We start from the raw sequence: 57,671 nt of genomic DNA on the forward strand, positions 1-57,671 counted from the left end.
TCCTGTTTGGTTTACCTGAGAAAGAGATCTTCCAGTTTCAAGGTGAAGAGGTATTCCAAGTGGCACAGCGGCGTTTAATCGAAAAGGGGATAGTATCCCCTGAAGGGAAAATCACTCAAATAGGGGCCATCATCATTCAGACGATCGAGGCTTATCATCTGAGTGATAAATATGTTCGGATTAATAATTTAATGTTTGCATTTCGAGACAAGGAAAGTGAAGAGGTCATTGTTCTAGTAGAACTGGAAGAGCAAGGCCATTATCAGTTACGAATCATTTCGAAAGCAACCGCCTTACGAATTTTAACGGAAAAATTCCCGCTTGTGGCAAGAGAACCTGAGGAAGATGAAAAGAACTTCCTAAAAGTAGAATTATCCCATCAGGAAAGACGAGAGATGGAGGAATTTGAGCCAGAACAGATGCTTATGAATCTGGAATTCTTTCATTTAACGGAGGAGCCGAGAGAAAGGTTCAATGCCCGTTATTATCAGCAATGGCTAATCTTTACAAAAGACGAGAAGCTGATCATGGTGGATACCGTGAATCGAAAATATTACCATGCCAGTCAATATTGGTTTTTAAAACTATTGTTTGATGAAATGGATTTCCCTTATAAGGAGGAGAAGTCATATGCTTAAAGCAATGGCCGGTGAGGGCGGTGGTTCGGGATTACTCATTAATATTAATCCTGATGAAATCACCACCATTTATAAACATTTATTGGCAATCATTACCGAATTGGAGAATAATGCGGTGCCAAATATAGAAAGGCTCGGAAATATTGACTATTACACGGAGGGAAAAGCCAAAAAAACGATGGCGGTTTATCCGGAAGCAAATCGCAAAGTAATGGATCTCTATGATAATTATTCCCGAGCAGCCGCATTGGTTGTCGATATTTTAAATACAATGATTCAGACCGACGAGAATATAGCTCAACAAATCATTGCCAAGCTGGAGGTTTAGCAGATGGATGTAAAATATATCCCGTCGGACTGGAAAAAGATGCGGGATGGGATTGGGGATTTAATCGGTCTCGGCCGCTGGGGCAAAGGAATGATTGATAGTTTAAAAGATGTAAGTGACAATTTGGAGGATGCCGAGGCGGACATCGCGAAATATGATAGTGATGGTGTCATTTCCTTTCATCACACCAGTTTAAAAAGCAAATACCAGAGTTTGTATGAAGACTTTCAGGTGTTACACCGGTTCACCGGCAAGGTTGGCGATATTGTCGACCGGACGATTGACCAGCCTTTCTATGAAGATATGGATACGTTTGTCGAGGCGATGCGGGATTTAACCATATCCAATTACACAACGAAAAACCGTATCGGAGCCGTTGATACACAATTCGTCTATGCTGGCTATGGTGAGAGGCAAAAGCTTGAAGTGCCAAAAACAGAAGTAAGCATCGATGATCTATTTAACGGTGATAACTACTATGGGAAACAAATGAAGCTTGAGTATGAAGCCTGGAAAGAGCTTAATCCCGATCAAGATTTTACACAGGAACAATACCAGCAGGCAGCCGTCAATACCCGTGCTTTTGAATATGAGTCGATTCGTAACCGGCAGGAAAACAAGGAATTTTGGACACAGATTGGGGCCTTAGTCGTGATTGTCGGCGCAACTCTCATTTGCCCGCCGGCCGGCATGGCCTTAGGGGCAGCCTATGGAGCGATGGAATTGAGCTCCGCGGTGTCGGGGAAAGATTGGGTTTCCGGCCGGGAGCTTGGCACAGGGGAACGAGTTTTTCGGGGAGTCTTAGCCCCGCTGGATATTGTCCCAGGGGTGAGCGGTTTAACGAAGTTTAGCGGTACTGTGCGCATTGCCCATGCTGGTGAAAATATCGGGCATTTGGGCATAGGGATGAAAGGCAGCTTCAATCAAGGTGTCATGCATATTGACAACATGGTGAAAACAGCTGGGCAGCAATCCGTCACCCGTCTAAGAAGTGCTTCATCCGCTGTAAAAGACGCCGCAAATGTGGTGAAAAATAAGCTGGCCAAAGATATAATAGAAGCAGGAAAAGCAGCAGACACAGCCGTAACTTATGTTAGAAACAATTTCTCACCTCGAACGCTTTTGGAACCGGAATATGCCGGGATCGGAAAGGTCGCCACATCAGCCGAAAATACCCATGCGATCGAGAATTCGTTGGCAGGTATGGTTAGCAGGATTAAGGGGATAAATATTGAGGGTGTTGCTAAGGTTACGGGTAAAGTTTCTAATGAAGTAAGTGATATAAAGACATTTGTGGATAAGGGACAACATTTCACCAATGGAAGAAAAAATAGATTAAAGCCTAATATTAGATATCAAACAGGCGAATATGATTACTTTTATGAAACAGATCATTTAGGTAGGATTTCAAAATTCGAAACAGAAAACTTACAGTTAACAAAAAGAGAAGACAGATTGTCACACAGTAAAAATACACTTGGTAAAGTAAAAGGACAGGACCATGCAGGCCATTTGGCAGGTGATAGATTTGGAGGATCACCTAAACTAGATAACTTGGTATCGCAATTATCTGATGTTAACTTGAAGCAATATAAGAAAATTGAAGATGAATGGGCAACAGCTTTAAAAGAAACACCTCCAAAAGAGGTAACGGTTGATGTTGAAATAACATATACTGGGGATGAATTGCGTCCTGAGAAATTTATAGTTAATTACTCTATTGATGGGGAATGGGGCTTCAAAATACTTAAAAATTAATCTAAGGAGAGGAAAATTATATGAAAAGTTTTGAGGATAGATTTAGTGAATTACAAGCAGATATGATATCTATATGTATGGAATTTGTTGAGGATAGAGCCGATAGGGTGTATGTTTATGCTTCTCGTGAAGAAGGAGTTATTTCGAGTAATTTCTTTTATTTGATTAATAATAAGTATGTAAAGAGTCATAAAGTGAATGATGCATTGGAGATTGGAGAAGAAAGATTTGATGTGTCCCCAAAACGGGGGTTTATGGTATTACGCATATTATGTGAGGATATCGAAAAAATTGAAGAATTATGTAAGGAATATGAAAGAGAAATACCGACCGAGATGAAATTAATATATGATGTTAAGAGTGGCAACTTTAAAGCAGACTACAAGTATGATTTAGTATATACTAATGATGACATTAAAACGGCCGATCATATAGCTGATGAGTGGTTTGAAGAGGTAAAAATTAATAACCTTTAAAAAAAGAGTACCTCTAAACAATAAAAACTATATTATTTTTTAAGATTTTCCATTTTGAAATTATAACACTTAGGACTGCCTTACACTACAAAGGCAGTCCCTTAATTTTTTTATTTCTCTAACTCCACAACAATATCCTCCAATACAAAATCCTCTTTCCTCGTATCAGAACTTGTTGGTATTGAAACTTTCTTTTCCCCAGTTTCCGTTATTGTTGCTGAGGCATAATTATTTGAATTGTAATTATTTAAGTAAATATGAGGAGTTATAATAAGCTTCTTGGCATTGGGGTCTAATTTTCCAAATGTTTTGCTCCAGCTCATCTTATTGATACCATCAATACCTGATCCTCCATTGCTTGCGCCAGTGTAACTATTCCCTAAGTCATCTTTTATTTCCAATTCAACATATGCCATGTCCCATTTGTTTTTAATAGGAATGGAAACCTCTTGGTCGTAATAAATGATAAAGGACATTGGTGTAAAGGATACTTTATTGATCCTAACTTTTACCCCGTTCTTTTCAGCGCTGCCGTCGGCTAGTTGTACTTTACTATCGGTTGTTCTAAGACTAAAAGCAAATTTCCAGTCACCTTTGATTTCCGTTTGATTCTCTGGGGTAGTAATTTTGTCAATATTCCATTTAATGTTTGCCACATTCATTTTATGATCATCGATATTACTTGCCGTTAATATGCCTACATATTTATTTTGATCTATTTTAGTAGTTTGGCCAGTGCCAGCTGTACCTGCCATTCCTTCTATTTTCGGTAAGGAAATATTGGCATTTCCTAGCTCTTTTTCACTTTCGATAGAATAGGTGATTGTGACAGTTTTTCCGTCAAAAACGGCATCATTTACGATAATTTTAACTCCATTACTTTCTTGTGTCATATTAATTTCACTGGAGAACTCCTTGTAATTAGAGAACAATCCAGATGATTTATCTTGGGAAGTATTTGTGTCTTGATCAAAAAAGCGAAAAATATCATCAATGAAGGGGATGTTTTTGGCATAAGCAGGAAACGTCAATCCCAATGTAGTTACGGATAGACCGGCGATAATAGATGCAGCGGCAACAGTCATCTTCCAGCCTTTTGTTTTCTTTTTCCGGTTGATGGACTTTTTTAAAGTCCGCTTGACTTTAGCCTTTTCGAGTTCACTTACTTCTATTTCCTTAAACTCATTTTCATCTATGTCAATATCATTTAGCAATTCATAAATGTCCTTCATACGCCATTCTCTCCTAACTTTAGGTTCACCGCTTTTTGGCTAAGTTTCTTCTTTCCTCGGTAAATTCGATTATCAATCGCAGCTTTGGTCATACCGAGTTTTACTGAAATATCCTCCGTCTTTAAACCGAGAAAGAACTTCATGATGAAAATCTCTCGTTCAACTGGCTCTAATTGGTTGATTAACTTGATTATCTCAGTTCTGTCTTCTAACATAATCAGTTCATCTTCTACTGATTGATCTGGATTCAAATCCATTTCATTTGAAGCGATTTCTAACCTTTTGCTAGCTTGTCGGTAGTAATCAATAGCTTTAAATTTGGCAATGGCACAAACCCATTTCTTGAAATCGTTTGCCTCTCCGTTAAACTTTTTCGAATTGTTCCAGATTGAAAGAAAGATATCATTGATGCATTCTTCGATTATGCCAGTGTTATGAAGAGGACTGAGAACTTTACAGGTAACCCCCTTAATTAATGGCAGATATTGATCAACTATATAATCCAAGGCATCCTCGTCCTGCCGCTGCAGACGCTTTATAAAATTTGTATCATTACACTTCATAAACCATTCCCCTTAAGTATTGTAAAAGCTTTTACACCCTATATAACGGTTGTAAAAAGGTTTTTTCTCGGAATTTTAATAAAAAGGTAAATTTATTTTTAGTCTATCAGAGTAATAGGGAATACTTGAGTACTAAGGAATTAATGAAAGGCGAATATGGTAACGGGGTAATAATGAATATAAAGATAGGGTCTATACAAGAGCGCCCTCCTTTAAAATTATTTCTTATAGTAATTTAACAAAAAAAGGAACTATTCCAGTTCCTTTTTTGTAGGATGTTCAATCTTTCAATAAGTCCTGACAATATTCTCTAATCAATTTGGCCGCATATGTTTGGCTGATTTGCAGATCCCTGGCTACACGCCTAGAGCTTTTATTCACCTTATAAGACTTACGAACCATCTCTTTTTTTGCCGATTCTATTGCTTGATTAAGGGAAGTGGGGGCTGTGTTTTCCATTTGCAGCAGTCCTTGATTATACATGCCCTCGGGTAGATCATCGATATCGATGACATCATCGCTTACAATGACAAGCCTTTCAATTAGGTTTTCTAATTGCCTTATGTTTCCGGGCCATGAATAATGGGATAGTAATTCAAGGCAATCTTTAGAAATTAATTTGTTCATTTCATGGATTCGATTAAATTTGTATAAGAAATTATAGATGAGCGGGATGATGTCTTCCTGCCTTTCACGAAGAGGAGGCATTTGGATATCCACAACATTCAGCCTATAATATAAATCTTCTCTAAAGGTTTTACTTTTTACCATTTTGTTTAAGTCTTTATTGGTCGCGGCAATAATCCGGATATCCACTTGCTTTTCTTTATTTCCGCCAATGGGGATGAACGTTTTCTCCTGAATAACTTGCAGTATTTTGGCCTGTAGAGGTAAAGGCATGTCCCCTATTTCATCAAGAAATACTGTTCCCCCATCAGCACATTCAAGTATTCCTTTCTTTCCGAACCGGCTTGCATTGGTGAAAGATCCCGGTGTATAGCCGAAAAGCTCGGATTCCATTAAATCTGCTGGGATTGCTGCACAATTGATCGTTAAAAACGGTCCGTTTTTTCTACTGCCGTTTTCGTGAATATATTGGGCCAAAATGCTTTTACCTGTTCCCGACTCACCAAGAATTAATAAAGTGGAGTTTGCAGCTGCCACCTTCTTAGCGAATTTTAGCAAATCTTTCATTTTTTCATTATTTGTCATAATGCTGCCGAATGGATCTTCTGTTTCTTTACTTTGATGAGCATCTTTTTCTTTTGCTTTTAGCATTTTGTAGCTTTGTAATTCCCTTGCGGTTGTTACAATTAGTTCCACTTCCTTCTTATCATTTAAAATAGGGACAACAGAAGTAAGAAGCTCTGCCCCTAGGATTGTGGTTTGTTTCATTGTAATCGGCTCTTTTCTATCCAATACATCAGGGAAAATGGATGGATACCAATAGCCTTTATCAACTAATTCTAAGCTGATTTTTCCTAGAACGTCTTCCTTATTTAAACCATAATGCTTTTTACAGGCATCATTTACATAAATAATTTTCTTATTTTTATCCAGAACAAAAATTTCATCAGAAGAATAATCCAAAATGTTAATAAGTGTTTCCATATTTAAATCTAGATCTGTTAAGAAATTGGATAAAGTCATGATTGACCTCCCGAAAATCATATTTGAGTGCCTGGGAACTCAGGCGAGTACTATAGTGTTCAGAAGATAAAACCATCAGTTGTAAGAGGTGTGATTTTTATCACATCACATTTATAGTAGTCATAATATTTAGAATTGTAAATAGCAGAGTTAGGGAAACTCACTCTTTTGAACACAAATAAACTCACCTCCACTTTTTAAACATCCTGTAATCCCCTTCTTTTATACGGAATGAGAGTTGGCATGAAATTTGCAAGTAATATTTATGTGAAAACACTTTATGGGATTTGAATGATGTAGGGGGAATGACAAAATGAAACAGTTACAAACAAATTATGCCTTGGAGCATACTTTGCCGTACGATAATTATGTGAATCCGCAAATATTTGAAGAGGAAAAGAAGAAAATCTTCCAAAATAGTTGGATTTTAGCCGGGCATACAAGCCAAGTAGAAAAACCAGGAGATTTCTTCACTTTTAATATAGCCGATCAGCCATTAATCATTAGCAGAGATAAAAATAATGAATTGAATGCGTTTTACAACATTTGCCCGCATAGAGGATCGATAGTGGAAAAGAGCGAATGTGGAAATAAAAAGGTTTTCACGTGTACTTATCACGGTTGGACATTCAAATTAAACGGAGAATTGAATAAAGCGCCAAACTTTGGTACACATGAATTAGGAAATCATAGCTGTATGACGCAGGTGAAGCTTGAAGTATTCCAGTCAATGATCTTTATCAATTTAAATCCAGAGGCAAGACCAATGGCAGAAACCTATGGAGAGTTCATGGCCAGCTTGGAAAAATATACTTTCCTAGATTCATTGAAAAAGATTCGTGTCACGCAAAGAGTGATAGATGCTAACTGGAAAGCGGTTGTTGATAACTATTTGGAGTGCGACCACTGTAAGATTGCACACCCTGAGTTTTCAAAAACCTTTGACATGAAAAATTACCATATTGATTTACATGACAATTTCTCTTGTCAATATTCAGAATTGACGAATAAATCGAACGAAGCTCAAGAAGATCACGCCAATTTTTATTGGGTTTGGCCAAACTTAATGGTGAGCATCTATCCCGGAAAAGAGGGGAATATGACGACAAGCCAAATTTTGCCGCTGGCCCCTGATAAATCACTGGCTATCTATAGCTATTACTTTAAATCAGATGAAATTAGTGAAGAGCAAGAGGAACTGATTCGTTTTGTGAATCAGGTAAGAGAAGAGGATTTCGATCTTGTGGAGTTATTGCAGAAAGGGTTCCACACGAATGCCTTCAAGTATGGAATTTATTCTCCGACTGAGTATGCAATTAAATATTTCCATGATCTTTATGAAAACGCTATCGATGTCTGTAAGAAATAGAAAGGGAAATTCAGGATGGAGTAACCTGGCTGGATTTTCTCTTACATGAAAAAAGTAAGCTTCTTAGAAGGATTATTAGGCATAGGGAGGACAATACAATGAACAATCAATCAGAATTCACAGTTGCGGATGCAATTGTAAAAGAACTTGTACAAGCAGAGGTGGAAGTAGTATACGGGATCGTCAGTATTCACAATATGCCAATTTATGATGCGATGCTGCGTGAAGGGAGCATCCGTATGGTCACTGCACGCGGTGAAAGTGGGGCAGTCAACATGGCTGATGCTTATGCACGTGCTACAGGAAAATTGGGTGTTGTATTAACAAGTACTGGTGCAGGAGCTGGGAACGGTGCAGGTGCATTGACTGAGACATGGAACTCGGGAACACCATTATTGCACATTACAGGGGAAGCTGATTCCAATTATATTGGAACAGATCAACGTTATATTCATGAAGCCAAGGACCAGCTGAAAATGATGGATGGTGCAAACAAATCAGCCTATCTGTTAAAGCGTCCAAAGCAAATCACACCATTTATGAAGAAAGCAATCAAAGAAGCGCTGACTGTGCCTACAGGTCCGGTAACCATTTCCATTCCAACGAATTTTCAGGCACAGATTATTCCTAACAATCAATTGATTGAAGTGGAAACAGTTCAAGATCCGAAAGTGAAAATCAACATTCCGGCTGATGTGGCTGAAAAAATTGCCGGAGCAAAAAGGCCGGTCATCTGGGCAGGACATGGAGTGATAGCTTCGGGAGCATCGGAGGAACTCCAAACGTTAGTAGATAACATTCAGCCTGCTGTAGTTACTAGTGAGTCTGGAAAAGGGGCTATCCCTGAAAATCATCCGCTTTGCATCGGCAACTTTGCAGCTACCTCACAAGTGAAGGAGCTATTGGAAAAATCGGATCTTCTCATTAGTATTGGGGTTCGTTTCCGTGGTGGGGAAACATTTGACTGGACACTGCCAGTACCTGAAAATCACATCAATATCGATTTAAATCCAAATGCATTTAACCGCAACTTTGATACGTTGTATACGCTGGTCGGAGATGCCAAGGCTGTTTTACAAGAGATCAACACTATTTTAGCTAATAAGGAGTTCCATCCGGATCCGGCGTATGTAGATGAAGTGAAGTCTGCCCGTCAAGCTGTTCGTGATGACCTTCGCAGCCAAATTGGACCTTATGGTGAAGTTGCCGATATCATGCGTGAACAGCTTCCTGAGAATACGGTCTTAGTGACGGACGTGACCATCCCTGGATACACTTGGGGGAATAAATTGTTCGATATTTACGAACCAAGGAATTACCTCTACATGACCGGTGGTGGAATCGGACAAGGCTTGCCAATGGCAATTGGCGCCCAAATCGGCCAGCCGGATAAGAAAGTCGTTCTCATTGCTGGTGACGGTGGATTCATGGTGAATGCTGGTGAGATGATCACCGCGATACAGGAAGATGCGCCGATTATTGTCCTATTATTCGATGATGGCGGCTATGGGATCTTAAGATACTATCAAGAAGCAGCCTATGGCAGACGTACATCCGTTGACTTGAAAAACCCAGATTTCGTCATGATGGCAAAATCAATGGGCTTTGAATCTGAGAAAGTACGCTCGGTCGATGAATTCAAAGAAGGATTAGCAAATGCAATCGCAAGCAAAAAACCTTATATGGTTGTAGTAGATGTAGAAGCAGTAGGAATATTGGAATACAAAGATTCGGACGAATATATCGCATCCTTCCGTCCAAAACTCGGATAATTTCCTATTTTAGCAACTTTAGGCCTTAAAGCCTACTAGCAGGGGGGAACAACGTTTTGGTAAAAGTATTGAAACATTATATAAACGGGAATTGGGCAGAATCTAGTGATTCAGAAAAAATGGATATCATTAATCCTGCCACACGGGAAGTCATTGCCAGAGCTCCGAAAGGAACAAGAGAAGAAACGGAAGAAGCTATTAAAATAGCAAAGACAACGTTTGAAAGCGGTGTTTGGTCCTGTCAATCACCACAGGAACGAGCGGCAGTTTTACTACAGATTGCTGATAAATTGCAAGAAAACGTTGATGTGTTAACGGATTTAGAAGTAGAGAATAACGGAAAAACGAGGAGAGAGGCACAGTCAGATGCTGAAGAGGCCGCTGCTACATTCCGTTATTATGCATCCCTGCTGAATATGCCTAAGGGCCAAGTGTATGAAGCTTCTGATGATATGCAGACATTAATCGTAAAGGAACCTATGGGTGTTGCAGGATTGATTGTTCCTTGGAATTTTCCTTTATTGATGAGTGTTTGGAAGATTGCACCGGCATTGGCGGCAGGTAATAGCATTCTTCTAAAACCGGCAGAAATTACCCCGCTGACAGCAGTAAAAGTATTTGAACTGATGGATCAGACCGATTTGCCAAAAGGAGCTGCTAATCTCATTCTGGGGACCGGATCCGTTGTTGGTCAGACGATTGCCGAAAGCCATGATGTAGATGTTGTTTCCTTTACTGGAAGCACAGAGGTAGGCCGCCGTATCATGCAGGCCGCAGCAGGCAATTTGAAAAAAGTGTCCCTTGAATTAGGCGGGAAATCTCCGAACATTATCTTTGATGATGCGGATCTGGAAACAGCTGTCGATTACGCCCTATTTGGCATTTTTATGGGCTCTGGGCAAGTTTGTTCTTCGGGGAGCCGTGTTCTTGTCCAAGAGGGAATCTACGATACCTTCGTTGAGAGATATGTAGAAAAGGCAAAAGGGATTAGGGTTGGTCCTGGAAATGATGAACATTCCCAAATGGGAGCCATTGTCAGCGAAAAGCATTTTGAAAGTATACTAGACTACATTCGAATTGGAAAAGAAGAAGGAGCAACCCTTGCTCTGGGTGGCAATCGAATTGAGAAAAATGGTTTGGAAAAGGGATTTTTTATTGAACCTACCGTCTTTACTCATGTAACAAGCGATATGCGGATTGTCAGAGAAGAAATCTTCGGTCCTGTTGTGGCTATTCAGAAATTCAAAGATGAGGAAGAGGCAATCAAGATCGCCAACGATACAGACTTCGGACTTGCGGGGGCTGTATTCTCTACAGATCAAAATAAAGCAATGCGTGTCATCAAAAAGGTCCGTGCTGGTATCACTTGGGTGAACGCTTACCATCTCACGAATGTTCAAGCGCCGTGGGGCGGCTATAAACAAAGTGGCATCGGCAGAAGCCTTAGTACGTATGGATTGGAAGAATATCAGGAAACGAAGCAGATTAACATTAATCTGGATCCAAAGCCGATTCATTGGTTTGAATAGAGGCTTAAAGAAAGCTTGCAGGGAAACATCTGCAAGCTTTTCCTCCCAGACTTTTATGTGTAGACTGTGTGAATATAAGGTTTGTTAGTGTGAGTTTTTAGAAAATTCGGTAATACAATACGTGCAAAATCTAAACAATTTCATCACATCATAGCGACATCGACTTGAGTTTTTTTTGAGGTATTAACAACATATTCATAGTGTTAATGTTTCATATAGTTACGGGACTAGCAGAGGAAGAAATCTTAGGAGGTTTTGAAATGACTAAACCATATCTAGTCGTTGAGTGGAATGATACAGAAACGGATGCACAAGGGTGGCTTGTTGTTCATAATTTCGTGAAAGGCTATACAGGCGGCGGTACAAGAATGCATCCGACAGTAACAAAAGAAGAGGTTGAAAGATTGGCCGAGGCCATGGCTTATAAGTATGTAGCCAGTGACAGCGGAACGACCGGCGGATGTAAGGCGGGTATTTCTTATGATTACAAAGCTCCAGATGCCTATGCCGTATTAAGGAGATTTTTAATTGCCATGATGCCTTACATTGATATTGGCGTATCTTTGGGAAGTGATCTAGGTACTAAATATGAAGATGTTCTGAAAATATTTAACGAATTTGGCATCGATATTCCTTTAACAAAGTCAATGAAACAGGATCCTTCTGTTCTTCAAGGGATCAAGGATTTTGACGGGCTAATGAAAACAAGAATTGATGGATTATTATTAAATGATGCTGTCACAGGATATGGTGTCGCATTTTCGGCAGATGAAGCTTGGAAATTTAAAAATGGTAAAGATGGAGCGCGTGTTGTCATTCAAGGCTTCGGCTGTGTAGGTGCAAGCTGTGCATTGAAATTGTCCCAATTGGGCTATAAAATCGTCGGAATTTCCGATGCTAACTTGTTAGTCACATGTGAGGATGGATTAGATGTTCAAAAGCTTATGGACCATAAGAATGTATATGGAGAAATGGATCAGGCCTATTTTGAACCAAATTATACGGTAAGGCCAAACTCCGATTGGCTTGATGTGGACTGCGATATTCTCATCCCGTGTGCATTAGAGGACGTTATTAATCAGTCTAATGCTGATACTGTCAAAGCAAGCCTGATTGTGGAAGCGGCTAATATTCCGATTTCTTCCGAGGGAGACGAAATCATTAAACAAAGAGGAATTGATATCGTCAATGATTTTGTTGCAAACCTTGGGGCAATAAGATTTTATGACGCCGTTATTTTTGGATTGGTCCAACCAGATCCGCAGGCTGTGATTGATGATATTGAGAAACTATGTCGAAGAAATACCTATCAACTTTTCTCAGAAGCAAAGAGCCAAAACAGGTATCAGCGAGACGTTGCCTATGAAATTTTCAAGCCGGAAGTTTCCGGTTTATTAGAATATGCGGATCCTTCCGAAAGGGAAGCGGTTCGATAAGCTGTTCATAAAACAACAAATACTTTCTGCTTAATCCATCATGCAGATAGAAGAAAAGAAGGGGGAATAAGATGAAGTCTGAACAAGGGAGTCAACCAAAAGAATTAAAACGTTCAATGAAAAGCCGACATTTATTTATGCTTTCCATTGGTGGGGTCATTGGAACTGGTCTTTTCATAGGTTCAGGGTATGCAATCGGTGAAGCTGGACCTCTAGGAGCCATCCTTGCCTATTTGGTCGGAGGCTTGCTTATGTACTTGGTCATGGTTTGTCTGGGGGAACTGTCCGTTATAATGCCGGTCTCCGGTTCCTTCCAGGCACATGCCGAGCGCTTTATCGGTCCGGCCTCAGGGTTTATGATTGGCTGGACTTACTGGTTGAGCTGGGCTATTTACGTTGGGCTGGAGTTTATTGCGGCCGGCCTGCTAATGGCCAGATGGTTTCCGGATGTACCGGTATGGGTGTGGTGTACGGTTTTCGCCTTATTTTTATTCGGGATAAACGCTTTGACAACAAGAAGCTTTGCCGAGATGGAATATTGGTTCTCTGCAATTAAAGTATTAGCAGTACTCTTTTTTATCGTGATTGGCGGAGCTGCAATGTTCGGATTGGTTCCTATAAAGGGACAATCTGCTCCTCTTCTTTCAAACTTTATCGGTGACGGATTATTTCCAACAGGATTCATAGGTATATTTATCTCAATGATGACAGTCGTCTATGCATTTATGGGTTCGGAAATTATGGGAGTTGCAGCAGGTGAGACAGAAGACCCTGAAAAGAATATTCCAAAAGCAATCCGAAGTATTGTCATTCGTATTTTGCTATTCTATGTACTGGCAACTTTTGTCTTATCAGCTATTGTTCCGTGGAAGAAAGCAGGCGTACTCGAAAGCCCGTTTGTAACTGTATTCGATATGACTGGAATTCCATATGCGGCTGATATTATGAACTTCGTTATTTTGACTGCCATTCTTTCAGTAGGCAATACAGGTTTGTTTGCATGTACGAGAATTCTCTTTTCCCTATCACAAAGCGGGCAGGCTCCTCGTGCATTCGGTAAGGTAAACAAGCGCGGTGTACCTATGAACGCCTTGCTTGTGACACTCGTCTTTGCTTTGCTTTCCTTGCTTACAAGTGTTATAGCAGAAGAAACATTATTTGTTGTGCTGCTTGCGATCAGTGGAGTTGGCGGGGTAGTTACGTGGATGGCGATTGCGCTTGCTCAATACAAATTCCGCAAACAGTATATTGCGGGTGGCGGAAAACTTGAGGATTTAAAATTTAAAGTTCCTTTCTTCCCTTTAGTTCCTATTGTTTGTCTCATCATGTGCGTAGGGATCGTCGTATTTACCGCATTCGATCCGACACAGCGGACATCACTGTATATTGGATTTGGCTTCGTTGTCGCTTGTTATGTCTTTTACTATTTTAAATTTACTAGAAAGAAACTTGATGCAACTGTCTCGTCAAACGGGCAACCCGATAAGCTAGTGCAATAGATTTTTAAAGTCGTAGCGGTGTATGGGAAAATAGACATCCCAATATCGGAAGAACAGAAGAAAAGCTGCAATAGGATTTTAATTATCAGAAGGTTCAAACAGAGGCTATCCAAATAAAACATATCGTTTAATGTATTACATTTATGTATTCTAAACTAGGATGGTGAAATATGAAGAAGGTTTTTATATTAACTTTAATACCAGCCTTGGGTTCACTATTTGTCATCAATCGGGTGGAACCCTATGTACTTGGATTGCCATTTGTCCTTTTTTGGGCTATATGCTGGGTTGGCCTGACATCTTTGTTCTTGATCATTGCTAATAAGCTGGATCCCGCGAATAAGGAGGAAGAATAATTATGAACGCAGCCCTTCTAGTTATTCTCTTTTTCCTAGTTTTGTGTATATGGTTAGGTTTACAAGCCCGTAAAGGGAAAGAAATGAATATGGAGCAGTGGTCTGTCGGAGGACGGGGTTTTGGAAGTCTATTAATGTTCTTTTTATTAGCGGGTGAGATGTTTACTACCTATACATTCCTAGGAGCAAGTGGTGGTGCTTATCGAGCTGGTATGCCTCCCGCCCTATATGCTTTCAATTGCTTCTACTTTGTAATCGCTTACTGGCTGCTGCCGCCTGTTTGGAAGTATGCTAAGGAAAATAAAGTCCTTTCCCAATCAGATTTTTATGAAAAAAAGTATAACAGTCAGGCACTTGGTATTCTCGTAGCGATCATAAGTGTTGTTGCCGTTATCCCTTACTTAGTGATGCAGTTAAAAGGATTGGGGATTATTGTATCTGAAGCGTCCTATGGTTCTATTTCTCCTCACGTGGCAATCGTCGTAGGGGTTATTGCAGTTACCATTTATGTAACGGTTTCTGGGATGCACGGAGCCGCATGGACAGCCATTATTAAAGATATCTTGATCTTGTCTGTGATGGTCTTTATGGGGTTTTATTTCCCTTTTCATTATTATGGCGGCATACAGCCGATGTTTGAAGCAATTGATACAGCCAAAAGTGGATTTTTACTATTTCCTGAACAAGGATTAAGCATTTCGTGGTTTGTTTCGGCAACGATCATGACAGCACTGGCATTTTACATGTTTCCACATATGATGGCGGGGATATTCTCAGCTAAAAGTGGAAAATCATTGCGTATAAATGCAGGAGTAATGCCCATCTATCAGATTATTATCGTTTTTTCTTTGATTATCGGTTTTTCTGGTGTTATACAAGTACCAGATTTAAAGGGGCCAGATACAGATTTAGCCTTATTTAAAATGGCGAAATTGTCTTTTGACCCTTGGTTTGTCGGGGTCATTGGGGCAGCTGGAGCCATGGCAGCGCTTATCCCAAGTTCTTTGGTATTAACGGCAACTTCTACGATTCTTTCTAAAAATATCTATAAAGTATGGAAACCGAACACAACAGATCAACAGCTGGCAAAGCTGACCAAAAGGTTGGTGCCTGTCATAGCACTTGTAACCCTTTTCTTTACATTTAATGGCGGGGACTCGATTCTTACGCTTTATCTGATGTCTTATAGCTTTATGGTTCAGTTATTTCCTGCTTTGTTCTTTAGTCTTTGGAAAAAGAATCCCGTTACCGTCCAGGGAGCCTTTGCTGGAATGATTGTTGGCAGTATTATCGTCATCTATTCAACGATTGCCGAAACGTCACTCGCAACGTTATTCCCGTCTTGGCCAAATGTTATTAAGGATTTGGATATAGGATTAGCCGTATTAATTATCAATATTGCTGTAACGTTAGGTGTAAGTGCGGTGACTAGGAAATCGGCTGCTAGTGTGGAAGATGATGCTGATATTATTAATCCAGCATGAAATAGAGGGGGAAAAAGGAATTATCGAAGAGTTTAGGAGGATATATTGATGCGTCATTTAAATTACATTAACGGACAATGGAAAGAACCGTCTACAAAAGAATATAAAGAGAATCTTAGTCCACATAACAGTGAAAGCCTTGGGGAATTCCCTTCAAGCGTGGCTGCTGATATATACGATGCGGTTGCTGCTGCAAAAAATGCCTTTCCTGCTTGGAAAAAACTCTCCATTCAACAAAGGGCAGCTTATTTACAAAAGGCAGCGGCTATTTTGAAAGAAAATATAGAGGAAATTGGACGGGATCTAATTAGAGAAGAGGGAAAACCATTTTCGGAAGGAATGGGGGAGGCAGGTCGTGCAGTTAGCATTCTCGAATATTTTGCTGCTGAAGCACGGCAGCCACTAGGAGATGTAATACCGTCGGCTAATGAGAAAACATTTCTGTATACCACCCGTACACCCTTAGGTCCTATTGGATTAATTACACCATGGAATTTCCCAATTGCCATCCCGGTATGGAAGATGGCACCAGCACTTATCTACGGAAATACAGTGGTGATAAAGCCTGCTGATTTAACGCCGAAATCTGTCTATCACGTCATGAAAGCTTTTGATGAGGCAGGTCTGCCGGCTGGTGTCCTTAATTGTGTATTTGGCAGAGGATCTGTAATTGGAAATGAATTGGTGAAGCATCCGGATATAAAAGCCATTTCTTTTACCGGTTCGAATCAAGTAGGCCGGCAGATTCAAATACAGGCAGTAGAATACGGGAAAAAGGTACAGATGGAAATGGGAGGAAAGAATCCGCTTATTGTTCTAAATGATGCAGATCTTGATAGAGCTGTTGAAATTGCTGTAGGCGGAGCATTTAAATCTACGGGTCAAAAATGTACAGCCACTAGTCGTGTGATTGTCGAAGAAGGGATTTACGAGTCATTCCGTGATATGCTCGTTAAGCGAACGAAGGAATTAACAATTGGCAATCCACTTCACGAGGGAACATATATCGGGCCGGCCGTATCAAAAGCACAGCTTGATGGGGTGCTCGAAATGATAGAAACGGGGAAATCAGAAGCAACCCTGCTTTGTGGTGGAGAGGTTCCGGAAGATGAAGAATTAAAAAGTGGTTTTTATGTAAAACCAACAATTTTTGAAAATGTGCCTCGTAATGCTCGAATTGCCCGTGAAGAAATTTTTGGTCCAGTCATTGCATTATTTAAAGTCAAAGATTACGAAGAGGCAGTGGAGATGGCAAATGATACGGAATTTGGTCTTAGCGCAGCTATCTGCACTAACAACCTGACATTGGCCCGCCGCTTTGTTGAAGACGCGGAAGTAGGACTTGTACATGTTAACTCTGAAACTTCGGGGGCAGAACCACAGCTGCCTTTTGGCGGATGTAAAAACTCTAGCTCCGGCAGTCGTGAACAAGGAAAAGCCGCTATTGAGTTTTATACAGAAGTGAAGACAGTTTATATGGATCCAATGTAAATTTTACATCTTGGATAAAAGAAAGAGACTGACTCAAGGGATCGGGAAAACGATTTTATGGGTCAGTCTTTTTTTATTATAAAAAAACTGGCATCCAGTAAAAAGGAAAGGCTTCTATTGCCAAAGGCGACGGAAAAGACAATTTACCTGGTAATAAGACCAACAGTTGGAACCCTTCCAACTGCTACCCTTTATTTCAAGTAGAAAGACGACCCATCAATTATCTCAACATCCGGCCTCGCTTTGATCTCCTCCATTAATTGAAACAGTGCCTCATCTTTTTGCTTAGCTTCAATCATACAATCAATTTGCGGCACACTGCCCTTAATCACTCCAAGAAAATTGAAAAACATTTCGCTGTCTACATAATCTGCATGATGGCGAAACTCCTTCTCGCTCTTTGGGCTGGATATATGCATTTTAATAGGAAGGGGAGAATGTCTCCATGTTTGCACAACTCGATCCCAGCTGGCTTCCCAATCTGGGTTCTGATGATGGGCCAAATGATGATGGTAATCGAATACCAGAGGGATATCTAGTTTTTCGCATAAGTAAAGTGTATCTTCTAAAGTAAAAGATGTATCATCATTTTCCAGCATGATCATTTTTTGAATCGATCTTGGGACGTCCATCCAATTATCAACGAAACGTTCCAGTGATTTTTCTGTTTCCTTATAATTCCCTCCAACATGCATGACACAGCGATGAACCGGGTCTATTCCCATTGCTTTTAATAATAAATAATGCAGTTTTATGGTTTTTATTGAATTTTTTAAAATATGCTCCTCTGGAGAATTAATCAGAACAAAATGATCTGGATGGAAATCAACTCGTATCTTATGTTCTTTAACGAAATCACCAATTTCCCGCAAAGGTCCCTTTAGCGGTTTGATATAATTCCAGTCCAGCAGCTCTTCGTGATTCGCTAATGGAATAAGGCGGGAGGTTAAGCGGTAAAAATGAATTTCAGAAGCCGCATTATGCCTAAGCAATCTTAATGTATGTTCCAAATTCGTTAATGCAATCCGTTCTAATTTACGAATTGCGGCTTCCCGGTCATCAATTTTCTGAAATTGAGCGAACGTCATTGTCTTGGATGGCGATGCATTTTTTAGCTCCATACTCATGGCAACATAACCTAGACGGACGATTGTCATTTATTTCACCTCTGATGGCTCTATTTTTACCATTCCACGGTCGCGCTTGAAATACGCTTGACCCCACGGAGAGCCGCTATATCTTCTACAAGTTTTAACATTGCTAGGTTCTTTTGCTTGGCTTCTATCATGATGTCAAAGTCCTGATTCATTTCTTTTGCCATTTTTAAAAAAGGAAGGACAAAGTCTAAAGAGACAAAATCTGCATGAGAACGATAGGCTTGATCCGACTTTGGTGAAGATAGATGAACCTTTGGCATAACTTTAAAACCATTCCATGCATGAAAAATGCGCGGCAAATAATGAGAAAGGTCAACCTCGCCCTTATTTGCCATAAAATGATGATAATCAAGAATCATGGGGATACTTTCCTGTTCACAGGTCATAAGTGTTTCCTCTACATCGTAAGTCTTATCATCATTTTCCAGTGTCATATGTTTTTTGATATCCACTGGCAATTTCTTTAGATTTTGATGGAAGCGTTTTAAGGATTCCTGTTTGTCACCGTAGGCTCCGCCGATATGTATATTAATAATTCCTGATTCCAGCGCATTCATCGCATGAAGCATCTTATAATGATACTCCATGTCCTTTACCGCATTCTCTGTCACTTCTGCTCTTGGACTGGTGAATAGTGTAAATTGATTAGGGTGGAAGCTTACACGAAGCTTGAATTGTTGGATGAGCTGTCCAAGTTCTTCCCATTCTTTTTTGAATGGAGTAAGGAAATCCCACATCACTTCCGGATGGGTGGCTAAGGGGACAAGCGAGCTTGAAAGTCGATATAATTTGATCTCATGCGCAATGTTATAATACAAAATTCTTTTTGTGTGATGTAAGTTTTGGGCGGTTACAGCCTTGAGCTTGTCCATTCGTTCATTTTGCGGAAGAGCTGAATACCGTGCAAAAGTTAACGATTTTGATGGACTGGCATCCCATAATCCCAATGGATTTGCTACATAGCCGAAACGAATCTTCATTCAATTTTCCCCTTATTAATCCACTTTTAAAAAAACTTCGTAACTGAGTTATTTTTATGCTTTACTGAATACGGTCCTTTATACAATTTTGCTGAGAAATGGAAGGTTAAATAGAGAAAGGGCAGCAATTAAGCAGCCCCCTTTTTTTAATATCACTTATTTTGCGGTAAAAAGTACGCTTCCTCGAGTAGTTCCTTTACTTGATAACTATTTGGTGAAAGCTGTTGTTCAACAAATGTGTTTATATACGATTTTTCAACATCGTACATTACTTCAATTTCTTTTGAAAACAGCAGTTTTTCTTTTTCAAGCAGGCTTGAAAGGGGAGGCTGTTGTTTTGGCTGCAGCTCTTCGACATTTAGAACTTGTTTTAATCCTTCAACATAGTATTCCAGCGGGCGGCCGCCAACAATTTTTACGCCTTTATTTTCTTCATTGATCATGATGATCGTTGGAAATCCTCTGACACCGAGGCTTCTGGCAAGAGCAAAATCTTCATTTAGTAATTGCTGTCCGATTGGCTGCTCCGCTTCCTTAACGATGGCTTCTCCATCAAGTCCGAGCTTCGTGATGATGTCAATCATAACGGATGGGTCTGCAATATTTCGATTAAATGCAAAAAGCTCTTCTCTGGCACGGCGTAAATATTCATATGCTTTTTCATCATTATGATGTTTTTGAATCACTTTAAACACACGAGAAGGTGGATAGGATGATTGAACGGGATTGTCAATCATGAGTGATCCATCAATAGGCATACGTGAGTATTCTCCAACCTCCCTCCAGTGACCGGCAACGTCAGCAGGCCCCGAAATGCCGTTTGCAGAATCAACGGGTCCGTCTCCCCACTTTTCAAGCAATCCTCCCATAACCGTATGGAAGTTAAAATAGTGGCTATACTGCTCTAGAAAACGGCGAAGAACCGGTTCGAGCGCCCAGCAGTGAGAGCAGATTGGATCTGTCACATAATATAGATTAATTGACTTTTTTGGCTGGTTGAAATCAATTACCTCCATTTCTTCCTCTTCAGTTACGCCGCATACACCTGTTTCCAAATCACAAATCATATTGTTTTTATTCGTCATTCTCATTCGCCCCTTATAATTTCTTAATGAAGCCTCTTATTTGCTTTATAATTGTATTTTAGTAAATAATGAGAATTATCAATACCAATAGTTCCTTGGATTTGTCGTTTATCCAACACATTGTAAAAATTGTTGAAAAAGTGGGAGGGGCACTGAAATGGCTCAATCGAAAACGGATCCTCGAATACTAAGGACACGCAAATTAATCATGGATTCTTTTATTGAACTTTCAGCTAAAAAAGAATTTAAGGATATTACTGTTAAAGATATTACAACAGAGGCTATGATTAATCGAGCAACATTCTATTATCATTTTGAAGATATATATGACCTATTGGAAAAGGTCCTTTCAGAAGTATTGTTGATTAATTTAGATTGTGAGGCTTTCGAGAAAAACGAACTAAATGAAGAATCAATCATTAGTATGTTCATAGCGATCACGAATTTCCAAAAGTCTTTATCCAATCGCTGCCATAGAGGTTACGAAGAAACCATTGCACGTATTATCAGAGACCAGCTTGAAATACTTTTTTACAAATTGTTATTAAAGCAAAATACCACGAAAGAGGATGAAGCGCTAAAAATTACAGCTGTCATTTTAAGCTGGGGACTTTACGGGGCTTCTTTAGAATGGAGAAGAAATAATAAGAATATATCTCCAGAAGAATTTATCAAATCAGCCATTCCTTTTATCATGTCTGGGGTTGATTTTGGGGCTGAAAAATAAGAAAAAATAGCTAATCGTCAAATAATTTAAGCGAGAATTCGGTGGTAAGCAGTAATAGTGCGAAATGTTTCCTTCATTTCGCCTAAATAATGGCCTTAACCCAATAGAAGATCGAGCTAAAGCCATTATCGTGATTTTAGTTATTATACTGTCTACTTGAAAGGGTGCAGTTCATTTTTTATTTATTAAAAAGTCCTTCAGGAACTTCTGCATCCCAATTTTCCGGAATATCCAGACGCAGCGCATGGGCAATGACGGCAGCAGTATCTATATTTTCTACATTAGCTAATACTGTGCCAGGGTTAATCGACTTTCCTTTAGCAGTCCAGAAAATGGTCTGCTCTTCTTGGGAGGCTCCGCCATGACCTGTACCTTTTCCACCATGATCCGTTGTGACGATAATTAGGGTATCGTCCATAAGTCCTTCTTCTTCTATAGCTTTGACAATTTGGCCAACTTGTTGATCAGCTTTATGCCATGCCTCATACCATTTTGCACTGCCATAGCCATAATTGTGACCGGCACCATCCACTTCATCTAAATGAACAAAAATATTTCGACTGTTTTTACCTTCAGCTTTGATATAATCTACTGTTTTTTGTGCTGTATTAGTATCGTTACCACCATTTACTTTATAAGCTCCTGCAGAATCTTCAATAATTCCTTTATTGATCGGTGACCATGTAGTAAAGGAAGCTTGCTTAAGCATAGGACGTTCTTGTTTCAGCAATTTCATATAAGATGGATAAGGATTTTTTTCTGGGTAAGGATTATCTATATTTCCATTGTTTAGACCATGTTTTGAAGGTACAACCCCATGGAGCATGGATCCCCAATTTTGCCCGCTAATCGTTGGCAGCATGGCTTTTGCTTCATATGTTCCGGCACCTTCACTCATTAGCTTCTGTACATTTATTGCGTTTGCCTGAGGGTCTTTTACCCCATTTCCAGCTCCATCAATTCCAATGAATACTACTCGTTTGTATAGGAAGTCTTTCTTGTAAGGAGCTAATTTTTCTTCCATTATTTGTACATCGCTCCGATCCACTACTTTATCACCGTTAATATCAGCTTTTTGAGCTTGTTTCCAACGATTGTCACCTTCATGACTATTTTGGTTTTTCAGTATGAGTAATAGATCATCTTTCGTTAACAGCCCATCTCCTGACACATCGATGGAGTTAGTGACACGTACATTGGCTGTCGCTATTTTGCCGCCATCGACCGTTTTAACCACAACTGTTGCAACGCCAGGCTTTCCGGCAATAATGGTGGGACGTCCGTTAATCATTTCGATTTTCGCTACTGTATCATCACTGGAGCTCCATTCAACCTCTTTTACCGTCGCATCTATTGGAGTGACAGTTGCTGTCAGCGGCATAGGTGCACCCGCTTTTAGGTTGAGTTCAGTTTGATCCAGGGAAACGGATTCTACAGGAGTGGGTGGAAGCGGAGGTGCATTATCGTACATGGAGCGAACTTCCGTTTCGGTCAAGGTTTTTTGATAAATCTTAAGATCATCTAACTTTGCAGTCAAAGTAGCTCCGTATATTCCTGTACCGTCCTGCCCAATTTTGGTTGTATATGGGGAGTCGAGCGTTCCTTTTAAATTAGCAATATCTATTTCTTTGACTAGGTTTCCATCTTTGTAAAAGCGGGCGCTCCCATCTCGATCATGTGAGACGACGATATGATGCCATCTACTGTCGGCTACATTCGGTATGCTGGAATCCAATCGCCCGCTGTTAGATGTTTTGTAGTTCCATAGAAGATTGCCTCCACTGTTCAAGGCCAGTATCCATCCAGTGTTACTTCCAGAATTCCAGTTTTTATTCGAAATAATGGAAGGATCCCCATTGACCCCATCTGATTTAATCCAGAAGGATATAGAGAAATCAGTGCTTTCACCGAAACGGAGCTCACTTCGATTGCCTAAATCAACATATTGCCCTGTGGATGTAAAGTTAATGGCTTGTCCGATCCGTCCTTGGGTATATGCAGGGTTACCGTAGACCGCGGCGGAAACAGAGCTTGAAGAGCTATCGTTCGCATTATTGTCGAACTTCAAGTCTAGTACGGTTTCTTCATTAGCAAATACAACGGACGACATATTGTGGGACAGGATATTATATGGGATATCTTTACCGACTGCAGCAAATGACATCGCCATGGTTAATGTTGTTCCCACTGCTACTTTTTTAAACATGTTAGATTTCATTCATTTTCCCTCCAAATTTTAATAATCTGACTTCTCAATTGTAAGAAGCGAATGTAAATAAATTAGTAGATTTTTGTAAAGTATATTTTAATAATTTGTAAATAATACACAAAAAAAACAAATAAAACAATACGAGTGGTCAGTTTAATCTTTAAAAATAGTTTGTGTTTTGTGGTTTTAGCTGACTGTTAAACTACCTTTTAAATAACAAACATAACCAAGACATGTTATATTCTCTCTATTCTTACCATTCTACCGATGAACTCGAATTGTTTTAGATTATACCTTCAAATTGAATAACAAGATCGGCTAATCAAATCTTCTTACCTTCTCTCCCGTCGACTTTTCTATGTCGTTGATAAGGAGATATAAATTAATTAAGTAAAACAATAATAATCAACAAAAAAGCACAAAAAACAATATCTTTACATTCTGTTTATACAAGCTTAATATTGTGGTTTTATAGTAGGATTGTTGATAAGTTTCGTACATAAAGGGGAGGAAACCATGAAAAACCACATTGTTAAATTGTTTGTAGGTGTTATTTCATTAATGTTGTTAGCAGCCTGCGGTAATTCAAAAGCAGCATCTGAGGGTGGAAAGAGTGAAGGGGAGTTTTCAGGTGAATTAACAGTTTACACGGCTATAGAGGAAGAGTTGATTCCAGATTATCTCAAGTCCTTCAATGAAGCTTATCCGGATATTAAATTGAATATCGTCCGTGATTCCACTGGAGTAATTACAGCGAAGCTTCTATCTGAAGGGAAAAATACAAAAGGGGATGTAGTTTGGGGATTATCTGCTTCAAGTTTGCTGGCGTTAGAAGGAAAAGATATGCTCCAAGGATACACACCAAAAGGAAGCGATAAAATATTGCCTCCCTATAAGGATTCCGACCAACCCGAAAAATGGATTGGAAATACAGCATACCAAACAGGTATTGTTGTGAATACGGAGGAGCTGAAAAAACGTAATGTGCCTGTGCCGAAATCCTATGAAGATTTAGTAAAGCCAGATTACAAAGATTTAATAGTGATGCCTCACCCGGCTTCTTCCGGAACAGGATTTTTAACCATTTCAGCTTGGCTGCAAATGATGGGGGAAGAAAAAGCATGGGATTTCATGACCAAACTGCATGAAAATATTGCTACATACACACATTCTGGTTCTAAACCGGCAAAACTAGCCGCAGCAGGTGAGTATCCTATTGGTATTTCGCTCGTTTACAGCGGCATTCAGCAAAAGCAAACAGGTGCCCCGGTTGAAGTGATTCTTCCTCAAGAAGGGTTAGGCTGGGATGTAGAAGCAAATGCGTTGATTAAAAAAGCTGATATGAAAAACGAAAAACTAGCGAAAGCGTTTCTGGATTGGGCCATTACAGATGATGTAATGAAAAAATACTATGATGCAAATGGTTTTTCTACCATGAAAAATGACTTTGAAAAGCCTGAAGGGTTTCCAGAAGGCGTCGAGAAGAAAATGCTCCAAGGAAATGATTTAAAATGGGCTGCTGAAAACCGTGATGATATCCTGAAAACCTGGGATTCGCAGTTCGGTAAAAAAGCGGAACCGAAAGAATAGTATCCTGTAGTGCTGTGGGAAGCCCCTTTTTCCCGCAGCGGTGATTACAATAACCTCTAAAAAAGGAGAGGAGAATTTCCAATGAGCACCTCTTTTTTAAATATTAAAAATGTCAGTAAAAAGTTTGGGCAATTTTCGGCCTTAGACGAAATATCATTTAGCATAAAGAAAAATGAATTTGTTTGTTTGCTTGGTCCGAGCGGCTGCGGAAAAACCACATTATTACGTATTATTGCAGGACTTGAGGAAGCGACATCCGGTAAGATTGAGCTTGATGGGAAGGACATTACAGCACTTCCACCAAGTAAACGTGATTTTGGGATTGTTTTTCAATCATATGCACTGTTCCCAAATTTAACCGCTCTCCAAAATATTGAATATGGATTAAAAAATCGCAATTTTTCTAAAAAAGAGTATAAAGACCGCGCTCTTGAAGCACTGGAATTGGTAGATTTAGTACATGTAAAAGACAAGTACCCCGCACATTTATCCGGAGGGCAGCAGCAGCGTGTTGCTTTAGCCCGTGCAATCGCATTTTCACCAAAGTTTTTGCTGCTTGACGAGCCGTTATCAGCGTTAGATGCAAAGGTCCGTGAAAAATTGCGGCGCGAGATTCGTTCTATCCAAGAGAGAATTGGAATTACAACCATTATGGTAACCCATGATCAAGAGGAGGCATTAACAATGGCAGATAAAATTGTTGTCATGAATAATGCTGAAATTATGCAAGTTGGATCACCACAAACGATTTATTATCAACCTTCAAATCCTTTTGTGGCTGATTTTATCGGATCGATAAATCTATGGAAAGAGCAGAACCATTGTACACGAACGATGGCCATACGACCAGAGCATGTCCAAATCAACGCAAAAGGAGGGGTCGAGGGGTTTGTGGAGCATGTGGAATTCAGGGGACCTTTATATCGTCTTCAAGTTAGAGTGAATGAGCAAACTTCATTCCTGTTTAATAGGGTCATGAAAGTCGATATGACCTCCCAGGCCATTCAACAATTTAATATTAGAAAAGGTTCTAAAATTTCAATATCACTGCCACATGAGCAATTGTTAGCATATGAAGAACAGGTGGTTGTGTAGATGAATTCAGTATTAACCGATATAAGCCCGAACAAAAAAGTAAAACTGAGAATTGGGGCAAATGAATGGCTAGAGCGATTATTAGTCACCATGGTTTTGGCATTTTTTCTGATAACGCTTGTGTTTCCTCTGCTTGCGTTATTTGCCCAAGCTTTGTACAACAAAGACAATATATTTGTTGGTATAGAAAATTTTATTGAATATTTTCAGACAGCCACACTTGTTTCGTCTTTAAAAAATACTTTATTTATTTCAACTATCACGATGTTCATTTCTGTCACACTTGCCTTTTTTTACGCTTACTCGATTACTAGAACAAGAATAGTAGGAAAAGGCATTTTCCGTTATATGGCACTTCTTCCCTTGTTTGCGCCAACGATGATGCACGGAATTGCCCTAATGTACTTATTTGGTAATCAAGGCTTCATTACAAAAGGCTTTTTCGGGTTATTTCCAGGTATGGATCTTCATCTTTACGGCCCTGTCGGAATCATAATGGCAGAGATTGTATATACATTCCCGCAGGCGTTTTTAATCTTGTTGATTACGTTAAAAACAACGGACAATCGGCTTTATGAAGCTGCAGAAACACTTGGAACGGGTAAATGGAAACAATTTTTAACGATTACGCTCCCCAGTGCCAAATATGGTTTGATTAGTTCGATGTTCGTAGTCTTTACATTGAGCTTTACCGATTATGGTGCACCAAAAGTAGTTGGTGGGCAGTACAATGTTTTAGCAACAGATATCTATAAACAAGTTGTCGGTCAGCAAAACCTATCAATGGGTGCCACGGTTGGTTTTATATTAATGATACCTGCTGTCTTTGCCTTTATCGTTGATCAAATGACCCAGCGAAAGCAATCTACGTATCTATCGTCAAAATCTGTGCCTTATAAAATAGGGAAAAATCGTAAAAGAGACCTTGCTGCGTTTCTCTACTGTTCCTTCCTAACGGGGTTTATCCTTATACTCATGTTTGCTGTGATGGCTGCGGCATTAGTAAAAGTTTGGCCATACAATCTTCATTTGACATTGGACCATTTTAGTTTTTCAAGTTATACCGGTGATGGATTAGCAGCTTATAAAAATAGTTTGATTGTATCATTCTTAACTGCGGTTCTCGGAACAATTCTGACATTTTTATTTGCCTATGCGATTGAAAAAATACGTAAGCTGTTCGTTTATCGAAAAATCAGCTACCTTTTATCGATTATTCCACTTGCCGTTCCAGGGCTAGTAATTGGCATAAGCTACGTTTTTTTCTTTAGCAGGCCGGAAATCATCATTTTGAACTGGTCGATTTCCAATCCGTTTCATTCGCTGTATGGGACGATTTGGATCATTGTTCTGGCAAATATTCTTCATTTTTACTCAGTGGCATTTGTAACAGCGACAACGGCTTTAAAAAAGCTTGACCGGGAATTTGAATTGGTTTCGGAATCTATGGGAATACCACTTTATAAAACTTTTTTTAAAATTACGGTACCAATGTGCCTTCCGGCGATCCTGGAAATGTCGATGTTTTATTTTGTTAATTCGATGGTGACTATTTCAGCTGTTGTTTTTCTTTATTCTGCTGATTTTAAATTAGCGGCCATCTCCATTGTCAATATGGATGATGCCGGAAATTGGGCATCTGCAGCAGCGATGAGTGTATTAATTGTTTTCACAAACATTGTCGTGAAATTGTTATATGAATTAGGACTTAAAAGATTGAAAAAGAGGACTGAACGTTGGCAGCTTACAAATGAAAATTAAGAGGAGTGTATGTAATGATGGCAAATATTGAAGGAATTATTTTTGATTGGGCAGGGACGACAATCGATTATGGGTGTTTTGCGCCTTTAAACGTTTTTCTCGAAGTGTTTAAAAAGCGAAGTGTTGACATTACGTTAGAGGAAGCGCGCGAACCGATGGGTATGCTTAAAATTGATCATATTCGCACGCTTACAGAAATGCCAAGAGTAAGGAATGAATGGATCACTAAAACCGGTAAAGCACCAACAGAACAGGATGTCATCGAAATGAACGATGATTTTGAGCGGACACTGCTTGAAATTTTGCCTGATTTTACAACACCGATTCCAGGAGTGACCGAGACAATTCAAGCCCTTAGAGACCGTGGATTGAAAATCGGTTCAACTACTGGTTATACCAAAGAGATGATCGAAATTGTTTATCCGAGAGCAAAAGAAAAAGGCTACTCTCCTGATTTTTATATCGCCTCAGATGAAGTGAAAAGCGGACGTCCTTATCCTTGGATGTGCTATCAAAATGCCATGGAATTGGAAGTTTTCCCGATGAATCGTTTAGTAAAGGTAGGTGATACAAAGATTGACATGGAAGAAGGACGTAATGCAGGGATGTGGACGGTTGGTATCGTTCTTGGCAGCAGTACGCTAGGGCTTTCTGAAGAAGAGGTCAAAGGGCTGGATCCAGCAATGCTTGAAGAAAAAATGAAAACGGTGAGGAAGAAGTTATTTGATGCTGGGGCACATTACGTCATTGATTCTATCCATGAATTGGTAAGTGTCGTTGAAGAGATTGATAAAAAAGAACTAGTTGAACTGTGAGAGGATGAAGAATGTGAATAACGCATATCTATTATTGACACCAGGGCCGCTAACCACATCTGAAAATGTTCGCTCTGCCATGCTTAAAGATTGGTGTACATGGGATGACGAATACAACCAGCTTGTTCAAAAAATCAGGAGAAAACTAGTTGATTTAGCCACCCATTATCGACATGAATATACGTCTGTTTTAATGCAGGGAAGCGGGACGTTTGTTGTTGAATCAGTCATTGGTACTGTTATGCCAAAAGAGTCTGGAAAACTTTTAATCGCGGCAAATGGCGCTTACGGAAAACGAATGATCCAAATAGCAAACGTGTTAAATATAGATACCGTAGTTAGTATTACGAATGAACAAGAGCCAGTTAATATTCTGGAAATAGAGCAAATCCTAAAAAGTGATGACACCATTACACACGTAGCGGTTGTTCATTGTGAAACGACGACAGGTATTTTAAACCCCATTGAAGCGATTTGCCGTCTGGCAAAGAAATATAACAAAATAACAATCGTTGATGCGATGAGCAGTTTTGGCGGCATTGACTTAGATGTACATGATTATCAAATAGATTATTTAATTTCAAGTGCGAATAAGTGCATCCAGGGTGTCCCGGGATTTGGCTTTGTCATTGCAAAAACAGATGAATTGGAAAAATGCAAAGGGAATGCCCGTTCATTATCGTTAAATCTTTATGATCAGTATGAAACGATGGAAAACAATCATGGCAAATGGCGGTTTACCTCCCCTACACATGTTGTCCATGCATTTTATCAAGCACTAATGGAACTAGAAGAAGAGGGCGGGATTCCAGCAAGACATAAGCGCTATAAAAATAATCAAAAAATCCTTGCCAAAGGAATGGAGGAGATCGGGTTTAGACCTTTGGTTAAAGAAGAGTACCAATCACCGATTATTACTTCTTTCTGTTTTCCTAATTCAACTTTTAATTTTCGCTCATTTTATTTGTCATTAAAGCAAAATGGTTTTGTGATCTATCCTGGAAAGGTTTCGGAAATAGATACATTTAGAATCGGAAATATTGGGGAAGTTTATGAAAACGACATTATCAATTTGATAAATGCTGTAAATGAATCATGTTTGAAACTTGAGGGAGCTGTGAAGATATGAAGGTTTTCTGTCTTGGAGGAGCAGGGAAAATTTGCCGAGAAGCTGTTTTAGACTTAGTTCAATTTTCGGATTTTGAAAAAATAACGGTAGCGGATTTTAATGAAGAAGAAGGTCGCAAAGTTGTTGAATGGTTAAATGACCCGCGGGTAGATTTTATGAAAGTAAATGTGCTGGATCATGATGAGACCGTTGCAAAAATGAAAGGCTATGATATTGTTATGGACGGTACGACCATTAAATTAAACGGCAAATCTACTGCATGTATTGCCGAAGCAGGCTGCCATGGCGTCAATTTAAATGGATTCGGTGAAGAGAATCATTCCCATCAAACCTTTGTTGAAAAAGGAAAAACATGCTTACCGGGCTTCGGTATGACGCCGGGGTTAACACAGATGATGGCTATGTATGCTGCTAACAAGCTGGATACGGTTGAAAGTGTTCGTGTTAGTCATGGATCCTATCGGCCGATTGCATTTTCAAAATCCATAACGGAAACAACTACATATGAATATGATCCCAATCTGCCGGGAAGGGTTGTTTATGAAAACGGTGAATTTCTACAAGTGCCACCATTTGCACGCCCAAGGGAAATTGAGCTTCCTGAACCATATGGAAAAGGGATTCAATATATCATTCCACATGCAGAGACAAAAACGCTAGCAAAGGCTTTAAAAGCAAAAGGCATTCACTTAATTGAAGTGCGTGGAACATGGCCTAAACAAAATATGCAGCTGGTTAAAGCACTTTATGATTATGGTTTTTTACGAAATGATTTGATTACCATAAATGGAAAAGAAGTAGGAATCTTAGATTGTGTTGCCGAATATTTATATCAGTCACAAGAAGGCACGGAGACAGAATTATATGGGTATGCATTACATGTCGAAGTAATCGGTAAGAAAAATGGGGAAACATTTCAACATGTTCTCACACATACCCATCCAAGATCAGATGGTTCTGTAGAAGGATGGGAAAAGCTTCGAGCCTATACGAGGAATGTGGCGATTCCGTTTGCCATCGCGGTACAATTAATTGCCAAAGGTGAAGTAAAACAAGCAGGGATTTTAACGCCTGAAGACGCGTTTAAAAACCCAAGTATTATTTTTGAAGAATTAAAAAGGCGTGATATATTTATACATGAAAGGGTAGGAAAGTTACGAGAAACGGTACCCGTTTAAAAGGTTGTAAGGGAGCAGTTTTTTATGTCGTTACTGGCTGAGGAAAGAAAAAGAAAAATTATAGAACTGATCGAAAAGTACGGACAGGTCAAGGTTGCTGATCTTGCTGAAGATTTTCAGGTTTCAACCGAATCAATCCGCAGATATCTTGAAGAGTTAGAACATGAACGTAAATTAAAAAAGGTATACGGCGGTGCTGTGAAAGTTTCAGATGACATTGAAGAGCCGACCTTGTTTGACAGGGAAATTTTACACATTGATGAAAAGAGAAAAATTTCCAAAAAGGCGCTGACGTTCATTGAACATAATGATGTTATTATGATTGATGAAGGCAGTACCACACTGCAAATGATTGATGGTTTGAAAGAGTTTAAAGGTTTAACAGTCATAACGAATTCATTTCCGGCAGCCTCAAAGTTAATTTCCTTTGCAAATAAAAACCTATTTGATGGGGAAATTATTTTCCTTGGCGGGAATATTCGTCATCGGCATTATCGTACTTCAGGATCTTTAGCTGAAAGAATGGCTGCAGAATTTTACGCTGATAAAGCATTTATTTCGATTGATGGTCTTGAACTTGAAGCAGGGATGACAAGCTATGATTTAGAGAAGTCAATACTAACACAAAACTTTATTAAAAACTCAAAAAATAGTATTGTCTTGACTGATCGTACAAAAATTGGCGTAAAAGCAAATTATCGAATAGCTTCAGTTCAAGAGATAGATTACATTATTACGGACTTCGAGCTGGATGCAAAGAGCAAAGAATACAAAGGAATAAGTGAGAAATGGGTTGTCTGTTAAGAGGGTGCCCCAAATGGTTAAAAGGTTCAAATCATCAATGATTTGAACCTTTTATTTAATTTCATAAATAAATTAACATCTATTGATTAATTCATCGCTTCCTCATAATCTTAAACCCATTATCTGCTTTCTCGAAACCAATCCGAGGATAATAGTCCATTGCAATAGGGGAGGACAGAAGCAGTAAAGTGACCTCTTCTCCAATCTGCTCTTGCAGTAATTTCACAAGCTTTTTACCAATCCCGTTTTTTTGAAAATCTTGGTCAACCGCTAAGTCGGAAAGATAGCAGCAATAGCTGAAATCCGTAATTGCTCTAGCGATTCCTACGAGTTTTTCATCATCCCAGGCGGTGAAAGTAAGGTCTGCATTGTCTATCATTTTTTGCAGTCTCGGCAGATCATCAGCTGGTCTATTGATACCAGATGCCTTGAAAAGTCGTGACAGTTCTTCCGGTATAATCGGTGTATTCAATTTGTACTCAATCATCATCATTCCCCCTTTTTCAAAAATTTACTGTTAAACTGGTATAATTAAAAGAATCAGATTTTGTTATTTTAGTGGTACCAGAGATACGCAAGGAGGGACCCACGAATGATTGAAATGACCCCTATTTTAGAAAAAAACGGTGTAAAGCCTTTGTATATGCAGCTTGCAAACTATATTAAACAAGAAATTTTATCGGGAAGCATGAAGGCTAATGAAAAATTGCCTTCAAAAAGAACTTTGGCCAGTTATTTGGGTTTAAGTGTTAATACAGTAATGTCTGCTTATGACCAACTGAGTGCCGAGGGGTTTGTGGTTAGTAAACCGCGGCAGGGACTATATGTTGCAGCCTTAGAGGATGACATTGCTGCCGGCCAAGTGTATTTGGAGCCATATAAGGTGAAAAGTATTCAAAATCAAAAACCTATTCAAATTGATTTTAATTCCGGAAAGGTAGATTTGGAGCATTTTCCATATGTCATATGGCGAAAATTGACCATCCAATCGTTATACGAGGATCAAGGGGAGTTATTTTACAACGGAGACCGGCAGGGGGAATTGCAGCTGCGGGAGCAAATTGCTAAGTATTTATATGCTTCAAGGGGTGTGAGGTGCTCGGCCGACCAAATCATCATCGGTGCCGGTACACAGATGCTTATTGGGTTATTGTGTTTGATGATTGGCAAAGGACATACCTTTGCCCTGGAGAATCCTGGTTTTCATCGAACTAAAGCTGTTTTACAAGATTTTGGTGCCCGTACGATTCCTATTGCACTTGATGAAGAGGGGATTGATCTGAAGCAATTGAAAAACAGTAAAGCCAGTATTGCATATGTGACCCCTTCACATCAATTTCCTTTTGGAATGATCATGCCCATCTCGCGTCGAATGGAGCTGCTAAAATGGGCGGAGGACAATAATGGCTATATTATTGAAGACGATTACGACGGTGAATATCGTTATAAAGGTAGACCCATCCCATCGCTTCAGGGGCTGGATACAAAAGGAAATGTCATTTATTTAGGGACATTTTCGAAGTCGCTGATTCCATCAATCCGCATTAGTTATATGGTTCTGCCTCAAAAGCTTATGGAAAAATATCGAGAGCATTTTACTATTTATAAACAGACAGCCTCCCGCCTTCATCAGCAAACGCTTTATCTTTTTATGAAGGAGGGTTATTGGCAAAGCCATTTAAATAAAATGAGAACCCTTTACCGTAGAAAGCACGCTATGTTAATGTCCGCTATTAAAAAGCACTTAGGGGATAAGGTAAATGTGATTGGTGCGAATTCGGGACTTCATATTGTACTGAAAGTGAAGAAAAAGATGGCGGAGGAGGAGTTAATTAGGCTGGCGATGAATGTTGGGGTGAAAGTATATCCATTATCGATTTATTATCATGAATCTGATGAAAGTCTGGATTCTAGAGTCCTGCTGGGATTTGGTGGTTTATCGGAATCGGAAATTGATACGGGAATTCGGTTATTAAAAGAGGCGTGGGGGCTCTAATTTTGAGTGTTATATTTGGGTATGTTATTTTGGATAGTTTGAAAGGAAAATAGAAAAGACAAAAAAGACCTGTACCATTCATAATAAAATGGCAGGTCTTTTTCAAACTTAACCTTTTTCCACTAACTCCCCGCAATACTGATTAATCATTTTCACTGCCCTGGTTTGACTGATGCCTAGATCCTTTGCTACTTTTCTTGAGCTTTTATATTTTTTATACGATTGAACAACTAACGTTTCTTTCACATGCTCGAGAGCGTCATCAAGATTTGACGGAAGCGTATATTGCGATTGCGGCTGGATATTATTCGTGATTAACTCTGGCAAATCATTAATTTGGATGATCGAGTCGCTCGTGACAACGAGCCGCTCCATCACGTTTTCAAGCTGACGAATGTTTCCCGGCCACGAATATGAATTAAAAACGTCCAAGCAATCCTGTGAGATAATCTTGTTCATTTCATATTTTTTATTAAATTTGTACAAAAAATTATAGGTTAATGGAATAATATCTTCCTTCCGCTCTCTTAATGGCGGCAGCTTTAGGTCGATAATATTCAGACGATAGAATAAATCCTCCCGAAATTGGTTGTTACGGACCATCTGGATTAAATCGCGGTTCGTTGCGGCGATAATACGGACATCCACCTTCTTAATTTCATTTTTCCCAATCGGGATGAATTGTTTCTCTTGGATGACCTGCAGTAATTTTGCCTGTAAGGAAAGCGGCATTTCGCCAATTTCATCAAGAAATAATGTACCTTGGTCTGCGATTTCCAGCAGGCCTTTTTTTCCGTATTTGCTGGCTCCGGTAAAAGCGCCTTCTGCATAACCAAAAAGCTCGGATTCTAGTAAATCCCCTGGCAGAGCGGCACAATTTATTTTTAAAAACGTTTTGTTTTTGCGTATGCTAATATCGTGAATATACTGTGCTAACACACCTTTTCCTGTACCAGATTCCCCTTGTATTAAGATAGTAGAATCGACCTTGGCGATTTTTTCGCACACCTTTAAGATGTCTTTCATTTTGCTGCAATTGGTGATCGGAGTAGCGTTATGTGTGATTTCAGGATTAACCACTTCTCGTTCCTTCTTAATGCTTTTAAAGGTTTGCAGCTCCTGTGAAGTCGTTACTACCAGTTCAATCTCATTGTCATCATTTAAAATTGGTACAGCTGTTGTCAATAATTCTGCGCCGATATAGGTTGTCTGCCTGATTGTAACTGGTTTCTTTTCTTTGAAAACCTGCGGGATGATCGATGGCTTCCAATATCCTTTTTCGAATAGTTCTATATTATACTTGCCAACGACATCCTCGGGCTTAAGGCCATAATGCCTCTCACACACACTATTAACAAAAATAATCTGTTGGTTACCATCAATGACAAAGATTTCGTCAGATGAGTGATTAAGGATTCTTCGTAATGTTTCCCCTGTAATTTCCGGTATTTGCATATTTTCTAACATTTAAATCAAACTCCTTGTAAAAAAATGAGTTGATATTAATTCAATTGAGTTTAAACTAACTCAATTATACTAAAAAACAGAAAGAAAAGTGATACTTTTTATATAAATCAGTCTATTTGGAAAGTTGGCATGATAATTGCATCAGATATTGATAATTCAGTAAGAAGTTTATCTTTATCAGGAGCCCGCTTCTTCTAATTTAACTAAATATTCAACCTCTTGTAAACGTTTTACACTATATTTAAAGCGTAAATAGTATTTTTAAAGGTGAATTGTTTCTGACTCGTTTTGCAGGAAGAGAAATAGACACTTAATGAAAAAAATAAAGATACACCAGAAATATAGGTTTAGATTGAAGGAGGGAAAAATCAAAAGATGGAATACAACAAATATAATGCTTACAAAATGATGACTCCTGAAATGCTTGAAACATTAAAAAAACAAAATGAACTTGTTGATGATGCATTTTCAACGGATGTAACCTTTGAAGAAATGCGTGAAAACTATATTAAAGAAAGAAAGTTTTGGAATGAAGGTGGTCCTGAACCCCAAAAAACCATTGATATACGGGTAGAAGGACCATATGGGCCGATTCCAATCCGTTTTCACTACCCAATTCGAAGGACAGGCAAAGGGGCAGTTGTCTATATTCATGGAGGCGGTTTCGTAGTAGGAAATCTTGATACCCATAGTAAAATTATGCGCTTATTAATGAATGAAACAGAATCAGTGGTCATTGGAATTGATTATCATTTAGCTCCTGAATATAAGTACCCAACACAGGTAGAAGAGTGTGCCCTCATAGTCGAGTGGCTGCGAGCTCATTCAGAAGAATATGATATCGATAGGAATGATATTGCCCTTGCAGGGGATTCAGCCGGCGCCAATTTATCATTAGCAGCGGCTCTGTATCTAAGAGATACAAAGCAAGATATTTCTTACTTACGTGGTTTACTTCTTTATTACGGTGCTTATGGATTAACTGATTCGAAATCAATGCGTTTGTTTGGCGGAGATTACGATGGATTAAGTCGTAAAGATTTATTGGCCTATACTAAAATGTATATCGGTGAAGAAAATGCAGATTTATGTTATTTTGACTGCTTCTCTAATGACTTAACTAAAGGAGTGCCTCCTTGTTATATTGCATGCGGCGAACTAGATCCGCTATTGGATGATAGTAAATTATTATTTGATATTTTGAAATACAATAAGGGAAAAGTTGAGTTTGAAAAATTTAAAGGTGTGATTCATGCTTTCTTACATCACTCCCGAATCCTTCCGGAAGCGATAGAGGCCATTCAACATGGTGCCGTTTTCTATAAATCATTAGCAAAATTTTAAATGCCCTCTGTTTATCCAAGCAACTATTATAAAAAAAGAGGGTCTATCTGCATTCAAAAAAGGGTTACTTATCAAATTTTCACAAAATGAGTTGATTTTGATTCGAATTGAGTTAAAAACAACTCAATATTTTGGGTGAGTGTGAAATAAAAACGACATTTTTCGCGTAAATAACGCTATTTTGAAAGTTGGCACGATACTTGCATTATATTTTAGTGAAAGCTGTAAGAGGTTTAACTCTTAAGGAGTTCTCTTATTTTAAATTGACTAAATATTCGCCCCTTTGTAAACGTTTAACACTATATTCATAGTGCAAATAGTAGTTTGCAAGGTGAATTATTTTTAACTCAGTATTTGCAAAGGGAATAATGAATATTTAGTGCCAACCGTATGTGAAAAAATGATTTAAAAAATTGATAAATTTAAAGGAGAGGTTTTGACCATGGCAACTTATAATCCGGTAATCAACAAAGCAGAGAAAACATTTGAAAGATCGTTAACGTATGATCTTTATACAGATCCGAAGGTGTATCAGCAAGAAATAAATGATGTATTTGCAAAATCATGGCAGCTAGTAGGTCATGTGAGTCAAGTTGAAAAAGCGGGCCAGTTCTTTACATGTGAAGTTGCTGGGGAACCAATTCTTGTGACACGTGGTAAAGACGAAGTAATTCGTGCATTCTACAATGTTTGTCCGCACCGTGCTACAAAGTTAGAAAAAGCTGAAGCTGGAACAAAGAAAATCTTTGCCTGCGGCTACCATGGCTGGACATTCCATTTAGACGGCCAACTAAATAAAGCACCAAACTTCTCTGGTGAAGATGCTCATTGTGTAAGCGACCGTTGCTTACGTTCTGTAAGAATGGAAATTGGTGAGGGACTGATTTTCGTTAATCTTGATGATAATGCTGTGCCGTTAGCTGAAGCGTATGGCGATTTCTTTGACCGTTTAGCAAAGTTCCCATTCCTAGGCGAGCTTAAGAGAATTAACCAAAAAACTCGTGTGATTAAAGCTAACTGGAAAGCATTTATTGACAACTATTTAGAGTGTGACCACTGCCATGTGGCTCATCCAAGCTTTATCGCTACATTAGATATGAAAAACTATCAAATTGTTACATGCCAAAATTATTCTGTTCAAGCTTCTGTTGTAAAACCAGATAGAAAAATGGGGACAACTGACCTAAATGAAGCAGAATTCCAAGGCGGCGAGTTCTACTGGTTATGGCCAAATCTGATGGTAACCATCTATCCAGGACCAGCCAACATGGCAACAATTCAAATGGTTCCAATTGACCACGAAACAACGTTAGGGGTTTACACATACTACTTTAGAGATGAGAACTTAAGTCAAGAAGAACAAGACTTAGTAACATTTGCTGAACAAGTAAGAGCTGAGGATGTTGAACTAGTAGAATTGGAGCAAATTGGCTTCCGTTCACGTGCATTTAACCAAGGGGTTTACTCTTCATCTGAAAAGGCAATTGTACAATTTCACGAAATGGTATTGGAGGCGTTAGGACGATGACAAAAGTAGAAACTGTTGAGAAAAAACATTTATTTATTAATGGTGTGGATGTAGAGGCGGCTGAGTATGCCCCTCTATACTCTCCGTATTCAGGAGAAAAAATTGCTGACATTGCAATGGCAGATGAAGAGCTAACGCGCGAGGCTATCAAAGCAGCTGAAGCAGGCTTTCAAGTGATTTCCAAAATGCCTGCCTATAAGCGTGCTGCTATTTTAGAAAAAGTGGCAAAGTTATTGGAAGAAAGATTAGAAGAAGCAGCAACCGTTATTTCAAGAGAATCTGCTAAGCCTATTGTGTTTGCTAAAGGTGAGGTTTCAAGAACCATTGAAACCTATAAATTTGCGGCAGAGGAAGCAAAACGAATCCATGGTGAGACCATTCCATTCGATGCATCTCCTGGCGGTGTGGGAAGAATCGGTTATACGACCCGTAAGCCAATTGGGGTGATTGGAGCGATTACTCCGTTTAACTTCCCTATGAATCTAGTAGCTCATAAGGTTGGACCAGCGGTTGCTTCAGGTAACTCTATCGTCTTAAAACCAGCGTCACAAACCCCATTAACGGCGCTATATATTGCACAGTTATTTAAAGAAGCGGGTCTACCTGATGGCGTGTTAAATGTCGTAACAGGTTCAGGTTCTGTGGTTGGTGAAGAGATTATTCGTGATCACCGTGTTGCTATGATTACTTTTACAGGCAGCCCAGGGGTTGGAATCGCTATTCGTAATAAAGCCGGTCTTAAGAGAACGACTTTAGAGCTTGGTTCCAATGCAGCTGTTATCCTTGATAAGGATACAAATGTGGATAGCGTTGTAGACCGCCATGTAACAGGAGCATTCTCCAACCAAGGCCAAGTATGTATTTCCTTACAGCGTGTTTATGCCCATGAAGATGTGTACGAAGAATTTGTAGAAAAATTTGCTGTGAAGGCAAAAGAATTAAAAATCGGTGATCCGTTAGATCCGGAAACCTATATTTCTGCGTTAATTTCGAAGAAGGAAACAGAACGTGCATTAGGCTGGATTGAAGAAGCGAAACAAAATGGCGCCGTAGTAGTTACCGGTGGCAAATTAACGGCTGATGGAGTACTTGAACCGACGATCATCACAAACGTTGATCCAAAGCAGAAGGTTTCCTGCCAAGAGGTTTTTGCACCAGTGGTAATTGTTAATAAGGTAAGCTCTGTAGAAGAAGCAATCGACTACGTGAATGATTCTCGCTACGGTTTACAGGCAGGTGTTTATACAAAAAATGTAGATAAAGCTTTGCTTGCAAGTGAAATCCTTGAAGTTGGGGCTGTTATGATCAATGACATTCCAACCTTCCGTGTTGACCATATGCCTTACGGCGGGGTAAAAGAGAGCGGAACAGGCCGTGAAGGAATTAAATACGCAGTTGAGGAAATGACAGAATTAAAATTAGTTGTTTGGAACCGAGGCGAATGAGAATGAGCACATATAAAATTGCGGTCATTGCCGGGGACGGAATCGGTCCTGAGGTACTCCAAGAAGGGATTAAAGTTCTGGATAAAATATCAGAACTAGATGGTTCACTTAAGTTAGAATATACCTACTTCCCATGGGGCTGCGAATATTACACAAAGCATGGCGTGATGATGGATGAGGACGGAATCGAAAAATTAAAAGACTTTGACGCCATTTTTCTAGGTGCCGTAGGGTTCCCTGGTGTTCCTGACCATATTTCGTTATGGGATCTACTCTTAAAAATTAGAAAAAGCTTTGATCAATACATCAATATCCGCCCAATTAAATTAATTAAAGGCGCCCCATGTCCATTAAAAGATGTGAAACGCGAAGATATCGATATGCTGTTTATTCGTGAAAACAGCGAGGGTGAATATGCCGGAGCCGGCGATTGGTTATTTAAGGGCAAGGAAAACGAAGTGGTTTTACAAACTGGGGTATTTTCACGCAAAGGAACGGAAAGAGTCATCCGCTATGCGTTTGAAACCGCCCGTAAAGAAGGAAAATCACTTACAAGCATCAGTAAGGGAAATGCCTTAAATTATTCAATGGTTTTCTGGGATCAAGTATTTGAGGAAGTTGCCAAAGAATATCCTGATGTTAAAACAGCTTCTTACTTAGTTGATGCGGCAGCGATGTTAATGATTACCGATCCGAAAAGATTCGAAGTGGTCGTTACTTCCAACCTATTCGGTGATATTTTAACGGACTTAGGCGCAGCATTAGCTGGGGGAATAGGGCTTGCAGCTGGTGCGAACGTTAATCCGGAAAGAACATTTCCGTCCATGTTCGAGCCAATTCATGGGTCTGCACCAGATATTGCTGGAAAAGGTCTTGCCAATCCATTGGCAACGATTTGGTCAGCAAGTCAGCTGCTAGATTTCTTAGGATATGAACAGTACGGCAAGCTCGTTCTAAATGCCGTAGAGGAGCTTCTTGTAGAAGGTAAAGTGTTAACACCTGATATGAAGGGGACGGCTTCTACGTCTGAAGTTGGCGACAGAGTGGCAAGTATTGTCAGCTCACTGGCACCATCTGCGGTGGTAGAATAGTAGGTAGCAAAGCGGTGTATGAAGTTGGGAGGCTTCATACACTGCTGTTATCTCCTTTTTTCTGAAAATTAACATTTATCTACTTTTTATACAAACAATGGAAATCGCTTACATGATGGAATAGCTTTAATCGTGTAAATTTACAGATGAAGGAGCGATTGGATGAGTAGCAAGAAAGCAGTTTTTTATATTTCGTTAATACTAAGCCTTGGGTTAATTAGTGTAGGGGTATTTGCTCCAAAAAGCTTAGAAAGCTTCTCGAGCTCTTCTCTTAGTTTTATCTATAACAATCTTGGTTGGTTTATATTAGGCAGTGTTTTTCTCTTCTTTGCATTCTGCATGTATATTGGATTATCAAAGTTCGGCCATATTCGTCTTGGGGATGATGATGACCGCCCGGAATATAAGACAGGTACCTGGATTGGCATGCTGTTTAGTGCTTCAATTGGGATTAGCCTGGTCTTTTGGGGAGTGGCGGAACCTGTTTCGTATTATGTTGATCCTCCATTTGGACAAGCAGCTTCCGAACAGTCAGCAAAGCTCGCAATGCAATTTGTCTTCCTTCATTGGGGTGTGTCTGCATGGGCCTGCTATGCGCTAGTAGGTGTTTCCCTAGCATTCTTTCAATTTCGCAAAAAATTACCAGCTTCATTAAGCTCGGTTTTCTATCCATTAGTTGGTGATAAAATCAGAGGTACTTTTGGTAAAGTAATTGATATCATTGTTATTCTTTCCATTGTGATTGGGATTGCCACCTCGCTGGGATTTGGTACATTGCAGGTAAACACCGGTGTGAACTATTTGTGGGGAATCCCGGTAAATATTAATATCCAGGCATTGATTATTATTGTCGTTACTTTTATTTATGTTGGTTCAACCGTTTCCGGTTTGCAAGGGGCGATGAAGCATCTATCAAATTTAAATATGTTCCTTGCCTTTGCATTATTAGGATTTGTCCTGTTCCTTGGTCCGACGCAATCTATTTTTAAAATCTTTTTCCAAGGGATTGGCGATTATGTACAAAACTTTATCGGTATGTCCTTCCGCACGGAGCCATATAACGACGGCAAATGGATTTCCAGCTGGACGTTATTCTATTTCGGCTGGTGGATTGCTTGGGCTCCGCTGGTTGGAAGCTTTGTAGCGAGAATTTCCAAAGGCCGGACAATTAAAGAATTTATGTTTGGTGCTGTTTTCATTCCGGTGCTAGGTTCGTTCTTCTGGTTCTCAGTCATGGGCGGCTCGGCGCTTCATTTGATTCAAAATATGGGTAAACAAGCACTGGCAACTGCAGTTTCAACAGATGTAACATCAGCTTTATTCAAGTTCTTCGACTATTTCCCAATGGGTACCTTCTTAAGTATTTTAGCAATGGTGCTTGTGTTAGTATTCTTTATTACATCTGCAAACTCAGCTGTTTTCGTTTTAGGGATGATTAGTGAAAATGGGAACCCAAACCCGACTCACTTAACAAAAATTATTTGGGGAATTGTCATTGCGGCAATTTCAGTCGTCCTGATCATGACTGGCGGATTAGCCGGATTGCAGTCAGCGCTAGTAGCAACAGCCGTACCGCTGGCGATATTAATGATTTTCATGTGCTATTCAACCTTAAAAGGTTTGAAAGAGGAGCTTATTGTTACACCAAATACCAGCAGTAAAACAGTAAAAGTAAAAAGCGGAATGCTTTCAGAAAAAAAAGCACAGTAAATAATTAGAGGGGTTAATCTTAACCCCTCCTTATCGAAGGGGAAAAAGCTCCCTTCGAATTATACATTAAATTAACAGATTATTACCAATCTTCTGCATCTGTTGAACTAACGTTACACTCTTTTGAACCGTCTGTTTTATACATTCTAACATGGAAGGAATTTGCTTAATGAAGAAATGGATAGCTTTACTAACAATTATTCCTGCGATTGGTTCTCTTACTGTGATTAATAAAATCGAGCCTTATGTATTGGGTCTCCCATTTATTGTTTTTTGGTCTACGGCCTGGCTGATTTTAACTTCCGTTTTTCTTTTTATTTGTAACGCCATCTATGATAAACAGGGGGAGAAACAATGAATAGCTCTATCATCATTATTGGGTTGACGATGGCATTAGCGATTTTCTTAGGAATTCGGGCTCGTAAAGGGCAGGAAATGAAGCTTGAACAATGGGCTGTTGCAGAACGTAATTTTGGCTCAATTATCATGTTTGTCTTAATGGCCGGTGAAATGTTTTCGACGTTTGTCTTCTTAGGCGCGAGCGGAGCTGCTTATCGGATGGGCGGACCTACAATCTATATCTTTTGTGCCCTGACCTATATCATTCCTTTTTGGATCCTGCCTCCTATTTGGCGATATGCGAAAAAGCATAATTTACTGACACAATCGGATTTCTTTGCGAAAAAATATAATAGTAAACCATTAGGGCTGCTAGTGGCTATAATAGGTGTTATTTCGATCATCCCTTACATTGTTCTTCAATTAAAAGGGTTTCAAATTATTGTTTCGGAAGCATCTTACGGAATGATTCCTCCAAAGATCGCCGTTTGGGTTGGGATGATAATTGTTACAGTATTTGTTTATGTTTCCGGCATTCATGGTTCGGCGTGGACAGCTGTATTAAAAGATATACTGATGCTAGTGGTAATTTTGTTTTTAGGAACGTATTTACCGTTCCATTACTTTGGCGGCATCCAGCCGATGTTTGAAACATTAGAAAAGGCAAAACCGGGATTCCTGTTAATGCCGGATAAGGGCCTGAGCATTTCTTGGTATGTTTCCATTTGTTTAACTATTGCATTAGGCCAGTATATGTGGCCGCATTGCTTTGGGGCAAGCCTTTCTTCAAAAAATGAGACGGCTTTACGAAAAAATACCGCGGTTTTACCGTTATACCAAATCGTCCTTGTATTTATCTTATTTATAGGCTTTACTGCTGTCTTACAAGTACCGAATTTAGAAGGGGCAGCTTCTGACTTAGCCTTATTCCAAATATCAAAACAGACGCTTCCTCCATGGTTTATTGGTGTTATTGGATCCGCCGGATTGCTGGCAGCGCTGGTACCGTGTTCATTGCTAGTCTTGACTGCGGCTACGATTCTATCAAAAAATATTTATAAGGCAGTTAAACCGGAAACATCTGACAAAAAATTAGCGCAATTAACGAAAATTTTTGTCCCTATTCTTTCGCTAGTGTCTCTGTACTTTACATTCTTTGGCGGAAATACCATGCTAACGTTGCTGACAATGGCATACAGCTTTGTACTCCAGCTGTTCCCGCCGCTTGCATTTAGTTTAATGAAGAAAAACCCTGTAACGAAGGCTGGGGCATCCGTTGGAATGATTGTTGGTGTTTCCCTGGTAGCGTACTTCACAGTGACGAATAAAACAATGGCAAGTTTATTCCCAGCCGCGCCTCATATGATCCAAGACCTTGATATAGGGGTTGTTGCAATTGCCATTAATACGTTTCTGATGCTGCTTATCAGCGTATTTACAAGTAAGGTGGTTTCGTCTGTAAGGAACCCATTAATGAACGATATCAATTCCTAATGAAAGGCTGAAAGTGGTTATATTAAAAAAGTTCCTTGTCCCTTAAGGAATGAACAATTCTGTATTCCGATGTCTATAGTCGTATTATGGGAACCAGTAATCCTGTGATACTCACACGCCTGCCTTAAAATAAAAACGAACATTGGTTGGGAACCCGGTACAAGCTGTGCCGGGTTTTTCTTTGGGGAATGAAGTATTTTGAGTAGAGACACTTCAGTAAAAAGGTCGGTCTCTCGGTTCCATTGACGGGGAAAGGTGAAAATACGAGCTGGCTGCGGTAAAAAGAAATCAGTTCTATTGCCCGATGAGAAGTAAAAAGTCAGCGTGATAAAAAGAAAGTGTTTCTATTGCCCGTATTGGTGGTTGAAGACCATTTCGAGCTCGGATCCCGGCTGTTTTGGTCTTCATCGACCTTATGAAGACCATTTCGAGACTGGGCCACGGCTGTTTTGGTCTTCATCGTTGGAAGGGGGCGAACGGTAAAAAGAAATCAGTTCTATTGCCCGCTGAGGAGTAAAAAGTCAGTTTGATAGTAAAAAGGAATGTTTCTAATGCCTATGAAGAAGCTGAGAAAGATCAACCGGTAAAAACCAAGCCATGATTCTGCCCAAAGAGCCCAAAGCAACCCTTAGCGGTAAAAATGCCTACACGCCACATCCTCCAAATCCATTAATTTTGTAATTTCTGTGTCTTTTTTACAGGGATTTTACAGAAAAATATCGAATATTTACAAGGATGCAAAAAAATTGAACCCCCATCAAGGAGGAATCCCCATTGGTACAAGAACAAATGAATCCTACAATAGATAAAATTCTCGCAAATATTGAAAGAGTCATGATCGGAAAAAGAGATGTGGCAGAGCTCAGCCTGGTTGCGCTGCTCGCAGGAGGACATGTGCTCCTCGAAGATGTCCCTGGGGTTGGAAAAACAATGATGGTCCGTGCTTTAGCCAAATCGGTGAATGCTAGTTTCCGTCGGATTCAGTTCACTCCGGACCTGCTGCCATCCGATGTAACCGGTGTTTCCATTTATAACCCGAAGGATATGGAGTTCCAATTTAGACCTGGTCCGCTAATGGGCAACATTATCCTAGCCGACGAAATAAACCGGACATCACCAAAGACACAGTCAGCCCTGCTGGAAGGGATGGAGGAAGCGAGCGTGACAATCGACGGCGTTACCCATAAACTGCAAAAGCCGTTTTTCGTGATGGCAACGCAAAACCCTATTGAATACGAAGGAACGTATCCGCTGCCGGAAGCCCAGTTGGACCGCTTTTTGCTAAAAATGAAAATGGGTTATCCAGATGTTCATGAGGAAATAGAGGTTCTAAACAGAGCACAAAAGGTTCCGCCAATCGAAGATCTGTATCCTGTTATTGATCTTGATGGATTAAGGTCCTTGCAGGATGAAATAAAAGATGTCTATGTCGATGAGACGATAAAGCGTTATATTGTTGATATTGTCAATCGTACACGTGGCCATGGCAGCGTCTACCTTGGGGCGAGCCCGCGCGGATCCATCGCATTAATGAAAGCGGCCCAGGCGTATGCTTATATGTATGACCGCGATTTTGTCGTTCCAGATGATATCCAGTATTTGGCGCCGTTTGTATTGTCACACCGGATTATTTTAAAATCCGAAGCGAAATTTGAGGGAATCTCCGCTGAAGAAGTGATGAACCGAATTTTGGCGCGTGTTCCAGTTCCAGTTCAAAGGTTTGTGAAGTAACCATGAAAAAATTATGGTTTTTGATTAAAAAGGCTTGGAAGTTTGTTTTGCTATTTTTGCTGATTATTCTTTCCTTTTCCTATGCCATGTTTCAAGGGGGATTTGTCAGTTGGTTTTTATTTTACAGCTTTTTGCCTTTTGCGATTTACTGTGTGGCGCTCTCTTTTTACCCGCTGGGGGAGATTGCAATAACAAGGAGTTTGTCAAAGACGGATTATAATGCCGGCGAGCCGCTGAAGGTAACGGTCAATATTAAACGGTCAAGGGCATTTCCGTTATTTTATTTATTGATTGAAGAGCAGTTAAACGACTCACTTGCCTATGTGCAGCAGGAGAAAAGCGCAAAGGCATTGTTGTTTCCTGGATTTAAAAAGGAACTTTCCTATGAGTATATCCTGAAGGAATTGCCGCGCGGGGAGCATCTTTTTCAAGCGTTTACGGTAAAAACAGGCGATCCACTTGGGCTGTTTGAAAAGGAAAAAGAGTTTACATCTCAAGGGAAAATTATTGTCTACCCGGCTTATACTGAGATCCTATTTCGGCCATTTGAAAATCAATTTGATCAAGGATTAACCGCATCGCGGGAGCGGGTCCAGCGCGATACCTCGATGGTAATCGGAGTAAGAGAGTACCGGCCCGGGGACCGGTTCTCCTGGATTAACTGGAAGGCATCAGCGAAACGAAATGAGTTTATGACAAAGGAATTTGAACAGCGTCAATCGCATGATGTGTTTATCGTGATGGATTGCGTTCCCGACAAGCGCTTTGAAACGGTCGTATCCTTTACCGCCTCCTTAATGCGGGCGGTTTTGAAAAAAGGGGCGCAGACCGGCCTATTAACCATCAGTAAAGATCGGGCTTCGTTTCCAATTAGAGGCGGGGAGCAGCAGCTGCAGGAGCTTTTCTATCACTTGGCAAAAATTGAAGCCAAAAGCTATTCCTCTTTAGATAAAATTTTGGAATCAGACGGCTTCTTTGTTCAGCAAACCGTTTCGTTTATGCTTGTTACTGCTCAGCTGAACAAATCACTGATTGAAAAAGCGAGCTTTCTAGGGCAGAGAAAAGGTGCGATTACCATTTTTCTCATAAAGGAACAAATGGAATCATCATCAAATGAGGAACGCTCGGTGATCGCCATTGCCAATGCCCGCGGTGTCCGCATCGTGATGGTTCACGAAGGCAATTTTGCAGCAGCCTTTTCGGAGGTGAATAGCCGATGAGTAAACGTGATTGGCCAACATTGCTGTTATATACGTTGGGATTTGTGCTTTTGTGGGAGTGGCTTCGCCCGGTTGAAGAATTAACGGAAACAGATAATATTGAAGTCTTCGTGGTTTTCTTGCTCCTATCATTAGCGTTGTCCTTTTTAAAAATGAAATGGTTCTGGCAATTTATCATTAGAACTGTTTATATCTTATATTTTATCCATCGCTTTTATTATGAAGGCAGCTTTTTTCAGTTCCGCTGGCTAAAATCGTTTACGACTGATTTTGTTCATAATATAGGGCTGATGTTTGCTAGAAACTGGAACGGTTTATCGAATGAATTTCGTACCTTCCTATTGTTTATTCTGCTCTGGCTTATGGTGTACTTAATCCATTATTGGCTTTTACGGCAACAGCAAATTTTCATCTTCTTCTTTATGACGTTAATCTATATAACCGTGTTAGATACTTTCACCGCCTATGAGGCAAAATTTGCAATTGTCCGCACGATTGCGGCCGGCTTTACGGTAATGGGGATCCTGACGTTCTATCGAATGATCCATCGGGAAAAAGTCACTAGCAGTCCGGGTTCCATGAAAAAATGGATGGTCCCGCTTTTAGGGATGATTGGTATTAGCGTGCTTGTAGGAGCGGTTGCACCAAAAGCAGCTCCGTTTTGGCCGGACCCGGTACCGTATTTAAAGGCCGCGAAGGAAGGAGCCGGAGCTGGCAGGGGGAATGGACCAAGCCGGATTGGTTATGGGACGAATGATGACCGCCTGGGCGGGCCGTTTATCGGAGACAATAGTACAGTCTTCACGGCTGAAGTAGCCGGAAAAAATTATTGGAAAGTGGAAACGAAGGATGTGTATACGGGAAAAGGCTGGATTCCATATGGTTCCACACCGATTGATTTTCGCGTAGGGGATCTTGTTCCGGTTTATTCGATTCCTAGTACAGTAGAAAAAATTTCAGAAACAGCCAGAATCTTTCCCATTAATAATAAGAATCCGTTCATCGTCTATCCCGCTGGGGTTCAAAAAATTCTAAATATCGCACCACATAACCCGTATGATAATCTGCTTCGTATGGATACAACGATGGAGAGAATTGGAAGCTTTGAATCAAATGAATACACAATTGATTTCGACATTCCCAAATACAAAATAGAAGATTTAAGAAAAACAACTGAATTTGATGCGGATGGCATAAACCAGGCCTTTTATCAAAATTATACCCGGCTTCCGAAAGATCTGCCGGAAAGAATTAAACAATTAACGGAAGAAATTACGGCCGAAAAAACGAACTGGTTTGATAAGGCAAAGGCAGTTGAAGCATACTTTAGCAGAAGCGAATACAGCTATGATCAAAAAAATGTGGCCTTGCCTGGTCCGAATGATGATTATGTTGATCAATTCTTGTTTGAGACAAAAAGAGGCTATTGTGATAATTTTTCCTCTTCGATGGCAGTCATGCTTCGGACGATTGGTATTCCGACACGCTGGGTAAAAGGCTTTACAGGCGGCGACTTTTTGGAATATAGTCAAGTGGAAGAAACGAAGAGGATTTATAAAATAACTAACAATAACGCCCATTCGTGGGTAGAGGTGTTCCTTCCGAATCAGGGATGGGTTCCGTTTGAACCAACAAAAGGATATACAAATGATATCCGGATTGACTATGGTTCCACTGAGACAGCAGCTAATAATCAGCCTGCTGTTCCAGCAATGGCACAAAAGCCGAAGGATAAGTCTATAGATGAGCCAAAGCAAACAACTAGTGAAAAGAAGACGTTTGATTTCAATCTGTTATGGCTGAAAACCAAGTTGTTTTTCAAAATAAATTGGAAATGGATGACTATGGCATTTGCGGTGCTTACCGCTTTGGTTATGCTCCTTTACCGGATTCGTGGCAAATGGCTGCCTTATCTGTTATTGCTGCGCTATCGCTTTAAGCAGAAAGATGAAACGATTAGTACGGCCTATTTGACTTTACTGCAGCAATTAGACCGATACGGCCTGAAGCGGAAGGAGAACCAGACGTTACGAAGCTATGCCCAGTATATCGATCAATTTTTCTCAACAAGAGAAATGACCCGGCTGACAAAGCGGTATGAGGAGTACTTGTATCATCAGAGTCTGCCAAGTGGAAGCTGGCGCGAGACACGCGAATTGTGGGAAAATTTAATTAAAAAGACAATCGCTTGACCGAAAAAACAACCTATTGATACAATATGATGGAATTTAATAGGTTCGTTTACCTTCATATATCCTCAAAAATAAGGTTTGAGAGTCTCTACCGGACCGCCGTAAATGGTCTGACTATGAAGGCAGGATTTTAACTAAGCCTTTTTTTCGAGAAAGCTAGAATTCTGCCTTCCTGATATTTGCTGGGAGAAGAATTCTAGCTTTTTTTGTTGTTAATTTTTTCAAATTGGTAAAAACTATAATTACTTATAAAAAAATTGAGGTGGCTGTTTTGTCTGAAAAACAAGAAATGATTGTCGTATTAGACTTTGGAAGTCAATATAATCAGCTGATTACTCGCCGTATCCGCGAGTTTGGTGTGTATAGTGAGCTTCACCCGCATACAATTACAGCGGAAGAAATCCGCAAAATGAATCCAAAAGGAATTATTTTCTCGGGTGGCCCGAACAGTGTGTATGATGAAAATTCATTCCGCTGTGATGAGGCTATTTTTGAGATGGGTCTGCCGATTCTCGGTATCTGTTACGGAATGCAGTTGATGACTGTTCATTTTAAAGGAAAAGTGGAGAAGGCGCAGCATCGCGAATATGGAAAGGCAACGATGGAAGTTCAAACGGAGTCACCGCTATTTGCAGATCTTCCAAAAGAGCAGGTTGTTTGGATGAGCCACGGCGACCTTGTTGTTGAACCGCCGGCAGGCTTTACAGTTGAAGGGACAAGTCCTTCTTGTCCAATTGCGGCGATGAGCGATGAATCCCGCAAGCTTTATGCTGTTCAGTTCCATCCTGAAGTACGCCACTCTGCTTACGGCAACGAGCTATTGAAGAACTTTGTTTTTAACGTGTGTGGTGCAAGTGGTAATTGGTCAATGGAAAACTTCATTGAAATGGAAATTGCCAAAATCCGCGAAACAGTTGGGGATAAAAAAGTCCTTTGCGCTCTAAGCGGCGGGGTTGATTCATCCGTTGTCGCTGTGTTGATTCATAAGGCAATCGGCGATCAGCTGACATGTATTTTTGTTGACCACGGCTTATTACGAAAATATGAAGCGGACAGTGTCATGAAGACTTTCTCTGAGGGCTTCCATATGAATGTCATCAAGGTAGATGCTAGGGATCGCTTCTTATCAAAACTTGAGGGTGTTTCCGATCCTGAAAAGAAGCGGAAAATTATCGGCAACGAATTCATTTATGTGTTTGATGATGAAGCAGCAAAGCTTGAAGGTATTGACTTCTTAGCACAAGGCACATTGTATACGGATATTATTGAAAGTGGAACGGCAACTGCGCAAACGATTAAGTCACATCATAATGTGGGCGGGCTGCCGGAAGACATGCAGTTTACTTTGATCGAACCGCTTAATACTTTATTTAAAGACGAAGTTCGTGCCCTTGGAACTGAACTTGGTATTCCGGATGACATCGTTTGGCGCCAGCCATTCCCAGGACCAGGTCTTGGAATTCGCGTACTTGGTGCAATCAGCGAAGATAAGCTTGAAATCGTCCGTGAATCGGATTGGATTTTACGCGAGGAGATTAAAAAAGCAGGTCTTGACCGCGACATTTGGCAATACTTCACTGTGCTGCCGGATATCCGCAGTGTCGGCGTCATGGGCGATACAAGAACATATGATTACACAATCGGAATCCGCGCAGTAACTTCTATCGACGGTATGACATCTGACTGGGCACGTATTCCTTGGGATGTGCTTGAAGTCATCTCTACCAGAATTGTTAACGAAGTATCGCACGTAAACCGTGTTGTGTATGATATTACCTCTAAGCCGCCAGCAACTATTGAGTGGGAATAAGGAAAGCAGAAACTCCAGTTCAACGATGTATGAACTGGGGTTTTTTATATGAGAAAAATTGCCCGAAGTATTCGAAGCTGGGGGCTATGGGACAGAACCCGAGGTTGACGGGGAGAAATTGTCCTATAGCGGGATTCTATGCGACCGAATGGTTGAAAAAATAGTCGGTAGGGTCGCATAAAGAGGTTCTAGGCGACCGAGCAGCAGGAAAAATAGTCGAAAGGGTCGCATAGAGAGGTTATATCCGACCGAGCAGCTGGAAAAATAGTCGGTAGGGTCGCATAGAGAGGTTCTAGGCGACCGAGCAGCTGGAAAAATAGTCGGTAGGGTCGCATAGAGAGGTTCTAGGCGACCGAGCAGCTGGAAAATAGGAAGAAGGGTCGCGTAGAGAGGCCCTACGCGACCGAGCGGCTGAAAAATTAGGAAGAAGAGTCGCGTAGAGAGATTCTACGTGACCGAGCAGGTGGAAAAATAGGAAGAAGGGTCGCGTAGAGAGGTTCTAGGCGACCGAGCAGCTGAAAAAATAGGAAGAAGAGTCGCGTAAAGAGGTTCTATGCGACCGAGCAGCTGGAAAAAAAGAAAGAAGAGTCGCGTAGAGAGATTCTACGTGACCGAGCAGCTGGAAAAATAGAAAGAAGAGTCGCGTAGAGAGGTTCTATGCGACCGAGCAGGTGGAAAAATAGGAAGAAGAGTCGCGTAGAGAGGTTCTATGCGACTGAGCAGCTGGAAAAATAGGAAGAAGAGTCGCGTAGAGAGGTTCTAAGCGACCGAGCAGCAGGAAAAAAAGAAGAAGAGTAGCGTAAAGAGGTTCTATGCGACCGAGCAGCAGGAAAAAAAGGAAGAAGAGTAGCGTAGAGAGGTTCTAAGCGACCGAGCAGGTGGAAAAATAGGAAGAAGGGTAGCGTAGAGAGGTTCTATGCGACTGAGCAGGTGGAAAAATAGGAAGAAGGGTCGCGTAAAGAGGTTCTATGGGACAGAACCAGAGGGAAACAAGAAGAAACTGTCTCATAGCAAGGTTCTATGGGACAGAACCAGAGGAAACCGAGGAGAAACTGTCTCATAGCAAGGATCTATGGGACACAACCAATGGTAAACAAGAAGAATCTGTCCCATAGTGGCCAGTTAGTCCCCAGCTCGATTGCAAATTAGTAAACACATAAATACAAATACGAACGATTTATTTTTTATTAATAAAATCGTTCGTATTTTTGTTGACGAAATTGTGGAACGCTGGTATGATAATGGTGAAAAGAAAATACTGTCGAATTACGTCGTATAATATTGGGGATAAGGCCCAAAAGTTTCTACCAAGTCACCGTAAATGGCTTGACTACGAGGTAAGTGTGAATAAAAGGGGTCTTTTCTCCATAAATTACACATACCTAAAGTCGTGCTCTGGTAGAAAACACCAGAGTATTTTTTATGTAAAAAAACAGGGGGAAAGATCATGCACAAGTATTTTGAGTTTGAAAAGTTAGGCACGAATTATCGCCGCGAGATCATCGGCGGATTCACGACCTTTTTGGCAATGGCTTATATTTTAGTTGTTAACCCATTAACATTATCACTTGCATCTGTAAAGGATTTCCCGGATGCATTAAGAATGGACCATGGTGCAGTCTTTGTTGCAACAGCCTTAGCATCAGCACTTGGCTCTATCATCATGGGACTCATTGGTAAATATCCGTTAGCGCTGGCACCGGGGATGGGATTAAATGCCTTCTTCGCTTTCTCTGTCGTTCTTGGCAGTGGAATTCCGTGGCAGCATGCCCTTGGCGCTGTTTTTATTTCTGGGGTATTCTTCTTTCTTTTAACGTTAACAGGACTTCGTGAAAAAATTATCAATGCTATACCGATTGATTTAAAATATGCAGTTGGTGCCGGGATTGGCTTATTTATCACTTTTGTTGGATTGCAAAGTGCGAAAATCATTGTCAATAATGATGCCACGCTTGTTGGTTTAGGGGACTTAACAAAGCCTGAACCGCTGCTTGCTATCTTCGGTATTGTTGTGACGGTTATTTTGATGACACGCGGTATCAGTGGTGCGGTGTTCTATGGTATGGTGATTACTGTCATCGTAGGGATGATTTTTGGTGAAATTAATTTACCGCAGAAAATTTGGGGGCAGGTTCCAAGTCTCTCTCCAACCTTTGGTGCAGCATTTTCATCATTTAGTGACAGCTCATTTTACACAACTGCGATGCTTGGGGTAATCTTGACCTTCTTGTTCGTTGACTTCTTCGATAATGCGGGAACATTGGTTGCCGTTGCCGGACAAGCTGGATTAATGAAAGACGGCAAGCTGCCGAGAGCAGGAAGAGCTTTGATTTCTGATTCTATCGCGTCATCTGTTGGTGCGGTTTTAGGGACATCTACCACAACATCTTTCGTTGAGTCAACAGCTGGTGTTGCTGCAGGTGCGAGAACAGGATTTGCTTCCTTGGTCACAGCAGGATGCTTTATTTTAGCACTTTTCTTCTTTCCTTTATTATCGGTTATTACCGCACCAGTTACGGCACCAGCGTTAATCATTGTAGGGGTGCTGATGGTTGGTAATTTAGGAAAAATCGATTGGAAAAACTTCGAAATTGCCGTACCGGCATTCTTAACGATGATTGCGATGCCGTTGTCTTATAGTATTGCTACCGGGATTGCAATTGGCTTTGTCTTCTACCCGATTACCATGCTTGTTAAAGGTCGTGTAAAAGAGATTCATCCAATCATGTATCTATTCTTTGTAATCTTTGTATTATATTTTATATTCTTGCAGTAAGTTTTAAAGAAGGCTTCTGGGACTGTGCTCCCAGAGGCCTATTTTTTTATGAAATTTTTACAAATAAATGGTTATTTTTTCATATTGGCTGTTGTATGATTAAAGGCGTAAGAATGGAGCAGGGGGTGTACGAAGTGGATTTGCTTGCAGTTCAAGATTTACGAAAAAGCTTCGGTCAGTTTGAGGCAGTAAAGGGTGTATCGTTTTCCGTGAAAAAAGGAGAGTCCTACGGGCTGCTTGGTCCAAACGGTGCTGGGAAATCGACGACAATCAATATGATTACCGGTTTGTTCCCGCCGACTTCAGGAACCATTTTTCTAAACGACATTAATGTGGTCAAAAATCCAAAGCAGGCACAGAAATGGATCGGAGTCGTCCCACAGGAAATTGCGCTTTATCAAGAAATGTCGGCACGGGAAAATTTAAAGTTTTGGGGCCGATTGTATGACCTTAGCGGCAAAGAGTTGAATAAAAAAGTGGATGAAGTTCTCGAAATCATTGGGTTGACAGATCGGGCTAAGGATAAAGTAGGTACTTTTTCGGGCGGAATGAAGCGACGCGTCAATATTGGGGCAGCGATTTTGCATCAGCCGCAAATCCTAATCATGGACGAACCAACCGTTGGGATTGACCCGCAATCAAGAAATCATATATTAGAGACGGTCAAACGGTTAAATGAAGAAGGAATGACGATTATTTATACAAGTCATTATATGGAGGAAGTGGAATACCTTTGTGAACGAATCGGGATTATTGATCACGGTGAGGTCATTGCCAGTGGAACCTTACATGAGTTAAGGGAGAAAATGGAGGACAGTTCACGAATGAAATTAACAATTGACGGGAAACCGCAAAATACCGGCAAAATCACCCAAGCATTAGAAAACATCTTCTCCAAGAAGGAGTTTCAATTGCAAAATAACGAGCTTACTGTTTTTCATAAGGACCCACAATCGATTTTAAGTGAACTAATTCAATCCGTAACAATAACGGGAACGCGGATTACCTCAGTCGATATTGTCGAACCGAACCTGGAAAGTGTCTTCTTGCATTTAACCGGACGGAATTTGAGAGATTAATAGGGGGTGATTACTTTTGAGTTATTGGTGGCTGGCCTGGAAGGATTTGCTGCTAATCATCCGGGATAAAAAAGCGTTTATAACCTTGATTGCGATGCCTTTGTTATTGATTGCGATTTTAGGTGCAGCTTTTGGCAATTTGATGAAGGAAGAGGAGGTATCCATTAAAAAGTTCACACTTGGTGTCGCGAATTTAGACGATGGGGTGCTTAGTAAAGTATTAACGGATGAAGTGTTTGGGAAAAGCCTGTCCGATCAAGTGGAGGTCAAGGTTTTTCAAGAGCAGGAGCTACGTAAAAAAGTAAAAAATCATGAATTGGAAATTGGTATGATTATACAGCCTGGTTTCACATCCTCCTTATTTGCAGGAAAGGAAACAAAGGTAAAGCTGGTTTCCGTTCCGGACCCAGGGGTCAAACCAATCATCGTGCAAAGTGTGATTGAGCAGTTTGTGCAGACGATTCCAATTCAAGCAATGTCAGTTACGAAACAGGGAACGGCGATGGAGCAGAATGATTTCCCTGATGGAAAGAACCTCGTAAAAGAATCTACAATAAATAAAAAAACAAAACCCGTTGGTTCCTTCCAATATTATGCCGCCGCAATGGGAGTGATGTTTTTGCTTATGACGGTCGTTCAAGGAATTACGATGATGATTGGTGAAAAGGAAGAAACCGTGTATCAACGGCTGCTCATCACAAATTTAACCTACCCTCATTATCTTTTTGGCAAAATGGTTGGCCTTATCATTCTTTGTTTAATCCAAGCATTCATCATCATTCTTGGCACAAGGTTCCTCTTTGGAGTGGATTGGGGGTCGTCCGTTTCAGGCGTCATTATTATGACATTTGCTTTTGTGATCAACGCCTGTGGACTTGGGATGCTGGCAGGGGCTGTGATTAAGACGGAAAAAGGCTTTAATGTCGGCGGGATGCTGGGTACACAGATTATGGCTGCATTAGGCGGCAGTATGGTACCGTTGTACATTTTTCCAGATTGGGTTGTTTCGGCTACGAAATTTCTGCCTAATGGACTTGCGCTGCAAACATACTTAAAACTAATGTCAGGATCAGCATTGCCGGATATTTTGCCCGCAATTGCCGGTTCGATTACCCTAGGGCTGCTGTTTTTCACTATTGGCTTACTAGTCTTTACTTTGGAAAGGAGAAGGAAGTATGCGTAAAATTTTTCCGATCCTATCTTTACAATTAAAGAGTTTTTTTAAAACGCCCGGAGCTTTGGTTTTGATGTTTATTATGCCGGTATTATTTAGCTGGATTTTTGGCGGGATGTCGGCGGACTCTGAACAGAATAAGCCGGTTGTGAATATTGTGGGTGACCGTACGGAGGCAAGTATGCAAATTTCCAAGCTGTTAAAAAAGAACCGCAACTTTAAATGGGAGACGGCAACACTTAAGAAGGCGCGTGAAAATGTTTCAAATGAGAAATCGATAGCTGCCGTTGTCATTTCGGAGGATATCGAAAAGCGCTTAACGGAGCAGCAGACCTTGTTTGATGTCATCGTTCAGAAGAAATCACAGGAATATCTTGCTTTATCTGCCCATTTACAAGGTACGGCTCGGCTTGTTTCTAGTTCCTATCAAGCTTCTGATTCGCTTGAGGCAGGTGCTTTTCCAAGTATATTAGCAGCGGTGGTTGAACAAAAAGGAGTAGTGGTGGAAAAACAAACATTAGACAAGGACCCGAACAATCAAGTCGCCATTAATTTAATGGTTGTCGGTTTTGCCATCATGTTTATGATGTTTGGTTTATCAGGAGCAGCATCGGCCATTCTGGATGAACGTAGAGCCGGTACTTGGGAGCGATTGTTGATTTCGCCAGCTCGGAAGCATGAGATTATTATCGGCTATCTATCTTCCTATTTTCTGATGGGATGGATTCAATTTGCGGTGCTTTTAATCGCCATGAGGCTGATGTTTGGTACCGGCTGGGGAAAGCTGTCTTATTTGGTGCCGTTTGCTTCACTTGTCATTTTATCAGTTGTCGGGTTCGGCATCATGGTTGCCGGTCTGGTCAAAACAAAGCAGCAGGCGATGGCTCTGAATGCGATTTTAATTGTCAGTACCTGCATGCTTGGCGGTGTTTATTGGCCGCTCGATATTGTACCGGAAATGATGCAAAAGATTGCCTTAGCCGTACCGCAAAGCTGGGCGATGTCAGGGTTTAAAGAAATCATGAGCGGCAGTCTGCATAGTGCTACTTTAATAAATGATAGCCTGGCATTGTTTGGATTTACCGTCTTGTTCTTTGCGATTGGATTTCGTGGAATAAAGTTTGAGTGATGGAATTTTACAGTTGTTCAGGCTTTGACGTTGAC

At 40.3% G+C, this 57,671-nt stretch carries 45 protein-coding genes and 2 riboswitches (1 of these 47 only partly in view); of the genes, 36 read left to right on the forward strand and 9 right to left on the reverse strand.

Annotation, left to right across the window (positions count from 1 at the left end; all coding sequences use genetic code 11):
* The 4 genes in view from A6749_RS14385 to A6749_RS14400 are tightly spaced (at most 20 nt apart) and all read left to right on the forward strand, a layout consistent with a single transcriptional unit that may run on beyond the window.
* Window positions 1-638, forward strand: partial view of a DUF5081 family protein gene (locus A6749_RS14385; protein ID WP_066390727.1) — the 3' portion only. It extends 70 nt beyond the left edge of the window; only the last 638 of its 708 coding nucleotides appear in the window; the start codon falls outside the window, past its left edge; its stop codon occupies window positions 636-638.
* The gene (locus tag A6749_RS14390) at window positions 631-966 is read left to right on the forward strand and encodes a hypothetical protein (protein ID WP_066390729.1); all 336 of its coding nucleotides are present in this window, start codon (window positions 631-633) and stop codon (window positions 964-966) included. The genes A6749_RS14385 and A6749_RS14390 overlap by 8 nt, the downstream gene beginning before the upstream one ends.
* 3 nt (window positions 967-969) lie before the next feature.
* Complete coding sequence (locus A6749_RS28945) at window positions 970-2,724, forward strand: DNA/RNA non-specific endonuclease (RefSeq protein WP_066390730.1); 1,755 nt, start codon at window positions 970-972, stop codon at window positions 2,722-2,724.
* A 20-nt stretch (window positions 2,725-2,744) separates the two neighbouring features.
* Window positions 2,745-3,200, forward strand: coding sequence for an immunity protein YezG family protein (locus A6749_RS14400; RefSeq protein ID WP_066390733.1), 456 nt, complete (start codon window positions 2,745-2,747; stop codon window positions 3,198-3,200).
* Window positions 3,201-3,310: 110 nt separating this feature from the next.
* Here the strand turns inward: A6749_RS14400 and A6749_RS14405 are convergent, their stop codons facing one another.
* From A6749_RS14405 to A6749_RS14415, 3 genes are all read right to left on the reverse strand, one after another.
* The gene (locus tag A6749_RS14405; protein WP_066390736.1) at window positions 3,311-4,432 is read right to left on the reverse strand and encodes a DUF4179 domain-containing protein; all 1,122 of its coding nucleotides are present in this window, start codon (window positions 4,430-4,432) and stop codon (window positions 3,311-3,313) included.
* The gene (locus A6749_RS14410) at window positions 4,429-4,995 is read right to left on the reverse strand and encodes a sigma-70 family RNA polymerase sigma factor (RefSeq protein WP_066390737.1); all 567 of its coding nucleotides are present in this window, start codon (window positions 4,993-4,995) and stop codon (window positions 4,429-4,431) included. The genes A6749_RS14405 and A6749_RS14410 overlap by 4 nt, the downstream gene beginning before the upstream one ends.
* 279 nt (window positions 4,996-5,274) lie before the next feature.
* Window positions 5,275-6,645, reverse strand: coding sequence for a sigma-54 interaction domain-containing protein (locus A6749_RS14415; RefSeq protein WP_066390740.1), 1,371 nt, complete (start codon window positions 6,643-6,645; stop codon window positions 5,275-5,277).
* Between the two features lie 313 nt (window positions 6,646-6,958).
* Here A6749_RS14415 and A6749_RS14420 point away from each other — a divergent pair, with 313 nt between their 5' ends.
* The 8 genes from A6749_RS14420 (at window position 6,959) to A6749_RS14455 (ending at window position 17,581) form a co-directional block, all read left to right on the forward strand.
* Window positions 6,959-8,014 (forward strand): aromatic ring-hydroxylating oxygenase subunit alpha, encoded by a 1,056-nt coding sequence (locus tag A6749_RS14420; RefSeq protein WP_066390745.1) that lies wholly within the window; start codon window positions 6,959-6,961, stop codon window positions 8,012-8,014.
* 98 nt (window positions 8,015-8,112) lie between these two features.
* Complete coding sequence (locus A6749_RS14425) at window positions 8,113-9,786, forward strand: thiamine pyrophosphate-binding protein (protein ID WP_066390748.1); 1,674 nt, start codon at window positions 8,113-8,115, stop codon at window positions 9,784-9,786.
* A gap of 56 nt (window positions 9,787-9,842) precedes the next feature.
* Complete coding sequence (locus tag A6749_RS14430) at window positions 9,843-11,315, forward strand: aldehyde dehydrogenase family protein (protein ID WP_084797834.1); 1,473 nt, start codon at window positions 9,843-9,845, stop codon at window positions 11,313-11,315.
* A 260-nt stretch (window positions 11,316-11,575) separates the two neighbouring features.
* Window positions 11,576-12,751, forward strand: a complete 1,176-nt coding sequence (locus tag A6749_RS14435) for a Glu/Leu/Phe/Val family dehydrogenase (protein ID WP_066390749.1) — start codon at window positions 11,576-11,578, stop codon at window positions 12,749-12,751.
* A gap of 71 nt (window positions 12,752-12,822) precedes the next feature.
* Window positions 12,823-14,250 carry an amino acid permease gene (locus A6749_RS14440; protein ID WP_066390752.1) on the forward strand — a complete coding sequence of 476 codons (1,428 nt, stop codon included), beginning with the start codon at window positions 12,823-12,825 and terminating at the stop codon, window positions 14,248-14,250.
* Window positions 14,251-14,420: 170 nt separating this feature from the next.
* A complete protein-coding gene (locus tag A6749_RS14445) occupies window positions 14,421-14,606 on the forward strand; it encodes a DUF3311 domain-containing protein (protein ID WP_066390753.1) in 186 nt (61 codons plus the stop codon).
* A gap of 2 nt (window positions 14,607-14,608) precedes the next feature.
* Complete coding sequence (locus A6749_RS14450; protein WP_066390755.1) at window positions 14,609-16,090, forward strand: sodium:solute symporter family protein; 1,482 nt, start codon at window positions 14,609-14,611, stop codon at window positions 16,088-16,090.
* Between the two features lie 48 nt (window positions 16,091-16,138).
* Window positions 16,139-17,581, forward strand: coding sequence for an aldehyde dehydrogenase family protein (locus A6749_RS14455; RefSeq protein WP_066390759.1), 1,443 nt, complete (start codon window positions 16,139-16,141; stop codon window positions 17,579-17,581).
* A gap of 191 nt (window positions 17,582-17,772) precedes the next feature.
* Here the strand turns inward: A6749_RS14455 and uvsE (A6749_RS14460) are convergent, their stop codons facing one another.
* The 3 genes from uvsE (A6749_RS14460) to A6749_RS14470 form a co-directional block, all read right to left on the reverse strand.
* Entirely contained in the window at window positions 17,773-18,738 is a 966-nt protein-coding gene (uvsE, locus tag A6749_RS14460; RefSeq protein ID WP_066390763.1) for a UV DNA damage repair endonuclease UvsE, read from the reverse strand.
* Window positions 18,739-18,764: 26 nt separating this feature from the next.
* A complete protein-coding gene (uvsE, locus tag A6749_RS14465) occupies window positions 18,765-19,718 on the reverse strand; it encodes a UV DNA damage repair endonuclease UvsE (protein WP_066390765.1) in 954 nt (317 codons plus the stop codon).
* 152 nt (window positions 19,719-19,870) lie between these two features.
* On the reverse strand, window positions 19,871-20,803 hold the full coding sequence (locus tag A6749_RS14470) for a DsbA family protein (protein ID WP_066390770.1): 933 nt from the start codon (window positions 20,801-20,803) through the stop codon (window positions 19,871-19,873).
* A gap of 157 nt (window positions 20,804-20,960) precedes the next feature.
* On the opposite strand from A6749_RS14470, the gene A6749_RS14475 reads away from it, so the two are divergent.
* Entirely contained in the window at window positions 20,961-21,530 is a 570-nt protein-coding gene (locus tag A6749_RS14475) for a TetR/AcrR family transcriptional regulator (protein ID WP_066390777.1), read from the forward strand.
* A 178-nt stretch (window positions 21,531-21,708) separates the two neighbouring features.
* On the opposite strand, the gene A6749_RS14480 is transcribed toward A6749_RS14475, so the two are convergent.
* Window positions 21,709-23,748, reverse strand: coding sequence for a LamG-like jellyroll fold domain-containing protein (locus tag A6749_RS14480; RefSeq protein WP_066390785.1), 2,040 nt, complete (start codon window positions 23,746-23,748; stop codon window positions 21,709-21,711).
* Window positions 23,749-24,255: 507 nt separating this feature from the next.
* Here A6749_RS14480 and A6749_RS14485 point away from each other — a divergent pair.
* The 7 genes from A6749_RS14485 (at window position 24,256) to A6749_RS14515 (ending at window position 32,111) form a co-directional block, all read left to right on the forward strand.
* Complete coding sequence (locus tag A6749_RS14485) at window positions 24,256-25,329, forward strand: putative 2-aminoethylphosphonate ABC transporter substrate-binding protein (RefSeq protein WP_066390787.1); 1,074 nt, start codon at window positions 24,256-24,258, stop codon at window positions 25,327-25,329.
* 81 nt (window positions 25,330-25,410) lie between these two features.
* Window positions 25,411-26,424 (forward strand): putative 2-aminoethylphosphonate ABC transporter ATP-binding protein, encoded by a 1,014-nt coding sequence (locus A6749_RS14490; protein ID WP_066390790.1) that lies wholly within the window; start codon window positions 25,411-25,413, stop codon window positions 26,422-26,424.
* Complete coding sequence (locus A6749_RS14495; protein ID WP_066390793.1) at window positions 26,425-28,185, forward strand: putative 2-aminoethylphosphonate ABC transporter permease subunit; 1,761 nt, start codon at window positions 26,425-26,427, stop codon at window positions 28,183-28,185.
* Window positions 28,186-28,202: 17 nt separating this feature from the next.
* On the forward strand, window positions 28,203-29,000 hold the full coding sequence (gene phnX, locus A6749_RS14500; RefSeq protein WP_066400970.1) for a phosphonoacetaldehyde hydrolase: 798 nt from the start codon (window positions 28,203-28,205) through the stop codon (window positions 28,998-29,000).
* 13 nt (window positions 29,001-29,013) lie between these two features.
* Window positions 29,014-30,129: a 2-aminoethylphosphonate--pyruvate transaminase gene (gene phnW, locus A6749_RS14505; RefSeq protein WP_066390795.1), complete on the forward strand. Its 1,116-nt coding sequence runs from the start codon at window positions 29,014-29,016 to the stop codon at window positions 30,127-30,129.
* Window positions 30,126-31,307 carry a saccharopine dehydrogenase family protein gene (locus tag A6749_RS14510; protein ID WP_066390797.1) on the forward strand — a complete coding sequence of 394 codons (1,182 nt, stop codon included), beginning with the start codon at window positions 30,126-30,128 and terminating at the stop codon, window positions 31,305-31,307. Before phnW ends, A6749_RS14510 begins: the two co-directional genes overlap by 4 nt.
* Before the next feature lie 24 nt (window positions 31,308-31,331).
* Complete coding sequence (locus A6749_RS14515; protein ID WP_066390799.1) at window positions 31,332-32,111, forward strand: DeoR/GlpR family DNA-binding transcription regulator; 780 nt, start codon at window positions 31,332-31,334, stop codon at window positions 32,109-32,111.
* 91 nt (window positions 32,112-32,202) lie between these two features.
* Here the strand turns inward: A6749_RS14515 and A6749_RS14520 are convergent, their stop codons facing one another.
* On the reverse strand, window positions 32,203-32,601 hold the full coding sequence (locus tag A6749_RS14520; protein WP_180321132.1) for a GNAT family N-acetyltransferase: 399 nt from the start codon (window positions 32,599-32,601) through the stop codon (window positions 32,203-32,205).
* Window positions 32,602-32,703: 102 nt separating this feature from the next.
* Here A6749_RS14520 and pdxR point away from each other — a divergent pair, with 102 nt between their 5' ends.
* Window positions 32,704-34,107, forward strand: a complete 1,404-nt coding sequence (gene pdxR / locus A6749_RS14525; RefSeq protein WP_066390803.1) for a MocR-like pyridoxine biosynthesis transcription factor PdxR — start codon at window positions 32,704-32,706, stop codon at window positions 34,105-34,107.
* 108 nt (window positions 34,108-34,215) lie between these two features.
* Here pdxR and A6749_RS14530 read toward each other — a convergent pair whose 3' ends face one another.
* Window positions 34,216-35,574 (reverse strand): sigma-54 interaction domain-containing protein, encoded by a 1,359-nt coding sequence (locus A6749_RS14530; protein WP_127484714.1) that lies wholly within the window; start codon window positions 35,572-35,574, stop codon window positions 34,216-34,218.
* 375 nt (window positions 35,575-35,949) lie between these two features.
* Between A6749_RS14530 and aes the strand changes: the two genes are divergently transcribed.
* The 15 genes from aes to A6749_RS14605 all read left to right on the forward strand — a co-directional run bounded on the left by aes (window position 35,950) and on the right by A6749_RS14605 (window position 57,636).
* Window positions 35,950-36,918 (forward strand): acetyl esterase, encoded by a 969-nt coding sequence (gene aes, locus A6749_RS14535; RefSeq protein WP_066390810.1) that lies wholly within the window; start codon window positions 35,950-35,952, stop codon window positions 36,916-36,918.
* A gap of 442 nt (window positions 36,919-37,360) precedes the next feature.
* The gene (locus tag A6749_RS14540; protein ID WP_066390811.1) at window positions 37,361-38,446 is read left to right on the forward strand and encodes an aromatic ring-hydroxylating oxygenase subunit alpha; all 1,086 of its coding nucleotides are present in this window, start codon (window positions 37,361-37,363) and stop codon (window positions 38,444-38,446) included.
* Complete coding sequence (locus A6749_RS14545) at window positions 38,443-39,891, forward strand: aldehyde dehydrogenase family protein (protein ID WP_066390817.1); 1,449 nt, start codon at window positions 38,443-38,445, stop codon at window positions 39,889-39,891. The genes A6749_RS14540 and A6749_RS14545 overlap by 4 nt, the downstream gene beginning before the upstream one ends.
* A 2-nt stretch (window positions 39,892-39,893) precedes the next feature.
* Window positions 39,894-40,982, forward strand: a complete 1,089-nt coding sequence (locus tag A6749_RS14550) for a tartrate dehydrogenase (protein ID WP_066390820.1) — start codon at window positions 39,894-39,896, stop codon at window positions 40,980-40,982.
* 162 nt (window positions 40,983-41,144) lie between these two features.
* Window positions 41,145-42,692 (forward strand): BCCT family transporter, encoded by a 1,548-nt coding sequence (locus A6749_RS14555; protein ID WP_066390834.1) that lies wholly within the window; start codon window positions 41,145-41,147, stop codon window positions 42,690-42,692.
* 169 nt (window positions 42,693-42,861) lie between these two features.
* The gene (locus A6749_RS14560; protein ID WP_066390835.1) at window positions 42,862-43,050 is read left to right on the forward strand and encodes a DUF3311 domain-containing protein; all 189 of its coding nucleotides are present in this window, start codon (window positions 42,862-42,864) and stop codon (window positions 43,048-43,050) included.
* Window positions 43,047-44,525 carry a sodium:solute symporter family protein gene (locus tag A6749_RS14565; protein WP_066390838.1) on the forward strand — a complete coding sequence of 493 codons (1,479 nt, stop codon included), beginning with the start codon at window positions 43,047-43,049 and terminating at the stop codon, window positions 44,523-44,525. Before A6749_RS14560 ends, A6749_RS14565 begins: the two co-directional genes overlap by 4 nt.
* 789 nt (window positions 44,526-45,314) lie before the next feature.
* Complete coding sequence (locus tag A6749_RS14570) at window positions 45,315-46,256, forward strand: AAA family ATPase (RefSeq protein ID WP_407937532.1); 942 nt, start codon at window positions 45,315-45,317, stop codon at window positions 46,254-46,256.
* A 2-nt stretch (window positions 46,257-46,258) separates the two neighbouring features.
* Window positions 46,259-47,476: a DUF58 domain-containing protein gene (locus tag A6749_RS14575; RefSeq protein WP_066390847.1), complete on the forward strand. Its 1,218-nt coding sequence runs from the start codon at window positions 46,259-46,261 to the stop codon at window positions 47,474-47,476.
* The gene (locus A6749_RS14580) at window positions 47,473-49,668 is read left to right on the forward strand and encodes a transglutaminase TgpA family protein (protein WP_066390853.1); all 2,196 of its coding nucleotides are present in this window, start codon (window positions 47,473-47,475) and stop codon (window positions 49,666-49,668) included. Before A6749_RS14575 ends, A6749_RS14580 begins: the two co-directional genes overlap by 4 nt.
* 35 nt (window positions 49,669-49,703) lie before the next feature.
* A riboswitch (purine riboswitch) is annotated at window positions 49,704-49,805 on the forward strand.
* A 152-nt stretch (window positions 49,806-49,957) separates the two neighbouring features.
* The gene (gene guaA / locus A6749_RS14585) at window positions 49,958-51,478 is read left to right on the forward strand and encodes a glutamine-hydrolyzing GMP synthase (protein ID WP_066400972.1); all 1,521 of its coding nucleotides are present in this window, start codon (window positions 49,958-49,960) and stop codon (window positions 51,476-51,478) included.
* Window positions 51,479-52,729: 1,251 nt separating this feature from the next.
* Window positions 52,730-52,831, forward strand: a riboswitch (purine riboswitch).
* Between the two features lie 94 nt (window positions 52,832-52,925).
* The gene (locus A6749_RS14590) at window positions 52,926-54,254 is read left to right on the forward strand and encodes an NCS2 family permease (protein ID WP_066390854.1); all 1,329 of its coding nucleotides are present in this window, start codon (window positions 52,926-52,928) and stop codon (window positions 54,252-54,254) included.
* 140 nt (window positions 54,255-54,394) lie between these two features.
* Window positions 54,395-55,333: an ABC transporter ATP-binding protein gene (locus A6749_RS14595; RefSeq protein ID WP_066400973.1), complete on the forward strand. Its 939-nt coding sequence runs from the start codon at window positions 54,395-54,397 to the stop codon at window positions 55,331-55,333.
* A 16-nt stretch (window positions 55,334-55,349) separates the two neighbouring features.
* Window positions 55,350-56,516: an ABC transporter permease gene (locus tag A6749_RS14600; RefSeq protein WP_066390855.1), complete on the forward strand. Its 1,167-nt coding sequence runs from the start codon at window positions 55,350-55,352 to the stop codon at window positions 56,514-56,516.
* Window positions 56,509-57,636 carry an ABC transporter permease gene (locus A6749_RS14605; protein ID WP_066390859.1) on the forward strand — a complete coding sequence of 376 codons (1,128 nt, stop codon included), beginning with the start codon at window positions 56,509-56,511 and terminating at the stop codon, window positions 57,634-57,636. Before A6749_RS14600 ends, A6749_RS14605 begins: the two co-directional genes overlap by 8 nt.
* Window positions 57,637-57,671 lie beyond the last annotated feature (35 nt).

Source organism: Neobacillus mesonae, from assembly GCF_001636315.1.
GTDB classification, from domain to species: Bacteria; Bacillota; Bacilli; order Bacillales; family Cytobacillaceae; genus Neobacillus; species Neobacillus mesonae.

Excerpts from the sequence above, each read along its gene's own strand:
- A6749_RS14580 (WP_066390853.1), top strand. The coding sequence starts at position 47,473 with ATGAGTAAACGTGATTGGCCAACATTGCTGTTATATACGTTGGGATTT.
- A6749_RS14565 (WP_066390838.1), top strand. The coding sequence starts at position 43,047 with ATGAATAGCTCTATCATCATTATTGGGTTGACGATGGCATTAGCGATT.
- A6749_RS14545 (WP_066390817.1), top strand. The coding sequence starts at position 38,443 with ATGACAAAAGTAGAAACTGTTGAGAAAAAACATTTATTTATTAATGGT.
- A6749_RS14455 (WP_066390759.1), top strand. The coding sequence starts at position 16,139 with ATGCGTCATTTAAATTACATTAACGGACAATGGAAAGAACCGTCTACA.
- A6749_RS14555 (WP_066390834.1), top strand. The coding sequence starts at position 41,145 with ATGAGTAGCAAGAAAGCAGTTTTTTATATTTCGTTAATACTAAGCCTT.
- A6749_RS14415 (WP_066390740.1), bottom strand. The coding sequence starts at position 6,645 with ATGACTTTATCCAATTTCTTAACAGATCTAGATTTAAATATGGAAACA.
- phnX (WP_066400970.1), top strand. The coding sequence starts at position 28,203 with ATGGCAAATATTGAAGGAATTATTTTTGATTGGGCAGGGACGACAATC.
- A6749_RS14470 (WP_066390770.1), bottom strand. The coding sequence starts at position 20,803 with ATGACGAATAAAAACAATATGATTTGTGATTTGGAAACAGGTGTATGC.
- A6749_RS14420 (WP_066390745.1), top strand. The coding sequence starts at position 6,959 with ATGAAACAGTTACAAACAAATTATGCCTTGGAGCATACTTTGCCGTAC.
- A6749_RS14405 (WP_066390736.1), bottom strand. The coding sequence starts at position 4,432 with ATGAAGGACATTTATGAATTGCTAAATGATATTGACATAGATGAAAAT.
- A6749_RS14410 (WP_066390737.1), bottom strand. The coding sequence starts at position 4,995 with ATGAAGTGTAATGATACAAATTTTATAAAGCGTCTGCAGCGGCAGGAC.
- A6749_RS14400 (WP_066390733.1), top strand. The coding sequence starts at position 2,745 with ATGAAAAGTTTTGAGGATAGATTTAGTGAATTACAAGCAGATATGATA.
- A6749_RS14575 (WP_066390847.1), top strand. The coding sequence starts at position 46,259 with ATGAAAAAATTATGGTTTTTGATTAAAAAGGCTTGGAAGTTTGTTTTG.
- A6749_RS14510 (WP_066390797.1), top strand. The coding sequence starts at position 30,126 with ATGAAGGTTTTCTGTCTTGGAGGAGCAGGGAAAATTTGCCGAGAAGCT.
- uvsE (WP_066390765.1), bottom strand. The coding sequence starts at position 19,718 with ATGAAGATTCGTTTCGGCTATGTAGCAAATCCATTGGGATTATGGGAT.
- A6749_RS14390 (WP_066390729.1), top strand. The coding sequence starts at position 631 with ATGCTTAAAGCAATGGCCGGTGAGGGCGGTGGTTCGGGATTACTCATT.
- A6749_RS14480 (WP_066390785.1), bottom strand. The coding sequence starts at position 23,748 with ATGAAATCTAACATGTTTAAAAAAGTAGCAGTGGGAACAACATTAACC.
- A6749_RS14520 (WP_180321132.1), bottom strand. The coding sequence starts at position 32,601 with ATGATGATTGAGTACAAATTGAATACACCGATTATACCGGAAGAACTG.
- aes (WP_066390810.1), top strand. The coding sequence starts at position 35,950 with ATGGAATACAACAAATATAATGCTTACAAAATGATGACTCCTGAAATG.
- A6749_RS14475 (WP_066390777.1), top strand. The coding sequence starts at position 20,961 with ATGGCTCAATCGAAAACGGATCCTCGAATACTAAGGACACGCAAATTA.
- A6749_RS14570 (WP_407937532.1), top strand. The coding sequence starts at position 45,315 with ATGAATCCTACAATAGATAAAATTCTCGCAAATATTGAAAGAGTCATG.
- A6749_RS28945 (WP_066390730.1), top strand. The coding sequence starts at position 970 with ATGGATGTAAAATATATCCCGTCGGACTGGAAAAAGATGCGGGATGGG.
- A6749_RS14605 (WP_066390859.1), top strand. The coding sequence starts at position 56,509 with ATGCGTAAAATTTTTCCGATCCTATCTTTACAATTAAAGAGTTTTTTT.
- A6749_RS14515 (WP_066390799.1), top strand. The coding sequence starts at position 31,332 with ATGTCGTTACTGGCTGAGGAAAGAAAAAGAAAAATTATAGAACTGATC.
- A6749_RS14445 (WP_066390753.1), top strand. The coding sequence starts at position 14,421 with ATGAAGAAGGTTTTTATATTAACTTTAATACCAGCCTTGGGTTCACTA.
- pdxR (WP_066390803.1), top strand. The coding sequence starts at position 32,704 with ATGATTGAAATGACCCCTATTTTAGAAAAAAACGGTGTAAAGCCTTTG.
- A6749_RS14550 (WP_066390820.1), top strand. The coding sequence starts at position 39,894 with ATGAGCACATATAAAATTGCGGTCATTGCCGGGGACGGAATCGGTCCT.
- A6749_RS14495 (WP_066390793.1), top strand. The coding sequence starts at position 26,425 with ATGAATTCAGTATTAACCGATATAAGCCCGAACAAAAAAGTAAAACTG.
- A6749_RS14485 (WP_066390787.1), top strand. The coding sequence starts at position 24,256 with ATGAAAAACCACATTGTTAAATTGTTTGTAGGTGTTATTTCATTAATG.
- A6749_RS14540 (WP_066390811.1), top strand. The coding sequence starts at position 37,361 with ATGGCAACTTATAATCCGGTAATCAACAAAGCAGAGAAAACATTTGAA.
- A6749_RS14490 (WP_066390790.1), top strand. The coding sequence starts at position 25,411 with ATGAGCACCTCTTTTTTAAATATTAAAAATGTCAGTAAAAAGTTTGGG.
- guaA (WP_066400972.1), top strand. The coding sequence starts at position 49,958 with ATGATTGTCGTATTAGACTTTGGAAGTCAATATAATCAGCTGATTACT.
- A6749_RS14530 (WP_127484714.1), bottom strand. The coding sequence starts at position 35,574 with ATGTTAGAAAATATGCAAATACCGGAAATTACAGGGGAAACATTACGA.
- A6749_RS14450 (WP_066390755.1), top strand. The coding sequence starts at position 14,609 with ATGAACGCAGCCCTTCTAGTTATTCTCTTTTTCCTAGTTTTGTGTATA.
- uvsE (WP_066390763.1), bottom strand. The coding sequence starts at position 18,738 with ATGACAATCGTCCGTCTAGGTTATGTTGCCATGAGTATGGAGCTAAAA.
- A6749_RS14425 (WP_066390748.1), top strand. The coding sequence starts at position 8,113 with ATGAACAATCAATCAGAATTCACAGTTGCGGATGCAATTGTAAAAGAA.
- A6749_RS14590 (WP_066390854.1), top strand. The coding sequence starts at position 52,926 with ATGCACAAGTATTTTGAGTTTGAAAAGTTAGGCACGAATTATCGCCGC.
- A6749_RS14435 (WP_066390749.1), top strand. The coding sequence starts at position 11,576 with ATGACTAAACCATATCTAGTCGTTGAGTGGAATGATACAGAAACGGAT.
- A6749_RS14560 (WP_066390835.1), top strand. The coding sequence starts at position 42,862 with ATGAAGAAATGGATAGCTTTACTAACAATTATTCCTGCGATTGGTTCT.
- A6749_RS14440 (WP_066390752.1), top strand. The coding sequence starts at position 12,823 with ATGAAGTCTGAACAAGGGAGTCAACCAAAAGAATTAAAACGTTCAATG.